Below are 56158 nucleotides of genomic sequence, written 5' to 3'. Positions count from 1 at the left end.
GATTGACGCTGTTGCCGCAGCCAGTCACGTTGGCGTGACGGGTGTAGTCCGGGCCGTGGGGGCCCGCTTCGAAGGCGTAGTAACCGGCGTTGTCAAAGCCCTTGAACGAGAGGGTAGGGCCATCGAAGCCAGAGGCGGCAGTGTGGTTGTAGACCACATCCAGGATCACCTCGAGCCCGGCCCGGTGCAGCTCGCGCACCATGGTCTTGAACTCGGTCACCGCCTCGTCGGCTCGGGTGCTGTAGCGTGGCTCCGGGGCGAAGAAGGCGATGGGGTTGTAGCCCCAGTAGTTGGTCAGTCCCAGCTGTTCCAGTCGCGGTTCCGACATGAAGGCAGCCACCGGCATCAGCTGCACCGAGGTGATGCCGAGGCTCTTCATATGCTCGATAACCAGCGGGTGACAGATGCCAAGGTAGGTGCCCTGCAGCGCTTTGGGGATCCCCGGGTGCTGCTTGGTAAAGCCCTTGACGTGGGTCTCGTAGATAATGGTGCGGGCCGGACTGATCCCGGGTTTGCCAACCCCTTGCCAGTCAAAACTGTCATCCACCACCACCGACTTGGCAATCATCCCGGCACTGTCACCCTGATAGAGGGCTTCATCCCAATAGGTGGGACGACTGAGCGCCCTGGCGTAGGGGTCGATGAGCAGTTTTTGCGGATCGAACAGCATCCCCTCCTGCGGGGTACCATAGACCCGATAGCCGTAGCGCTGACCGGCCTTTACGCCGCGCACGTAGCCAAAGCGATACTGGCCACGGCGGCCGGGCAACTCCAGCCGCATCAACTCCTGCTCCTGCTCGTCGTACAGGCAGATCTCCACCTTGTCCGACTGGGGGGCCCAGACGCAGAAGTGGCAACCGTTCTCGTCAAGGCGGGCCCCCAGCGGGTGGCCCACCCCTTTTTCCATTACAAGCATCAAGACTCCTGTTTGATAAACAAGGTCGCCAGCGGCGGCAGATCCAGCACTATGCTGTGTGCCATCCCCTGCCAGGGGGTCGGCTCGGCAGCGAACACCAGACCTACATCATAGTTACTGCCCCAGTAATACTCGCTGTCGGTGTTGAGCACCACCCGATAGTGGCCCGCCGCTGGGACGCCGATCCGATATTCGAGACGGGGCACCGGGGTGAAGTTGCAAGCCGCCACAATAGCCTGCTTGCCCTCTTTGTCCGCCCGCAGCCAGGCAAAGATGCTGTTGTCGGCATCGTTGTGATCCAGCCAGCGGAAGCCGGTCTGCTCATAATCGGCCTGATACAAGGCAGGCTCATGACGGTAGAGGTGGTTGAGATCGTGGATCAGCCGCTGCTGACCGGCATGCTTGGGATATTGCAGCAGGTGCCACGGCAGCTGGGCGTCGTGGTTCCACTCGTTGCTTTGGGCGATCTCGGTGCCCATGAAATTGAGCTTCTTGCCCGGATGGGCGTACATGAAGCCCATGTAGGCCCGCAGGTTGGCGGCTTGCTGCCACTCGTCGCCCGGCATCTTGTAGAGCATGGAGTGCTTGCCGTGTACCACCTCGTCGTGGGAGAGCGACAGGATGAAGTTCTCGTCATAGTGGTAAACCATGGAGAAGGTCATGTCGTTGTGGTGGTAGCGACGGTGGATCGGTTCTTTCTGCATATAGGTGAGGGTGTCGTGCATCCAGCCCATATTCCACTTGAAGCCAAAGCCGAGGCCGCCGAGGAAGGTGGGGCGGGAGACACCGGCAAAGGCGGTGGACTCTTCGGCGATGGTCATGGCGTGGGGATACTTGCCGTAGACCTCCTCGTTGGTCCACTTGAGCAGACTGATCGCCTCGTAGTTGTGGTTGCCGCCATCGACGTTCGGTACCCATTCACCGGCGTTGCGGGAGTAATCCAGATAGAGCATGGAGGCGACCGCATCCACCCGCAGGCCGTCGATGTGGAACTTGTCGAGCCAGAACAGGGCGCTCGCCACCAGGAACTGGCGCACTGTGTCGCGGCCGAAGTCGTAGATGTAGGAGTTCCAGTCCGGGTGCCAGCCACGGCGCGGATCCTCGTACTCGTAGAGCGGGGTGCCATCGAAGCGGGCCAGGCCGTGGGCATCGGACGGGAAGTGGGCGGGTACCCAGTCCAGAATGATGCCGATCCCGGCCTGGTGGCACTGGTCGACGAAGTATTTGAAATCATCAGCGGTGCCGTAGCGGCTGGTGGGGGAGAACATGCCCACCGGCTGGTAGCCCCAGGAGCCGCTGAAGGGGTGCTCGGAGACCGGCAGCAGCTCGATGTGGGTGTACTCCATCTCCTTGACGTAGGCGACCAGCTCCACTGCCAGCTCGCGCCAGCTCAGGCTGTCGCCATTGGGGTGGCGCTTCCAGGAGCCGACATGCAGCTCATAGATGGAGAGGGGTTGCTCGCGTTTGTCGTTGTGCTGGCTGGCAATCCACTCGGCATCCTGCCACTGGTACTGGGCGTGGTCATAGACCACGGAGGCGAACGACGGATACTGCTCGCAGTAGAAGCCGACCGGATCGCTCTTGTGGGGCAGCCGGTTGCCCATGGGGTCCTTGAGCTCGAACTTGTAGCGATCCCCGGCTTTGAGGCCCGGCACAAACAGCACCCAGTGACCGCAGAGGCTGCGCTGCATCGGGTGGCGGCGGCCATCCCAGAAGTTGAAATCGCCGATGAGGCTCACGGCGGTGGCGCTCGGTGCATAGACCGCGAAACGCACCCCTTCCACCTGCTGGCCAAGATGCTCCACGGTGCGCAGCTGGGCGCCAAGGGTGTGGTAGAGGTTTTCCGGCTGGGCGGTCAGTTCGGCCAGGCCTGCCCAGGCGGCATCCTGAAACTGATAGGGGTCGATGACCTCGGTGGTGGCATCTTGGTAGCTGGCGATCAGCTGATAGGGGAAGGAGTTTTTGCGGCGGGTGAAAACAGTTTCAAAAAGACCCGATTCATCGGTGGGCGCCAGGGTGGCAACGACTTTGCCCGACTTGAGATCCTTGACGCGGACTTCGAGGGCATCAGGCAACCAGGCGGTCAGTTTGAGGCCGGGCCCATCCGGATTGGCCTGCAGGCCTAAGTGAGAGAAGGGATCGGAACAGCGGGCAGCAACCAAACGTTCAACGAGCATCGAGATTTCCTTTCATGACAGAGCATCCACTCCGGCCGAAGCCGGAGTGGATTTAGGTGAGAGCGCTGTGGGAGACAGCGTCTCAACGACTGGCCTCATCACGGGCTTGGCTCATCTTGCCAGCCAGTGCCTTGAGTGCCTCATTGGCAAAAATATCTTCCAGATCAGCGGAGAGCTTGCGGCGCCAGTTGGGGTATTCGTAACTGGTGCCCGGTACGTTGACCGGCTTGTCCATCTCCAGCCAGTCTTCCAGCTGGGTACTGAACAGGGCGCAGCTGCCGCGGGACATGTGGATCTGCAGACCGTGGTTGAGTTCGGTGTTCATGCCGACCCAGTTCACGTCATGACTGATGTTGTCAGAGATGACCTTGTGGGCATGCAAGCTGTCGAGGATCCGCTGTTTGGCCTGGTGGCGATCAGCATACAGAGTCTTCAAAACATCTTCATCCGGATACAGACCCAGTTGACGGCCGAGCGCCAGATCATCGCAGTGCCAGAAGCCCTTGAGGGTCGGCATGTCGTGAGTAGTCAGGGCCGACATCGCTTGCTCGGTGTAGTGCGCCGGGGAGATAAAGCCGCCATCTTCCTTGGAGCGCTCGAAGAAGAACACCTTGTAGGAGTGGACGCCGTTCTCTTTCAGGGTCACGTCGATCCCCTCCGGCACGGTGCCAAGATCCTCGCCGATCAGCAGGCACTGGTTGCGGTGGGATTCGAGGGCCAGAATGCCCAGCAGATCGTTGACCGGATAGTAGATGTAGGCGCCCTTGGCGGCGGACGCTCCGGGCGGTACCCACCACAGGCGCAGCAAGGCCATCACGTGGTCGATGCGCAGTGCGCCGCAGGAGCGCATGTTGGCACGGAACAAGTCCACCATCGGCTGGTAGGCCGCTTCGAACAGCTTGTTCGGGTTCATCGGGGGCAGGCCCCAGTTCTGACCAAGCGGGCCGAGGATATCGGGCGGCGCACCGACCGAGGCTTTCGGGCAGTAGAGATCCTGGTTGGCCCAGATCTCGGTGGAGCCTTCGGATACGCCCACCGCCAGATCCCGGTAGATCCCCATCACCATGCCGGCAGCCTTGGCGCGGGCATCGGCTTGCGCCAATTGCTCATCAGCTAGGAACTGCAGATAGAGGTAGAAGTTGACATCTTGCGGGTGCTCGGCCATCCAGGCGGCAACGGCAGGGTTGTGGTAATCGCGCAGATCCTGCGGCCATACCGGCCAGCCCCAGGCATTTTCGCCTTTGGCATAGAAGTGGGCCTGCAGGGCATCAAATGCTGCCTGCTGTTGCAGGCTGTCGCCACCGGCGGCCACGAAGGCATCAAAGGCAGCCTGACGCTCGGCGCCAAGGCTGGCTTCGTCGAACACCTGACGCAGCATGCCGAGTTTGGTCTGGATCACGCCGGTGTAATCGACGTTCTCTTTGGCGCGCAGATCGGCCAGATGTTGCTGGAAGGCAGGACTTGCCACTTCCGCTTTCAGGCGATCGCTCTGCTGGAATTCGGGCACCGCTTCCACATTGATATAGGCCACGTTGAGCCAGCGACGGGAAGAGGGGCTGTAGGGACTGGCGCTCTCCGGATTGGCCGGATAGAGGGCGTGGATAGGGTTGAGACCGACGAAGTGGGCACCCCAGGCGGCCGCTTTCTCGACCAGCTGGCCCAGATCGCTGAAATCACCGATACCCCAGTTGTGGCGGCTGCGCAGGCAGTAGAGCTGCACGCTCGGGCCCCATACCTTGCGGCCATCGGCAATTGGAGCCTGCTTGTAGCAGGCCTTGGGGGCAACGATGAGGCGCATGGTGGCCAGCGGTTCGTCATTGCCCTCTTCCAGCAACACCAGCTGGTGATAACCCAGCTCCGGGGCCATATCCAGAGTGACGCGATAGGCCTGGCACTCCATCTCTTCAAACTCGGCCACGCCGACCAGCTCACCCTCGATGGGGGTGAATTGACCGGACAACACAGCACCCTGCTCCTGCTGGAGCTGCCAGGTGAGGGCATCGTTGACGAATTCGATGGGGAGGCGAACCTCAAGGGTAACGGCGTCGCCGGTGCGAACCACCATCACAGGATCCAGCGCCCGCAGCCAGTGCTGGCGATGCTCCTCTTCCAGCTGCTGCACCAGTGCGGCCTCGTCATCGACGCGGTAGCCCATGGCGCCCAGCATGGCGGCCTTGCTCTCTTCTGATACCTGGGCCGGGTGGCCCCAGGCATCGACATACTCGCTGGCGATACCTTTTGCGGCAGCCAGCTGTTCAATCAGGGTGGTCATAGTTTGAGAATTCCCGCTGTGGATTCTATCTATACTATTTTGTTTGATTTTTATGGGGTGGTACTTGAACAGTGGCTCTTGGGCCATGCTAAACCGCGCACATTTTTACATATCTCTGTGAATGGTTGTGTGACCGAGTAGGCACTATTGTTGATATCTGCGCGATGCCACGATCTGGCACTTTTTTCGTCAAAACGTGGTAATCAGTTACATAAACAGAAAATTAATTTCACAGTTTTTCATGATATAGCGCAATTTCAGACAGAATGTTGGTTGACTCACCGGAGAGTTCTAGTAAATTTACAAGCGGAATTTTCTTTGACTACTGAACAGTTAGGTAACTAAATATGACTATCAAAGTAGGTATTAACGGTTTTGGCCGTATCGGTCGTTTCGTATTCCGTCTGGCTTGCGAGCGTGCAGACATCGAAGTTGTTGGTATCAACGACCTGATCGATGTTGACTACATGGCTTACATGCTGAAGTACGATTCAACTCACGGTCGTTTCAACGGTACCGTTGAAGTTAAAGACGGCAACCTGGTTGTAAACGGCAAAACCGTACGTGTTACCGCTGAGCGTGACCCGGCCAACCTGAAGTGGGGCGAAATCGGTGTTGACGTTGTTGCTGAAGCTACCGGTCTGTTCCTGACCGACGAGACTGCTCGTAAGCACATCGCTGCTGGTGCCAAGAAAGTTGTTCTGACTGGCCCGTCCAAAGACGCTACCCCGATGTTCGTAATGGGTGTTAACGACTCTACCTACGCTGGCCAGGACATCGTTTCCAACGCTTCCTGCACCACCAACTGCCTGGCCCCGATCGCCAAGGTTCTGAACGATACCTTCGGTATCGAGTCTGGCCTGATGACCACCGTTCACGCTACCACTGCTACCCAGAAGACCGTTGATGGTCCGTCTGCCAAAGACTGGCGCGGTGGCCGCGGTGCGGCTCAGAACATCATCCCGTCCTCTACCGGTGCTGCCAAAGCTGTTGGCGTAGTTATTCCGGAACTGAAAGGCCTGCTGACCGGTATGGCTTTCCGTGTTCCGACTCCGGACGTGTCTGTTGTTGACCTGACCGTTAACCTGAAGAAAGCTGCCACCTACGCAGAAATCTGCGAAGCGATGAAAGCTGCTTCCGAAGGCGCTATGAAAGGCGTTCTGGGCTACACCGAAGACGAAGTTGTATCTACCGACTTCCTGGGTGAGCGTCAGACCTCCGTATTCGACGCCAAGGCTGGTATCCAGCTGAACGACAAATTCGTTAAAGTTGTATCCTGGTACGACAACGAAATGGGCTACTCCAGCAAAGTTCTGGACCTGATCGCTCACATCTCCAAGTAATTTGGGATGCGCAATCGCGTAGTTTGAAAAAGGCGGCCATTGGCCGCCTTTTTGTTTTTCGGTTTCCCCTGATGACAGGAGTCTACATGCAATCCATTCGTCCCCTGACAGCCAATTGCAAGCTTGCCAACAATGCGGCCGGTCTGCCGGTTCTCACCATCAACAACGACTATGCCAAGGCAGAAATCAGCCTGTTTGGCGCCCATGTGCTGAGCTATCAGCGTCATGGCGAGCCGGCCTCCATCTGGCTGAGTGACAAGGCGGTGCTGGATGGCAGCAAGCCTGTTCGCGGTGGTATCCCGATCTGCTGGCCCTGGTTTGGCCCGGCGCCCGCCCGCGTCGGTAGCGGCAAGCCCTCCCACGGTTTTGCCCGTACCACCCTCTGGATGCTGGACGGGGTCTCCGATCACGCCGATGGCACGCTTGTTCATCTTTCCCTGCGCGACAGCGACGCAACCCGTGCCCTCTGGGATCACTCCTTCGAGCTGGAGCTGGATGTACTGGTTGGCAAAGAGCTCTCGCTGGTGCTGACCACTCGCAACACAGGTGCTCAGTCGCTGACTTATAGCGGTGCGCTGCACACCTATTTGCAGATCAGCGCACCGGAGGCGGTAAGCGTCACCGGCCTGGGCGAGCCCTATGCCGACAAGCTGACCGGACAGGATGCCAAGCAGCAGGGGGCATTGACCCTGAGCGGGCCGCTGGATCGGGTCTACTGGCATCCAGAGGCGCTGGTGAGCGTGCAGGATGGTGAGCGCGAGACCCGGGTTGTCAGTGGCAACCACGACAGCGTGGTGGTCTGGACCCCCTGGCTGGAAGGGGCTACCGCCATGGCCGACATGAGTGACGATGGCTATCGCACCATGCTCTGCGTCGAAGCGGCCATCGCCGGTGAGGCGGGTGTGACCGTTGCGCCGGATGAAGAGCACAGTCTCTCCACCGTAATCATCTGAGTTGGATGAGGTTCAGATAAATAAAGAGGGCTCCCGCGGGAGCCCTCTTTGCATCTCATGACGGCGGCAATCAGGCGTTGCCCTGGGTCTTGAGCTTGAGTTCGGCGGCGAAATTGAGCATCCGGTCGAGGGGGATCAAGGCTTTGACCCGCAGATCTTCATCGACATGGATCTCGTGGCGTTCGGTACCATCGGTGAGGGCCTCCTTGATCGCCACCAGACCGTTCATCGCCATCCAGGGGCAGTGGGCGCAGCTGCGGCAGGTAGCGCCATCGCCACCGGTCGGTGCTTCCACCATCTCTTTCTCCGGACAGGCCTGCTGCATCTTGTAGAAGATGCCCCGATCGGTCGCCACGATCAGCTTCTGCTGGGGCAGCTCTTTGGCCGCCTTGATCAGCTGACTGGTGGAGCCCACCGCATCGGCCAGCTCGATCACCGAGGCGGGGGATTCCGGATGAACCAGCACGGCGGCGTCCGGATTCTGCTCTTTCAGCTCGCGCAGGGCACGGGCCTTGAACTCGTCGTGGACGATGCAGTGGCCTTGCCAGCGCAGCATCTGCGCCCCGGTCTTCTTCTCGATATAGGCACCCAGATGGCGATCCGGGCCCCAGATGATCTTGTGACCCAGACTGTCGAGGTGCTCGACGATTTCCAGCGCAATGCTGGAGGTCACCACCCAGTCAGCCCGTGCTTTGACTGCGGCCGAGGTATTGGCGTAGACCACCACGGTGTGGTCGGGATTGGCGTCGCAAAACGCTGAAAACTGCTCGATGGGACAGCCCAGATCGAGCGAGCATTCGGCCTCCAGCGTCGGCATCAGCACCCGCTTGTGGGGGCTCAGGATCTTGGAGGTTTCCCCCATAAAGCGCACCCCGGCGACGATCAGGGTTTGCGCCTCGTGATCGCGGCCAAAGCGGGCCATCTCCAGCGAGTCACCGACGAAACCGCCGGTGGCTTCGGCCAGCGCCTGGATCTCGGGATCCGTGTAGTAGTGGGCAACCAGTACCGCTTTGCGCTCCTTGAGCAGCGCCTTGATTTCTGTGGTCAAGGTCGTTCTCTGCTCGGCACTCAGGGGAAGAGGTTTGGCCGGAAAGGGGTAGTCCATCGCGACTACCGGCGGGACACTGCTCAGTGCATTGCTCATTGCGACTGTTCCATCAACGCTCGGGAAGGCAAAAATTATAACCAGAAGCCTGCCACAAACCCATCAACAAATCGGGTGAAGCGCAAGTGGGCGAATATACTCAAGTAATTCGTTGTTATTCTGCCATAAGGAGTTGTCGCATGAAGCAACGTTCCCTCAAGTTCAAGCTGTTGTGCCTTACCATGGGGCTGTTTCTGCTGACCGGGCTGGCCATGACCCTGTTGCAATCGGCCTCGTTCAGTTCCCTTCGCAACATGGTGATGACCCAGACCAGCGATGCACTGGAAGAGGAGGTCTCCCGCAGCCTGCAGTATCAGGCAGAGCGCTATGCCATCCAGATTACCTCGCTGATGCAGAACTCCTATCAGATCCCCCTGACCGTGACCGCCCAGATTGAAGCCGGTATGGCTAAACCGGAACTGCGGTTGTCGCGGCCCCAAGTGGAGTCTCTGCTCGGCAGCAGCCTGCAGCAGGCGAGCGGGATCAGCTCCATTTATGCCCAGTTTGAACCGGATGGCTATGATGGCGAGGATGGCAACTGGCTGGGCGGGGCCAGCCACTCGGTGGCAGGCAAGGGGAGTCTGGAGGTCTATTTCACCAAGGATCAGGGAGGGGCCGTCGCCCAGCAAGCGGTGGACGCCGCTGCCAGCGAGGCCAAGTTTGATACCTCCCTCAACGAGTTTGGCATTCGCAACAGCGAGTGGTATCTCTGTGGTCGCGATACCCGCCAGCCCTGCCTGATGGAGCCCTACCTCTACGAAATCAGCCCGGGCAACAAGATGCTGATGACCAGTCTGACGGTGCCCGTGCTGCGTGACGGCAAGTTTGTCGGGCTGGCCGGTGTGGATATGAACCTGCCCATTTTTCAGCAACTGGCTGAAAACCTTGGCAAGAGCCTCTATGACAACAAGGCGGATGTGACCCTGGTCAGCAAGATGGGGCTGATTGTGGGCAGCAACCGCTATGCCGACAAGCTGGGTCGTCCACTCAAGGAGGTGGGCCTGACCTTGCCTGACGGTCAGCCGGTCAGCAGCGACAGTGACTTTATTCTTCATCAGCCCATCCGGGTTGAGGCAGCCAATACCCAGTGGTGGTTGATGATCAAGGTGCCCAAGGCGCTGGCGCTGAGCAAGGCGCACGCCATCAGCAATGAACTGGGCACCCTGCTGGTGGATGCCCAGCGGCAGCAGATCATCGCGATGGGCGGGATCACTTTGCTGGTGCTGGGCTTACTGGTCTGGTTTATCCAGACCATCACAGCGCCACTTTCTCTTATCAGCCGCCATGTGGGCCATCTCTCCAGCAACGAGGGTGACCTGACCCAGCAGATGGAGATCGACACCCATCAGGAGCTGATCGATCTGGGTTCTCAGCTCAATGCCTTCCTCGGCAAGCTGCGGGGCATGGTGCAAATGAGCAAGGGGATTGGTCAGCAGGTCTACCAGCAGGCACGGGAGATGAAACATACCGCCGACACCATGCGTAGCAGTCTGGACGAGCAGAATCTGGAGCTGGAGAGCGTGGTGAGCGCCATGCATCAGATGAGCACCACGGCAGTCAGCGTGGCGGGTTATGCCGAGCAGGCGGCGCAGGAGTCGGAAGCGGCGACCCACCACATCAATACCGCCCAGCAGACCCTCAGCAATGCCCGCAACGAGATCCATACTCTGGTCGGCGATATGCATGAGGCGGATAAAGCGGTGGCGCTGGTGGCCCAGCGCAGCACCAATATCAGCCGGATCCTCGATGTGATCCGCGCCATTGCCGAGCAGACCAACCTGCTGGCCCTCAACGCCGCCATCGAAGCGGCGCGGGCAGGGGACATGGGGCGTGGCTTTGCGGTGGTGGCAGACGAGGTGCGGGCGCTGGCGACCAAGACCCGTGAATCTACCGACGAGATCGGCCAGCTGATTGGTAGCCTGCAGACCGAGGTGAGCAGCAGTCAGCGTCTGATGAATACCGGCATCGAGCGCTCCACCACCACGGTGCAGGGCACCGAGCAGGCGTTCGAGGCGCTCAATCGGGTGGTGGCCCAGATCCAGCAGATCCACGACCACATCAGTCAGGTGGCCACCGCCGCCGAGCAGCAGAGCGCCGTCAGTGACGATATCAACAAGAATTTGATGCGGATCGGCGATACCGCCAACGTGATCGGGCAGGAGGCCAGCTCCAGCCATCAGCTGAGCGAAGCGCTGGAGCAAGCGGCCACGGCGCTGGCCAGTCAGCTCGATCGGCTGCGTACCTGAGTGGCAGCCAGAGAGACAAAAGCCCGCGAGCGATCGCGGGCTTTTTTATGACTCGATGGTAGAGTTGCGTCAGTTGCGGAGTTCAACCAGCAGGATGTGGGAGTCGGCCCCTACCACCCTGACCTTGCTGCCTGCAGGCAGCGACTCGTCGCAGCGCACCGTCCAGACCGTGTCGTCCAGATGTACCCGGCTGGTGCCTTGGGCGACATCATCCAGCAGGGTCAGCTCGCGGCCCATATAGCTCTGCATCCGCTCGTTGATGGTGCTGGCGGCATCTTGACCCGAGTTGTCACGCTGGTGCTGCCAGCGCCACCAGGCCCAGGTGGTGAGCAGGGATTGCACCGCAAACAGCAGCAACTGCGCCTGCCAGCCAAAGGGCCAGATCAGTAGCAGTAGCCCCACTTCCAGCGCGGCGATGCCGGTCCAGAGCAAAAAGCCCACCGAGCCGAGCACCTCGATGGCCAGCAGAATGAAGCCGAGCCCCAGCCAGTGCCAGTGGGTCAGCCCCTCTAACAGGGCTGTCATGACTTGCTGCCCTTGCCATCTTTGCTGAACAGCTCGGCCATGCCAGCCACCGAGCCAATCAGGCTGCCCGCTTCCAGCGGCATCATGATGATCTTGCTGTTGGGGCCTTCGCCGATGCGGGCAAGTGCCTCGGTATATTTCTGGGCCACGAAGTAGTTGATGGCCTGCAGGTCTCCTTCCGCAATCGCCTGGGAAACCATGTGGGTTGCCTTGGCTTCCGCTTCGGCAGCCCGCTCCCGCGCTTCGGCGGCGAGGAAGGCGGCCTGACGCTCACCTTCGGCTTTGAGGATCTGGGACTGCTTTTCGCCTTCCGCTTTCAGGATTTTGGACTGGCGCACCCCTTCGGCTTCCAGTACCTCGGCCCGTTTCTGGCGCTCGGCCTTCATCTGGGCGTTCATCGCCTCGACCAGTGCCAGCGGCGGGCGCACATCTTTAATCTCGATGCGGGTCACCTTGATGCCCCAGGGGGCGGTGGCGGCATCCATGGTGCGCAGCAGTTTCTCGTTGATGGTGTCGCGCTGGGAGAGCATCTCGTCCAGCTCCATGGCGCCGAGCACGGTCCGCATATTGGTCATGGTGAGATTGCGGATGGCGCTGGTGAGATCGTTGACCTCATAACCCGCTTTGCGGGCATCCACTACCTGCACAAAGCTGATGGCGTCGATGGTGACGTTGGCGTTGTCGCGGGAGATCACCTCTTGTGCCGGGATATCCAGCACCTGCTCCATCATGATGATTTTGTGGCCGACCCGATCCACGTAGGGGATCAGCAGGTTGAGACCCGGGGTCAGGGTGCGGGTGTAGCGGCCGAAGCGCTCCACCGTCCAGTTGTAGCCCTGGGGCACTATCTTGATGCCCGCGCTCAGGGTGGCGAGCACCAGGAACACAAAAATCCCTAGCACAATCAATGATTCATTCATCATTTAGCTCCTTATGAAACACAGTCCCTAGCCTATGGTCTGGCGTCAGGTACCACAAGTGACTTCGTACGCCTTTGTCATGAATTGGCTTTGCTAATTACCAAAACGCATTAAAAAGCATTTTTTATTATTTTGAGGGATAAGATGCCCTGCCTATAGTCGCCCCATATTAGTCGTGTTCCGAGGGATGGGCCGAAATGGATTATTTACCTATGTTTGCCAAGTTGGAAGGCCGCCCGGTACTGCTGGTGGGCGGGGGCGAGGTTGCCCTGCGCAAGGCGCGCCTGCTGCTGGCGGCCGGTGCCCGGCTGACCCTGGTCTCCCCGAAGCTTGAACCGGAATTTGCGGAATTCACCGGTCGTTTCACCCATCTGGCGGAGCGCTTCACCCCGGCCCATCTGGCTGGTCAGATTTTGGTGGTGGCGGCGACCGACAACCTCGAAGTCAACGCACTGGTTTATCAAAGTGCCAATCAGCTGGGTCTGTTCGTCAACGTGGTGGATGACCCCAAGCGCTCCAGCTTTATCTTCCCCTCGATCATCGATCGCTCGCCGCTGATGGTGGCGGTCTCCAGCGGTGGCAAGGCGCCGGTGCTGGTACGCCTGCTGCGCGAGCGGCTGGAGAGCCTGCTGCCACGCCATCTTGGCGGGCTGACCGAGCTCTCCGGCCGGGTCCGTGACAAGGCCAAGCGGGTGCTCTCCTCAATTTCCGATCGTCGCCGCTTCTGGGAGCGCGCCTTTGCTTCCAACACCCTCGCCAGCCTGATTGAGAAAGAGGATTGGCAAGGTGCCGAGCAGTGGCTGAGCGATGGCCTCGATCAGGCGAAAAGCGAAGTAGGAGAAGTGGTGCTGGTCGGCGCGGGCCCCGGCGATCCGGGCCTCTTGACCCTCAAGGCGCTGCAACAGATTCAACAGGCTGAAGTGGTGCTTTACGACCAGCTGGTCTCCGCCGAGATCCTCGATCTGGTGCGCCGCGATGCCACTCTGGTGTCGGTCGGCAAGAAGGCGGGAGCCCACAGCGTGCCGCAGGAGGAGACCAATCGCCTGCTGGTGGAGTACGCCAAGGCGGGCAACCGGGTAGTGCGGCTGAAAGGGGGCGATCCCTTTATGTTTGGCCGGGGGGGCGAGGAGCTGGAAGTGCTGGCCGATGAAGGCATCCCCTTCTCTGTGGTGCCCGGCATCACGGCTGCAGCCGGTGCCACCGCCTATGCCGGCATTCCGCTCACTCACCGTGATTACGCCCAGAGCGCTGTCTTTATTACCGGCCACTGCCAAAAAGAGGGCAAGGAGCCCGACTGGCAGCAGCTCGCCGCCACCAGTCAGACCCTGGTCATCTACATGGGGCTGATGCGCTCCGAGCATATCCAGCAGCAGTTGGTGGATCACGGCCGAAGCCAAGCCACCCCCATCGCCATCATCGAGCGCGGCACCACATCCCGCCAGCGGGTGCTGACCGGCACGCTGGCCGATTTGGCGGAGCTGGCCAAACAGGCGGTGAGCCCGTCGCTTATCGTCATCGGCGAAGTGGTCGCCCTGCGCGATCGGCTCGCCTGGTTTGGGGAAAAGAGCGGAGAGCAGGGCGGCGAGCAGCAGCGCGCTAACCCGGATCTCGATGGCTGCGACCTCAAGCTGGTGCAGCTGGCCTGACCGAGAAAGAGATATTTGATGCGGCTGCCAGCGCGGCCGCGCACTGAACCACCCAGCGCCCCGAGCAGGCGCATAAGCAATGACCCGAGGACCAACATGGACCGTGAAAGATTGACCCACTTGCAGCAGCCGAACGCGGAGAGCAGTCATGCAGGTGTCTCTCGTGAAAGATTGACACATCTGCAGCAGCTGGAAGCCGAGAGCATCCATATCATCCGCGAGGTGGCTGCCGAATTTGAAAACCCGGTGATGATGTACTCCATCGGCAAGGACTCCTCCGTCATGCTGCATCTGGCCCGCAAGGCCTTCTATCCGGGCAAGATCCCCTTCCCCTTGCTCCACGTCGATACCGACTGGAAGTTCAAGGAGATGATCAAGTTCCGCGACGAGACAGCCAGGAAGTTCGGGCTGGATCTCATCGTCCACAAGAACCCGGAAGGGCTCGCCATGGGCATCAACCCCTTCGTCCACGGCAGCGGCAAGCACACCGACATCATGAAGACCGAGGCGCTCAAGCAGGCGCTCAACAAATACGGCTTCGACGCAGCCTTCGGTGGCGCCCGTCGCGACGAGGAGAAGTCCCGCGCCAAGGAGCGGGTCTACTCCTTCCGTGACAAGTCCCACCGCTGGGATCCGAAGAACCAGCGCCCCGAGCTGTGGCGCGTCTACAACAGCCAGGTCAACAAGGGGGAGAGCATCCGGGTGTTCCCGCTCTCCAACTGGACCGAGCTGGATATCTGGCAATACATCTATCTGGAAAAGATCGACATAGTGCCGCTCTACTTCGCCGCTTACCGTCCGGTGGTGGAGCGCAACGGCATCAAGATCATGGTGGATGACGATCGTATGCCCATCGGCCCGGAAGACGAAGTGAAGCAGGAGCTGGTGCGTTTCCGCACCCTCGGTTGCTACCCGCTGACCGGAGCCATCGAATCCGATGCCACCACCTTGCCGGAAATTATTGAAGAGATGCTGCTCACCACCTCGAGTGAGCGGCAAGGGCGGCTGATTGACCACGATCAGGCTGGCTCCATGGAGCAGAAGAAGCGTCAGGGATATTTCTAAGGAGTCGTCAGCATGAACAGCCATATTCAGACCGCCATCACCGAACAGGGCATCGAAGCCTATCTGCACGCCCAGCAGCACAAGAGTCTGCTGCGTTTTCTCACCTGCGGCAGCGTGGATGACGGCAAGAGCACCCTTATCGGTCGCCTGCTGCACGACTCCCAGCAGATCTATGAAGATCAGCTCAAAGCGCTGGAGTCCGACAGCCAGAAGCTCGGCACCACCGGCGAGAAGCTGGACCTGGCACTGCTGGTAGACGGCCTGCAAGCGGAGCGCGAGCAGGGCATCACCATCGACGTGGCCTACCGCTATTTCTCCACTGCCAAGCGCAAATTTATCATCTCGGATACCCCGGGCCACGAGCAGTACACCCGCAACATGGCCACCGGCGCCTCCACCTGCGATCTGGCCATCATTCTGATCGACGCCCGCAAAGGCGTGCTGGATCAGACCCGCCGCCACAGCTTTATTGCGAGCCTGCTCGGCATCAAGCAGTTCGTGGTGGCGGTCAACAAGATGGATCTGGTGGAGTTCAGTCAGGAGGTGTTCGAGCGCATCAGTGCCGATTACCGCGAGTTCGCCAAGAAGCTCAGCGTCGACACCATCCATATCGTGCCGGTCTCGGCGCTGGACGGTGACAACGTGGTCAACCAGAGCGACAAGCTGGCCTGGTACGAAGGCGAAACCCTGCTCTCCCTGCTTGAAACCGCTGAGGTGGAACGAGAGCTGGAGCGCCATCCGGTGCGCCTGCCGGTGCAGTATGTAAATCGTCCCAACCTCGATTTTCGCGGCTTCGCGGGCACGCTGGCCTCCGGCATCCTGCGGGTGGGCGACCGGCTTGCGGTGCTGCCGTCGGGCAAAGAGAGCACGGTGACCCGCATCGTCACCTTCGACGGAGATCTGGAGTACGCCCTGCCGGGTCAGGCCATCACGGTCACCTTCGCCGACGAGATCGACATCAGTCGCGGCGACCTGCTGGTGGATGCCGCCAAGCGGCCGCAAGTGACCCAGAATCTGCTGGCCCATATCGTCTGGATGGGGGAGGAGTCCCTGCAACCGGGCCGGGTCTACGACGTCAAACTGGCGACCAAGAAGAGTCGCGGTCAGGTGGAGGCTATCCGCCACCGCATCGAGATCAACAAGCTGGACGAGCTGCCCGCCAGCGAGCTCAAGCTCAACGAGATCGGCCTGTGCGAGCTGAGCCTCACCGATCCGGTGGCGTTCGACCCTTATCAGGAGATCCGCGATACCGGCAGCTTTATCCTGATCGACCGGCTGACCAACGTCACCGTCGGCGCCGGCATGATAGTGGAAGGCTTGGCCGCCAAAGCGGTAAAAGGGCACTACAGCGAGTTCGAGATCGAGCTCAATGCGCTGGTGCGCAAGCACTTCCCGCACTGGCAAGCCCTTGCCATCGGTAACGACACAAGCAAGGAGTAAGCCCATGACCTGGCAACAATTCCTGGTGCTGGGTCTGCTGGCTGCTCTCGTGGCCCTGCTGATCCAGGGCAAACTCCGCCCGGCGCTGCTCTTCTCGGGCGCCGTGCTCATCACCTACCTGAGCGGGCTGGCGGATATCAATGCCGTGGTGGCGGGCTACACCAACAGTGCCCTGCTGACCCTGGTGCTGTTGCTGCTGGTGTCGCTGGCGGTGGAGAAGACCCGCATCATGAGCTGGTTCGCCAATCTGGTGGGCACGGGTTCATTCAACAAGGTGCTGGTGAAGGTGTGGTTCTCCACCGCCTTTCTGTCGGCCTTCGTCAATAACACCGCCGTGGTGGCCTCCATGCTGGGAGCGGTCAAACGCAACCCCAACCACGCGCCGTCGCGTCTGCTGCTGCCCATGTGCTTCGCGGCCACCTTTGGCGGGGTGCTGACTCTGATCGGCACCTCCACCAACCTGATCGTCAACAGCTTCCTCATCAAGATGGGGGCGCCGCCGCTCGGCATGTTCGACTTCTTTATGGTGGGGGCGGGCACCCTGCTGACCGGCCTGGTGGCCGTGCTGCTGTTTGCCCGTCACCTGCCGGAGCAGGACACCGAGATGAGCCGCGAAACCGGCTACTTTCTCGAAGCCAAGGTGGGCGCCGGTTCACCGCTGGCGGGGCGCAGCGTCAAGGAGAACGGCCTGCGCAGCCTGAAAAGCCTCTATCTGGCGGAAATCATTCGCGGTGAGCAGGTGATCTGCCCGGTGCAGCCGGAACACGAGCTGCACGAAGGGGACGTACTGCTCTTTTGCGGCGATGTGGAGAGCGTCGGCGTGTTGCAGGAGATGAAGGGGCTGGATCTCTACGGCCAGCACCGCCTCAACGGCCAGCATCTGGTGGAGGTGATCGTCAGCCACAGCTCGCGGCTGGTGGGTCAGACCATCAAGGATGCCGAATTTCGCACCCACTTCGATGCGGTGGTGCTGGCGGTGCGTCGCGGCGAAACCCAGCTTACCGGCGGCCTCGGCCAGATTGAACTGCACGCCGGTGATACCCTGCTGCTGGCCCCCGGCCCCCAGTTTGCCCGTAACAAGTCGCTGGGGCGGGAGTTTGTGGTGGTGAGCGGGCTGGAAGCCTCCACCCGCCTCGATGGCAAGCGCAGCGCCGCCGTGGTGCTGGGGTTTCTCGGGGTGCTGGCGCTCTCGGTGTTCGAGCTGGTGCCGCTGTTCAAGGGCTTGCTGCTGATGCTGGTGGCGCTGCTGCTCACCCGCATCCTGACCCTGGACGAGATCCGCCGCCGCTTTCCGCTGGATATCTGGCTGGTGGTGGGCGGGGCGCTCGCCATCGCCGATCAGCTGGAAAAGAGCGGACTGGCCAAGCTTATCGCCGACTGGCTGATGGGGGAGTTCAACGGTGCCAGCCCCATCATCGCCTTTATCGGTATCTATGTGTTTACGTTGGTGCTGACCGAGTTGATGAGCAACAACGCCGCCGCCGCGCTGGCTTTCCCCATGGGTTACCAGCTGGCGCTCAGCATGGATGTCTCGACCATGCCGTTTATTCTGGCGGTGCTGTTCGGGGCGAGCTCCAGCTTTATCCTGCCCTACGGCTACCAGACCAACCTGATGGTCTATGCCGCGGGCAACTACAAGATGCCGGACTACCTCAAGCTGGCCTTGCCGGTCTCGCTGGCCTATAGCCTCGGGGTGATTGTGATGGTGCCCCTGCTGTTTCCGTTTTAAGGCGTGAGCGCCAATCAAGGGGTGTTGGATGAGTAATGCCATGGCATCAGCACGTTGTCGGCGGATAGTCCGAGGCGGCTCCCCGTGGTGCCGGACAGTTTAAGTTTTGAGGCGCGAGCGCCAATCAAGGAGTATTGGATGAGCAATATCGTGTGGCACAAACATGCCGTGGACAAACAGAGCCGGGCCGAGCTTAAAGGGCAAAAGCCGCTGGTGATCTGGTTTACCGGGCTCTCCGGGGCGGGCAAATCCACCCTGGCGGGGGCGCTGGAGCAGGCGCTGGCGGCACAAGGCAAGCACACCTATTTGCTGGATGGGGACAATGTGCGCCACGGTCTCTGTGGCGATCTCGGTTTCGATGACGCCGCGCGGCAGGAGAATATCCGCCGGGTCGGTGAGGTGACAAAACTGATGGTGGATGCGGGCCTTATCGTGCTCACCGCCTTTATCTCGCCATTTCGTGCCGAGCGGGCGCTGGTGCGCAGCCTCTTGGGCGAAGGGGAGTTTGTCGAAGTCTTTGTCGATGCACCGCTCGCCATCTGTGAAGAGCGCGACCCCAAGGGGCTCTACAAGAAGGCTAGGGCAGGGGGAATTCGCAACTTTACCGGTATCGACTCCGCCTACGAGGCACCGGAGCAGCCGGAGATCCATCTGCTTAACGCCGGCAAGCCGGTCGCTGCGCTTGTGGATGAGCTGCTCACCGCCCTGCGGCAAGGGAACTACCTGTAGTTGGATCGGTAGAACCTATAACAAGCGCCCGGCAGCCGGCCAGTTGGCTACTACAGGCGCTGATGGGCTGGCGGTAGCCACTATAAGCAAAAGTGGGTCATTATCAGAAAACCCATAAATCCAGCTTATAGTGGCACCGATGAGCCTTGAGCCACCCCAAGGCAGCCGATAGCAATCCCGTAAGAGGATCTTCCGATCCTTGCTTATACCGCGGTGGAGTTATTCGCGATTGTCCGAATACGCTGCGCTATTCGAACCTACGGGCTAACGTTTAAGCAGTGTGGCGCAAGCCGCATCGTGGTGAATCGTCATACAAAAGCGCATTGTTAGAGCATTTTTCATTCTGCAATCACAGCATCACCATAAGCTACCACATATGTGACTTCCCACTGCGAGCCTTGCGCGTGATAAGAGCCGGAAACAAGACGTACATTTACTACAGCATTGGCTCCCTTCTCTTTAGCGGCAGAGAATAAGCTGCGAAATATTTCATCACTTATTTTTGGGATATCTCCGGCGATTCCTTTTTTTGTATATTCAATCAAACCAAGTGACTTTGTAATTTTCCTACCTGGTATTTCTTGAAGCGTATAGCACCCTTCTATAAGGGCCGAACTTTCTTCGGGACCACTTAAGCCAAATAAACCCATGCTCTCTCCTTTTTATTGCTTTAACTTTTAATTGTGGAGCGGTGTGCGCTACCAAACTAATTATTTATTATGTTTGTTGCTGAATACTCTTTTTTTACGATCTCTTGTGCTAGCGCAGTCGCCTCTGCAGCAGTTGCGAACTTTTGTTTATAGAAATAAAAAAAGGCGATGTTGTACTGAGCTAACTCTATAAAAATGTAATTGTTAGTTGAATGGAAGAAATAAAAATCTGGATTTTTTGTACGCAAAACACACAGTGAGTTATGTTTTTGTAATTTCGATTTAATTGTAAGTGTTTTTAGAGCATTTCGGAGGTTAGAAAATACTTTTGATGGACTCTGATTTATTGGGCCTTGAAACATGGCGATAGGCATTTTACCAATATAAGGAATATAGTCCGCACCTTGAACTTTATTTAAATTTCTACGAAGATCAAGTATGTGAAATTTGTATTCAATAATTTCTAGCCATAGAATTATTTTATCTAACTCATCATTCGTGAAGTATTCATAGCGCAGATCAATTTCACTAAATTTATGAGTAAGGTATCTTTCTAATTCGCCAAGAATACTATTGTTGCAATCTGGGCATGCGGGAACGGTAGTTTTATTATATGTCTGCGCATTTCTATTGGTTGTTGTGATAAAAGTTCTTTTTGTACAGCGTTCATAAACCCATTGTGGAATGACATGCTCTTTAGTCAAGTTATGAATTTCGCCACAAAATATACAGATATTTACTGAATGCTCTTCAGTAATAGAGTTTATCACCATACTTTGATGGGATTTTATCTTTTTCCGAAACTCAATAAGCTTTCTATCCAGACTCATATTTTAATTTAACCATTATCTCGTATATTTTGCTAAAAATCGTAGGTTGGTGCTGAACGAAGTAAAGCCCAACATTTACCGCGAAACGTATCTGCACATCTGTTTTACCGAATGCTCCAACCCGTGTTTATTCCACTCTGGTTGCGGTGCTCATGCTCGTCTGTTGGGCTTCGCTACGCTCTGAGCCAACCTACCACAACCACGTGACCGCCCCTTAGTATTAAAATTTTAGATGCAACAATGTGGGAATTACGAGTTTCTTGGGAAGTTGTCTGGATCAAAATATGGGTCATTCTCCCAGCCCATTTCAATTTTGACACACTCTCTAAATACTACTGCCTCCCAGTGACGAAGAAGGCATTGTGCCGATTTGAACTCCTTTTCAAAATTTTCTAAAAATATACCTACACGGTCATAGCTCTTCTGCTTATTGAACGCGATTTTTCTAGATATGCCAAAACGAAATAGGTCTCCGGAAGGGTCAATTTCATGATATGCAGTAATAATATTGTTTGTCATTTCAAGGCGAGCATCATTATTAATTTTGTAACCATAACTGATGAGCCAATCTCTGCAAGCTAACCATATTTTTTCAAGATCATGGCTATTAAGAGGTGCAGCATCAAAGTTTTTGTCAAAAGTATTTATTGAATGCATTAATGCTTTTAAATGTAGCTCAATTACTTGTCTCGATATGTGAGCAACTGGTGCGATCCAATTTGCAATCCCTGAAATACGGTATTGTTCAATTAATTCATCAGCGGCCATGCCAAAGTCGATAGCAAGTTCAGAATACCCACATGAAGTATTATGGTTTTCAACATAAAAGATTGATTTATGGCTTTTTTTATATTCTAATGATGGCCCTTTCCATATTTCATAGTGAAATCTAGGATCGCTGGAAATTTTATTTTTTGGCATTAAATGATTCTTGCTGATGATGAGTAATTAAACTAGTTGCATAACTCCAAAGCAAAGCTATGGTGATTTACTGCCTAGTGATACTATTTTTAGCTTTTCTTTAGAACGAGCTTGTCACCTGAATTGCTAATTATTTTATAACTCCTGAGTTTGTTAAGCGCTGCGACACCTCCAGATGCAACAGAGATAGCTATCGCGCTCATAGCTGTTCCAGCACCTAAGATCCCGACGGCAGCTCCTCCTGTTAATGCGGCGATACCTTTTGCGCTTGCTTGAGTTGCCGGTTCTGGTACGGGGTAAAGAATCGCAACCACAGCAACTCCTATGGCTCCGATTGCAATAACCCATGCAACCTTACCAGTTGCTTTAATTTTTATTACTTTATCTCTTAAGCTGCCTTCTATCTCAATGGTATCTTGATCTTCGTTAAGAGCTTTTCCTAAATCTTTTTCATTATTAATAGCCATTATTGTATCCTTCCTTATTAATTAACAATCAGAACATGAATGTTGAAATATCGAGGAGATATATGACTCCATCACGAGCTTATCCGTTTCATCAAGCAACGCTACCGCCCCTGAATTTCAGCCTCCAGCTTGCTGCTTTACCTGCGATTTGGCACTGACTTGGTTCATGGCTGACTCCTGCGAGAGGTTGCCAAGCGGCTATGTTACCGAACGGGGCTGGGGTGAAAAGCGCAAGCGGGTGGTTTTCTGAGCAAGATCAATAAATTAATAAATAACGGGTGGCGATATAACCGCTCAACAGTGTTGGCCATCAGAGCTGGGGAAAATCGAACGGTGAAACGGCAGTGTCGCCTTTTGTTGGCGGGCATTAAAAAACCCTATGGACCCAAAGGCCCATAGGGTTTGTCTGCGGTGATTGTTTGGGTAGTGGTTATCTGGCTTGGCGAACCGGAACGGCGCGGGTGGCGGCCACTTCGTAGCGGCTTTGGGTTGCCGGAGCCCCTTTCTGGAACTGGCGTACCAGCCGGTCGAGATCGCTTAACTGGTTTACCAGCTGGGTGATGCCGTGCACGGCGTGCTGGCTGCCGACGCTGGAGTCATCGGCCAGGGTCTTGATGCTGAGCACGTTGCGGTTGATCTCGGCGGTGACGTGGAACTGCTCCTGCACCGCCTGGGCAATCTGGCCGCTGCCGGAGGCCACCTGCTGCAGCATATTGTTGATCTGCTGCAGGATGGTGCCGGTCGCCGAGGCTTTTTGCTGGCAGCTCTCGGATAGTTGGCAGCCCTTCTCCATCGCCTGTTCTGCATCCCCGGCGCTGGTTTGCAGCTCGGTGATCATCTTCTGGATTTCGCTGGTCGAGGATTGAGTCTTGATGGCGAGGGTGCGGATCTCGTCGGCTACTACCGAGAAGCCGCGACCCGCTTCGCCAGCCCGGGCCGCTTCGATGGCGGCATTGAGTGCCAGCAGGTTGGTCTGGTTGGCGATGTTGTTGATCACATCGAGGATGCCGTCGATATCGCGGCAGTGGCCGACCAGCGCACTGATCACGCTCTTGGAGGTGGTCAGCTCGCTGTTCATGCCCGCCACGGCGGCCACGGTTTCGGCCACGCTGTGGTTGCCGCTCTTGAACAGGTCGGCGGTCTCGTCCAGCAGGCTGGAGGATTCGCTGGAGCTCTGTGAAACCTCGCGAATGGACTCCGACATCTCGGTCACGGCGGTCGCTACCTGATTGGTTTCGGCCTGCTGCTGTTGCAGGTTGTCGGTGATGGATTCGGCATTGCGCAGATCCCCCTCGGCGGCCTGCAGGATCTTGCTGCAAGTCTGCTGGGTGCGGGCCAGCACGGCGTTGAACTCGGCCTGATTCATCACCATCGAGAGTTCGATGGCGGCGATGTTGTCCACCTTGTTGGTGTAGAGCAACTGCATCAGCGGGTTGTCAAAGCGGCTGCGGGCCATCTTGTTGAGCTTGCCGAGGCGACGGGAGAGGGCATTCAGGGTGATGGCCGCTATCGCCAGCGGCAGGGCGACCAGCGCCAGTTGCCAGTTCATGTCGTGGTTGTAGCCCAGTGCAAACATGGCGAGCAGGCTCAGCAGCAGGCAGAGGTTGATGGTCAGGGTATGGGAGAAGGTGGGCAACTTGAGCGCCAGCGGCAGCTTGTTGTTGCGAAGGTCGGCATAGACCTTCTCGGCCCGCTGTTTGATCTCCTCGCTCGGGGCGGTGCGCACCGACTGATACTCCACCACCCGGCCGCTGGCATCCTTGATGGGGGTGACAAAGGCGCTGACCCAGTAGTGATCGCCACTCTTGCAGCGATTTTTCACCGGCCCCATCCAGCTCTTGCCTTCGCGGATATGGTTCCACAGATCGGCAAAGGCCTGTTTCGGCATGTCAGGATGACGTACCAGATTGTGGTGTTCCCCCACTAGCTCGTCGAGCTGGAAGCCTGCTATCTCGCAGAACTCATCGTTGGCGTAGGTGATGCGGCTCTCCAGATCCGTGGTGGAGATGAGGCTCTGGTGGTCTGGATAGAGACGTTCTCTTTGGGTAACCGGTTGATTGATTCTCATGGCCTTACTCCCGAGCTGTGATGGTTAGATTTTGATCTACATCAAGACATCTGCAAGGGGTGGGCCAGCTGGCAAAAGCTAATGATTGATATGTTATTAGTGCCGTTTTGGCAGGAAAAGATCGTTGCTGTTTGCAATATGCAACGGAGCAGACGGGGTGTGTCTCTGCGGCATCTGCAATTTGCAACCTATTCTGGTCAAGCCCATAAGCTGGGAGTCAGAAGCTGGATGCGAAGGATCCATGAACCGACGGGGCATCCGCTGCCCCGCCAGAGATCAGGGGAGAGGGTCGGGAGCGGGTGAGGAGGGGGGGCTGACGAGCTGCATCACTTCAATCTGGATACCCTGCACCAGCACGGTTTTCAGATCCTGCAGGTACTCCTCCAGCGGCGACTCTTGCAGCAGCTGGGCGAGCTCGTTGCCCACCGGGGTGAGGCGGTAGTAGAGCAGGGTGATGTTGTTCTGCTTGCACTGCAGCCGCCAGCGCTGGTTGCCAAACTCCAGTTCGACCCCATCGGCGGGCAGCGGGCCGGACTCCAGCTCCGCGCGATGCAGCAGCCCGAGCTCAAACAGTTGCAGCAGGGCGTTGTAGGGCAGTCGGTATTTGCCAAGGCCAAGGCGCGTTGCCTTGGCGCGACTCAGCAGGGTGGCCCCCTTGTGCAGCCCCAGCAGCAGTCGCTGCTCGTCGCTGCCGGTGTAGTGGCAAGTCAGTGAACAGATGCGCTGGAATAGCTGGGCCTCGCGCTGGGTCATCTCTTTGAGGGTGGCGAGCGCCCGAATGGAGAAGCGGCCCGGCGTGGCGACTTCCAGCGCGAAGATCCGCCCCCACAGCTGCTGCATCGGCACCATGCTGATATCTTCCGCCAGTTGCAGGAAGCGGGTCAGCCAGTCGCTGTCCATCTCGCCGCCAGCCGCGGTCTCTTCGCAGTGGCGGGAGGCCATCACCATGATGGCTTCCAGATTGCGCTGACGGGCGGCCTGATCCGCCAGATGGCGAAAGGTGGCGCGCTGTTCGAAGGTGCTGTCGGTATTGCGGGTGAGCATGCCGTCGATGCCGCGACTGCGTGCCAGACGCAGGGTCTGCTCCTGGCTGCTCAGGATCGAACTCTCTTTTTTCGGGGGGGGGAGGTCTGCCATGCTGACTCCATTCGCACAGGTTCTGGAGCTGAATGTTACTCCAACCGGGATGCCAAGATAACAAAGCGGCCTCCGTGGAGGCCGCTTTTTTTGCAACGGGAGGATTACTCCTCGTAGACGCTCACCTCGACCGCTTCCATCGAATAGGAGGCGGTGGCCATCTCGTGGCTGGAGCTGACTGTGCGCATCTTGCCCTTCACCCAGATGGCATCCCACAGATCATCCACCGGCGCACCCTTGGGGTAGCTCACATAGATCACCTGATTGGTGGGGGGCGGCGGCACATGGATGCAGGCGCCGAAGTAGGGCACCAGCAGGAAGGCGGTGATCTTCTTGGCATCCCCTTCCAGCGGCACCACGAAGCCCGGAATGCGCACATCCTGGTTGTCCAGCTTCTTGTTTACCCCGCCCACCGGTTGCGGCACCGACATGGGATCTTCGTGATTGACCTGGGGCGGTGGCAGCAGTTTCTCCCCTTCCGGGATAAGCACATCCCAGTCGATGGTCTTGTAATCGGCGGCCAGGGCGGGCAGCACCAGCAGGCTGGCGAGCAGCGCCACAATTTTCCACTTCATCATCTGTCCTTCTGTTTCTATTTAGGGCGTCTCGCTAGACGCGAATGCTCATGCCATCGCTCAGGCTGTAGCGGTAAGCGCGGGCAGCAGGGAGCAGGCCGATCACCATGCCTGCCAGCCACACTACCCCCAGTAGCTGCCACTCGTAGGCGCTCGGCAGCCCCAGACTCAGTTGCAGGCCATAGTGGCTGAGCAGCCAGGGCGAGGCAAGCCCCTGCCCCAGATAGAGCACGGCGACCCCGAGAGCGATGCCGACCGTGGTCAGCGCCATGGCCTCCAGCGCCAGCAGCAGGAACAGGTGGGCAGGGCCCGCACCGAGGGATCGCAAAATAGCGAGCTCCCGGCGCCGCTCGTTAAGCCCCGCCAGCAGGGTAGTCAGCATGCCGATAAGGCCAGCGACTACCACAAAACCAGCGATGACCGACAGCGCGGTTTCCGCCACGCTCATCAGGCTCCACAGCTCCTGCAGGGCGGCGCCCGGCAGGATCGCCATCAGCGGCTCCTTGGGATAGGTGTTGACGCTGCGCTGCAGCTGGAACGCCAGGATCCGGTTGCTCAAGCCCACCATAAAGGCGGTGATGGTTTTCGGGGTGAGATCCTGCGCCAGCGCCTGCTCCGGCGTCACGTTCTTGCTGTGGCGGCCGGTATCCCAGCCCAGATGGATCGCCTCGATCCCCGCCAGCGGCACATGGATGGTGCGATCAATGGGCGTACCGGTCGGCGCCAGAATACCCACCACCTTGAATGGCAGATTGTCGTGCTGGCTGAACGAGGTGTTGCCAGCGCCGTGGGCGATGACGATGGATTGGTCGAGGTGATAGCCGAGCTTCTCGGCCACCTGGGCGCCGAGTACCGCTTCAAACGGCGTGTCGAATGGCCGCCCTTCCCGCAATTGCAGCGACTGCTGCTGACCGTACTTCAGGTGGGTGAAGTAGTCACCATTGGTGCCGAGCACCCGAAATCCCTTGTGGGAGTCACCAAGGGAAAGCGGGATGGTCCAGGCAACGCCGGGTTTCTGCTTGATGGCTTGATAGGAATCCCACCCCACGTTGTTGGTGGGGTTGCCGATGCGAAACACCGAGTAGAGCAGCAGGTTAACCTGACCGGAGCGGGCGCCAACGATGAGATCGGTCCCCGAGACGGTGTTGGAGAAGCTTTCACGGGCCTGGGTGCGCACTCGTTCCACCCCGAGCAGCAGGGTGACGCTGATGGCGACGGCCAGCAGGGTGAGCCCGGCGGTGAGGCGGCGGGCCCAGAGACTTTGCAGGGCGAGCTTTAGCACGTGACCCTCCTGTTTTGTTGTCGTACCGCGTGGGTACGCATGGCATTCATCAGGGAGACGCAGCGTTGAACGGTGCTCAGCATGATGCCCTCCGGTTGAGCTGTTGCAGGTTTTCGACCCGCGGGAACAGGGGTTCGAGATAAGGATCGTGGCTGACGAAGATCAGGGTCGAGCCCTGCTTGTCGCACTCCTCGAACAACAGCTTGATAAAGGCGGCCCGGTTGTCGGTGTCGAGGGCCGAGGTGGGCTCGTCGGCGATCACCAGTGGCGGCGAGCCGATCAGCGCCCGTGCGGCAGCCACCCGCTGCTGCTGGCCAATGCTGAGGGCATGGACGGGGCGATGCAGTGCGTCATCCGGCAGTTGCAGCTCCGCCAGCAGACGGCGCGCCTCCTGCTCCGGACTCCCTTGCAGGCGGGCCCGTTTGGCGGGCGAAAAGGTGAGGGCAGCGGTCACGTTGTCCTGCACCGAGAGAAAGGGCAGCAGATTGAACTGCTGGAAGATATAACCCAGATTGGCCGCCCGGAAGTGGTCACGGGCACGGCCAGAGAGCCGGGCCAATGGTTGGCCCAGCACCTCCAGGGTGCCGTGGTTGGCGGTCTGGATCCCGGCCAGCAACCCGAGCAGGGTCGACTTGCCAGAGCCCGACGGGCCCTTGATAAAGACCCTCTCACCCTCGCGGATGGTGAGGGCGGGCAGATCGAGTACAGCATCGCCACCTGGCCAGGCAAAGGCCAGATCGCGGATCTCAACCACGGCTTTTTTCATGGCGTTACCAGCTCAGCTTGTTGGCGGACGGGGTCAGTTCTGCTGCGGTCTGGCCGGTGGGCAGGATCCCCTGCACGCTCAGCTTCTCAAGGCTTGGATAGACGCTAAACAGGGTCGCTTCAAGGCCGGTCAGTTTGGCCGGGGTGGCGCAGGTGTAGGTATACATGGCGCCCATATCGGCGTGACCCGCTTCGTCATGATCATGGTGGTCTTCATGTTTGTCGCTGGCAGCCTTGTCATGGTCATGGTCATGGTCATGGTCATGGTCGTGATCATGCTCTTCTTTGGCAGCTTGCAGCTCCTGCTGGGTCAGTTTGCAGCCAGCGGCCGGGTCGAAGCGAAACAGGGCGTCAGGTTGCTGGAGGCGGGCGACCGCCTTGGCATATTGCGCCTTCTCTTCATCGCTCTTGGCGGCGTGCTCGAAGCCCACCAGATCGGCTGCGGGTGCCTGCAGTTCGATCATCAACTGGTCGCCATCGACCACCAGATTGAGGTGGCCGTGGCCATGCTCGTGGGCGCCGTGGCTGTGGCTCTCGTGTTCGTCGTGATTTGCGTGTGCGCCAAAGGCCGCTGCGGCCAGCAACAGAGTAACTGCTTTCATCTTTAATCCTTTTTCAAAACAAATAGCGAAATAAAACAAAGGGATAGAGAAAAACAGAGGCGGGCGGCGCACGGATGGCATAGCTGTGAAGCGTGGCGGTATCCGCCGAGCGTTGCATGGTTGCAACAGCGGGCAGAACAGAGGTCGAACTGGGGAAACAATAGGGGGTGGCGGTGATGACCTGTTTGCCATCCAGATGGAGGGCGCAAACCAGGCAGTGATGGTCGTCGTGGCCGGGCAGGACGGATTCAAACTGGTGCCGGGCAAGGGCAGGCTGCAGCCATAACCAGCCCAGCAGCAAGATCCAGATTTTCAGCTTGATACGACCCATAGACCCTTATGGAAAGGGCGCCATCAGCGCCCTTTCTCTCTGACTTAGAGATGGGACTTGATGAGCCCCATCACGGTAGCAATGTTGTTGGCATCGAGCTGGCCATCTTTGGCAAACAGCACCTTGCCCTCTTTATCCAGCAGGATGATCGCCGAGCTTTCCGGCGTCAGATCCCAGGCGTTGCGCGCCATGCCCTTGGCATCCAGCACCATGGCGGACCAGGGGAACTCTTTCTTGCTGTCCTCGGCACTGCTCTTCACGAAGCCGGAGGTGCCCCAGATGGCGTCATTGCTGTTGATGACGGTAACGGTCTGGTACTTGTCTTGCGGCAGTTTGGCGGCCTTGATCGCCTCGATCATCGGGGCGTTCAGCTCCTTGGCACTGGAGCGACCGGCAATATGCTGGATCAGGAACACCTTGCCGGTGAGCGAGGTGCTCTGCCACGGCTGGTAGCCGATATCCTTGCCGTTCAGTACCAGCTCACCCTTGTCACTGACATTGACCAGCGGCACCGGGTTGCCATCCTTGAAGTTGTGAGCAAAGACCAGAGATGGCAGCAGCGCCAAAGTAAGTACGAGATGTTTCATCCTGATGACACTCCATTTGTTATGTTATAACGAGTTTCGGATTGAGGGAATGGGCGAGCTTCATCCTAAACTGATCGGATCTGTTTAAAAAGTGTTAAATAAGATCGCAATTCAGAAGCGTCGGCGCCCCGCCAGTCAGGTGGTTGGCTGGCAAGGGCGGCAAGGATGGCATGACATCGATAAAAATCAATGAATTGGCAGCTGGTCTGAGCTGTCTGCGTCAGTAGAGCGACTCGCTGATGAGGGGGATCTTGGCCATGGTCATCTTCTGGGCCAGCAGGGATGAGCCGGTCAGCAGCACATGGCGCTGATTGTTGATCACCACCACATCACCGGGTACGCCACTGTCTGCCGTAATGGCCAGCCAGGCAGGGGAGACGCTGCCGATGCTGATATCCGGATAGATGATGCTGAGCACATATTGCGGCGCCAGCTCTGCCAGCAGGCTGGCCATCAAGAGCGCCTTCTCGTCGCTGTCGGCCTTGTTATCTTGCAGCGCCTGCAGCGGCGGCGCGAAGTGATCCAGCTGCTCCGGCTGGGTGGGGATGGCGTTCAGCCACTCCTGCAGCAGGCTGACGCTGGTGGCGAGATCCTTGGCCGCAAATTGCTGCGCCAGTGGCTTGAGGTGCCCTTTGAAGTGGTAGAAGAGCTGGGAGTAATCGGGGCGCACGCAAGGCAGCTTGCGATTGGCCGGATGAACGCAGGGCACCACCCTCATCTGGTAGAAGGCATCCTCCTGATACTGCTGGTAGGCTTGCCAGAACAGCATCGACTCCATGCTGTCGTCCCGCAGGGTGAAGGCCTGCTCCAGATTGCGAAATTTGGTAGCGGTCTCGGGGCTGCTCTGATTTATCAGGTTGATGCTGTTGTAGAGCCGCGGGCTGATATAGGCGTAAAGGGTCTCCAGCGGATTGGTGAGAGAGGCCTTCAGCAGGCTCATCTCGTGGCGACTGGCGGCCATCACCTGATCGTCGGTGGTCAGCTGGAAGTGCTTGCGCTGGCCATCGGTGGATTGCCACTGCCAGCTCATGTTGATCTCGCTGGCGTTGCTTGTAGCACCAAGGGTGGTGCTGAGAGTGAGGCTGAGCAACAGCGCGGGGGTCAGCTTCATGGTGGTGCTTCCTGCCGTGGACGATAATTAACAACTAGGTGAGCCGGCACCACTTTGGTGATGTTTCGTTTTGTGATCTGGATAACAGATTGATGTGACTTTTAATTTAATTGTGAAATTAAGTCACTCTGGAGGGGTTATGAAGCCTTGGATCATAGTGCTGTTTGGGCTGCTCAGCCTGCCAGCCATGGCGGGTCAGGTGATCGTCAACAAGGGGATGTCCATTGCGGATACCTTTGCCCTGCGTGACCAGCTGGCGCGCGAACACGAATGGCAGGAGTGGCTGCGCTACCAGCAGGCCATCAAGTGGCTGGAGGTGTTACCGGTCAACTGCGAGCTGATGAGCCAGCCGGGCGGTGGCTATCGCTGTGGCGGTGATTACTATCGTCCCTACCAGAAAGATGGTCGTGAAATATACATTCAGGGCAATCCTGCCGAAGATGCGGCCGGTCAGCTGCCGCAAACACCGACAAAAAAGGCGCCATAAGGCGCCTTTTTTACAAGCGAAGTGACGCTTACTTGGCAGCGTAACGTTCGGCAGAGGTCTTGATCTCGGCTTCGGCAGCGGCCTTGTCGCCCCAGCCTTCCACCTTGACCCATTTGCCCGCTTCCAGCTCTTTGTAGCGCTCGAAGAAGTGCTGGATCTGAGCTTTCAGCAGTTCCGGCAGATCGTTCACATCCTGGATGTGGTCGTACTGCTTGGTCAGCTTGGAGTGCGGTACGGCAACGATCTTGGCATCTTCGCCAGATTCGTCGGTCATCTTCAGCACGCCAACCGGGCGGCAGCGAATGACGGAACCGGCCAGCAGCGGGTAGGGGGTCGGAACCAGTACGTCGACGGGGTCACCATCCAGAGAGAGAGTCGCGTTCACGTAGCCGTAGTTGCACGGATAGAACATCGGGGTAGACATGAAGCGATCGACGAAAATAGCACCGCTGTCCTTGTCGACTTCGTATTTGATCGGGTCGGCATTCTGCGGGATTTCGATGATGACATAGATATCGTCGGGCAGGCTCTTGCCGGCCGGTACCAGGTTCAGGCTCATGATAATTCCTTCGTTGTTAGTATCAGGTTTGCAGGCCGATATTATAGCGATGTGATGTTAAATGACCATATTTCAGCGGCTATCGCTAACAAAGAAGGGGGATGTTTCCGCTTTGCGGCGCTTTGATGTGTGCGGGATGCAACAAAACGGCTGTTTTGATGCCCTGCCGCTGACCTTGGTCACCGGCAGGGCATGTGGAGTTGCGAGCAAAGAGGGTCAGAGCGAGTAGGGGAGTCTCGATTCGTTGACCAGTCGCGACAGGGCTGTCACTACATGAGGGTCAAACTGGGTGCCGGAGCGGGACTGGATATACTCCATGGTCTGCGTCAGCGTCCAGGGCTCCTTGTAGGGGCGCTTGCTGAGCAGGGCATCGAATACATCGACTACCGCCACAATCCGCGCCGACAGCGGGATCTGCTGGCCAGCCAGCTGCTGCGGGTAGCCCTTGCCATCGAAGTGCTCGTGGTGGCCCCGGGCGATCTCTGCCCCCAGCGAGAGGTAGCTGGTTCCCTCCACCATTTCGCCCGCCTTGTGCAGGATATTGGCGCCGATGCCGGCGTGCTGCTCCATGATGGCCCGCTCTTCCGGGTCGAAACGGCCGGGCTTGTGCAGGATATGGTCCGGGGTGCCCACCTTGCCCACATCGTGCAGGATGGAGGCCATGCCGATCATCTCGACAAACTCCGGGGTCAGCTGCTCGGGATAGGCCGCCATCTGCTTCAATTCGGCCACGATGGCATCCGAGAGCTTCTGCACCCGCAAGACATGCTCGCCGGTATCGGAGTCGCGAAACTCCGCCAGCGCCGCTAGCGCCACCACGGTGGCCTCCTGGGCGCGCAGCAACTGGTTGTAGAGATAGAGGTTGTCGTAGGCCGCCGAGATGCGCTGGCAGAAGACATCCAGCAGGTCGCACTCGAGGGGATCGAGGGGCTGGGTCGGGGTAAAACTCAGCACGAACTCGCGACCATTCTGGGCGGCGATATAGAGGGAGTCCTGCGGGTGTTCAAAACGGTTGCTGCGCGCCGCCAGTGCCTTCAGGACCGAGTCATTGAGGGTGGGGAAGTCGGTGATCTTGCCATCATCCAGCAGAGTCTCGTAGTCGCCGGTAGCGGCGAGGATCTCCAGCCCCTGTTCGCCGGGACGGCGCTCGGCGCAGATAGCCCCTTCGGTGCCCACATCGAGAATGGCGCTGATCTGTTTCAGCACGCCGGAGGCAAACTCCTTGAGTGAATGAAGATGGTAGAGATCGCCCGCCCCTTCCAGAATTTTTCCGAGCCCCTGGCGGCTCTTGTCGATGGCACTGAGGGTTTCGTATGAACGCAGGGATGCGATGACGGTGGTGTAGAGCTTTTGTACCGTCAGCTCGGTCTTGGTCTTGTAGTCATTGATGTCGTAATCGAGGATCACCCGCTGCTCGGGGGCTTGGCCGGGTTGGCCGGTACGCAGCACGATCCGCACCAGTGAGTTGTGCATTTCGTTGCGGATCCGGTGTACCAGCCGCAGACCTGCGTCTTCTGTCTCCATCACCACATCGAGCAGGATCAGCGCAATCCTGGGATTGGCCTCCAGCATGCGGCCAGCTTCGGCGCCGCTGTAGGCATTGAGCAGCTCCAGCGGACGGGATTTGTAGTGAATGTTGGAGAGGGCCAGGCGGGTGGCATGATGGATATCCGGCTCATCATCCACGATCAGCACTTGCCATGGGTTGAGTGCCTTGGGGACCACGACCTCCTCATCATCGAGTTCGATGATGTCGTCGTCCAGCAAGATATCGTCCTTGTCTTGGGCACTGCTCATATCGGTTACGCCTCCGGCGCTCAATGAGTATGTGAACAGTATGCACGATCACATCCGCTCGGATCATCAGGATAAGTAGATATCGTGAGCTGGCTCCGCCTCTTTATCGCTACTCGAAAGGTTCCAGATACCCCTGGATCGACTTCTTCAACCAGGCCAACACCTTGCCGTGATAGGCGTTTTCCGCCAGATAGACCCCGTAATCCCGCCACTGCAGGCTGAACTTGTGTTTCAGGGTCAGCAGGGAGCCTTGTCGCAGCTGACTCTGGATCAGCGGCGAGGGGAGTACTGCCCAGCCCAGCCCGTCCAGCACCGCATTGCGCATCAACTCGAAGCTGGAGAGGCCGATATGCTGGCCTCCCACAGGTAGCAGACTTTTTACCGAAAATTCATCTACATACGAGAGGGTGACCTGGGTGTGATCGGTCAGATCCTGCTGTTTGACCCGCTTCAGTCCGGCCAGCGGATGGCTGGGTGCCACCACCATCAGGGTGCGGATCGGGTTGAGCACGTCGATATTGAGGCCGCTGCGCTCCTGATCTTCGGTAATAAGGCCAAAGGCAGCATCGACGAATCCCTCTTCCACCAGCGCCGGCAGTTCAGGCGGAGAGGCGAGCACCAGCGAGATACTGGTGCCGGGAAACTGGTTGTGCAGGCTGGCCAGCATCTCGCGCCACACCGGCTCGGGAATGGCGTCATCACGGGCGACTCGCAGCGCCACTTCGGCCCCCGAGGCGTAATGTTTGCACTTCTGCTGCAGGCTGTTGGCTGCCTGCAGCAGGCGGGTGCAATCATCAAGCACCAGCTCGCCGATCTCGGTCAGACGACTCTGATTGGCACCTCGTTCAAAAAGTTCGACGCCAAGCTCAACTTCCAGCGCCGCGATGGCGGTGCTGACGGCGCTGCGGCTTTTGCCGAGGCGACGGGCGGTGTTGGCAATAGAACCGCTATTGGCGGACTCTACAAAGAGTTCTATTTGATATAGCTTCATGTTTTACAGGCTGTGGCGGAGTTTTTCACCATCACCTTAGCGTGCCAAACCAAGGCAAGGCAAACCTGCGGCGTCGGAATAATCGACGCTGAGCGATTGTCGCAAGTTGCTTCTCCCCGTTTACCATCTCTCCCGTCGAAGCAACAAAGGCATCTTATATGTTATTAAGTCGTATGTTTCTGGCCCGGCTGTTTTTGACCGGCGCCATCGTGACCGAGGTCGCCGGTACCTCCAGCATGGCCATGATCCCCGAGCAGGGGGCTGGCTGGATGAATTACATCCCGATGTGGCTGTTGATCGGTTTCTCGTACTGGTTGCTGGCGAAAGCCGCCAAAACAATCTCCATTGGTATTGCGTTTGCGCTCTGGGAGGGGCTCGGGATCACCTTGATCACCATAGTGTCGGTCATGTTCCTTGGTTACGATGTGACCGTTCAGGAGCTGATTGGCCTGGCTCTCGCGATAGTGGGGATTGTTATGGTGACCATGGGGGAGACCCATGATGAGCCCGCAGACAAGTCAGTAGAAGCGGAGGCCACAGCATGAGTCCGTTTGTGATTGTACTGGGTGCAGCACTGATCGATATCGGCGCCAATATGGCTATCAACCGCTCCAAGGGTTTTCGTTACAAGGGGTGGGGATTCCTGGGGATCATGCTGGTACTCGGCGCCTTTACCCTGCTCTCGGAAGCGGTAAGTGGCGGCCAGATTGACCTGGCTGTTGCCTACGCCACCTGGGGGGCTATCGGCATCGTCGGTACGGCGCTGGGCGGTTTGCTCTTCTTCGGTGAGCGGCTCAAGCCCATCGGCTGGGCTGGCATGATGGTGATGGCGCTGGCTGTCGTTATGCTGACTACCGCCTGATAACCTGAAGCAATAAGAAAAGCCGCCCGGTTTCGCCGGGCGGCTGTTGTTTGGCTGATTGTTTGGTCGATGCAGGCTCAGCGCGGCGCTTCGTAGAGCTCCAGCGGCAGGCCGTCGGGGTCGGCGAAGAAGGTAAAGCGCTTGCCGGTCAGCTCGTCCACCCGCACCGGCTCTACCTCGACCCGATGGGCCAGCAGGTGGGCGATGACCCGGTCAAGGTCGCTGACCCGAAAGGCGAGATGGCGCAGGCCGCACGCCTCGGGGCGAGAGGGACGCTCGGGAGGCGAGGGGAAGCTGAACAGCTCCAGCTGGCTGCCGTCCGGCAGGGCCAGATCCAGTTTCCACGACTGGCGCTCTTCGCGCAGGGTCTCGGCGATGATGGGCAGCCCCAGCACCTCGTGGTAGAAGTGGCGCGAGCGTGGGTAATCGCTGGCGATGATGGCCACATGGTGGATGGAGTCAAACAGCGGAAAGGTCATGGTGTTTCCTTGTCAGCAGCATAGTGAACGGGCAGCCTGCGCTGCCCGTGTCGTTGATCTAGTTGAAGAAACCGCCGAACCATTCATCCAGCGCACTGCGCGGCGTCGCGCTGCTGGCGCAGCCGGCCGGGGAGCCCATGGTGGATGCCTTGGCCGGCACCTGCAGGCTGCCCGGGCAGTCGCTGGTGACGCGGGTGCCGCTGGCGCGGGAGAAGTTGGCCCAGGTGACCCCTTCCGGCATCTTCAATCCCAGACTGTTGACGCCGCGCTGGCTCATGTAGCCGCTAAAGAGCTGCAGGGCACCACTGGCACCGGTCAAGCCCGCCGGGGTGTTGTCGTCGCGACCGACCCAGATACTGACCAGCTCGTTGTTGTCCATCCCGGCAAACCAGGAGTCGCGCAGCTCGTTGGTGGTGCCTGTCTTTGCCGCCATGGTGGCGCCCGGGAACTTGGCACTGAGGGCGCGGGCCGTGCCCTGACTCACCGTCTTGGTCATGGCGAACAGGGTCAGCCAGCTTGCTTGCTGGTCGGTGACCCGCTTGGCGGTCTGATCATGCTGATAGAGCAGGCTGCCATCCCCGTTGACTACGGCGCGAATGGCCGACAGCGGCTGGGTTAGCCCCTGATTGGCGATGGGCAGATACATCTGGTTCACCTCCAGCGGGGAGAGGGCGACCGCCCCCAGCACCAGCGACGGATAGGGCTGGATCTCCTGCTGGACTCCCAGCTTGTGCAGGGTATCGACCACTTTTTCCAGCCCCACCTGCAGACCGAGATTGACGGTCGGCACGTTGAGGGAGCTGGCCAATGCATCCATCAGCGGCACGCTCTGGCGGAACTTGCGATCGTAGTTTTGCGGCGTCCAGACCTGACCATCCTGACCGCGAATGCGGATCGGCTGATCTTTGAGCGGGGTTGCCAGGGTCAGGCCGTTGGAGAGGCCGGTGAGGTAGACCGCCGGTTTCACCAGCGAGCCGATCTGGCGGCGGGCATCCAGCGCCCGGTTGAACCCGGCGTAGCGGGGATCGCGGCCACCCACCAGTGCGACTACTTCGCCCTTGTGCCAGTCGGAGACCACCATGGCCGCCTCCAGCTTCTTCTTGCCGCGCAGTTTCTCGATATCGGCGAGGCCCGATTCGACCGCCCGCTCGGCCGCATGCTGGGCGATGGGGTCGAGGCTGGTGAAGATCTTGAGGCCGGACTGCTTGAGCAGATCGGCGCCGAAGCGGCTCTGGATCTCTCGCTTGAGCAGTCCCATAAAGGCCGGGGTGCGGCCATAACTCATCTGGCCGCGGGCGATGATGCCGAGGGGCTGACGGCTGGCCAGTTCATACTCGGCCTGGGTCAGGCTACCGTGATCCATCAGCAGCTTCAGCACCAGATCACGGCGGGTCTTGGCCCGCTCAGGGAAGCGCCAGGGATCGTAATAGGAGGGGCCTTTCACCAGACCGACCAGCAGGGCGACCTGATCGATATCCAGCTCGTTGACCGGAATGCCGAAGTAGAAGTAGGAGGCGAGGCCGAAACCGTAGACCCCTTGCGAGAAGTTCTGCCCCAGATAGACCTCGTTGAGGTAGGACTCCAGGATCTCGTCCTTGCTGTAGCGATAGTCGATCAGCACCGCCATATAGGCTTCCTGCAGTTTTCGCCACAGGCTGCGTTCACGGGTCAGGAAGAAGTTTTTGGCCAGCTGCTGGGTCAGGGTACTGCCCCCCTGCACGGTGCGACCCGCGATCAGGTTGGCGAACATGGCCCGCATGATGGCCACTGGCGAGACGCCGCCATGCTGGTAGAAGTCGCGATCTTCGGTGGTGAGCAGGGTCACTAGCAGGCTGTCGGGCACTTCGGCGATACGCACCAGCAGGCGATCTTCCCGATCCTCGGTATTGAGGCGATCGAGCAGCACCGGGTCCATCTGGGCGTAACCGAGCTGGCGCTGGTTCTCCAGCGACTGGATCCCCTCGAGGCGCGGGCCGTTGAAGGTGAGGCGCAGGCCACGGGCTCCGTCGGCGCCGTCATAGAACTCGAACGGACGGCGAATCAGCTCGATGCGGTTGCCGTTGATAGTGTATTCACCCGGCGTGTGAGGCTGGCGTACCTGCTTGTAGCTCAGCATATTGAGCTCGCGCAGCATCTGGTCCCGCGACAGGCGCTGGCTGGGGTAGAGCTCCAGCGGACGGCTGTAGACCATCACCGGCAGTTGCCACTTCTCGCCATCGAAGCGCTCGCGCACCTTGGTATCGAGGTAGATGCCAAACACCACCATAAAGGCCGCCACCACCAGGGAGAGCTTGAAGCCAAGCCAGAACAGCTTGCGCCAGATGGTGCGTTTGGGCGCTGCCTTCTTGGGGGCTCGCTTGCGTCGTTGGGTTGCCATAAATCCTCTTTGCTTTCCTTTCTACTTGTTATGTCGCATTCGCGAACGTCCGAGCGGGATTAACCCGTCGAACCTAGATGCCCATCTTCTTCTTGGTGACCTTGGTCGGCATCGCTTCCAGCGGATTATCCGGCCAGTAGTGGCGGGGATAGCGCCCCTTCATCTCTTTCTTCACCTGCTCGTAAGAGCCAGCCCAGAAGGCAGCCAGATCGGCAGTGATCTGCAGCGGTCGCTGGGCGGGGGAGAGCAGCTCCACCACCAGCGGTACCCGGCCATCGGCCACGCAGGGGGTCGAACCTTGGCCGAACATCTCCTGAATGCGCACCGGGATCACCGGTGCTTGCCCCGGTTGATAGCGGATCCGCACCCGGCTGCCGGTCGGTGCCGCAAAGTGGCTCGGCAGCGCCTCGTCCAGCCGCTTGGGCAGCGGCCAGGGCAGGGATTGGCGCAGGATGTCGCTCATATTGAGCCTCTTCAGCTGCTCCAGCCGGGTCATACCGCTCACCGCTGGCAGCAGCCACTGTTCCAGCGTGGCCAGCAGGCTTTCGTCATCCATCGCGGGCCACCCCTCATCAGACAGCCAGTCGCGGGCACAGCGCAGACGAGCCAGCAGCCCTTCGCTACTCTCGTCCCACGGCAGCACATGCAGCCCCTTGCGGCGAATGCCTTGCAGCAGGCAGCGTCCTTTCTGCTCGTCAGAGAGTTCGGTCAGCGGTCGCTGGCTCAGCACCAGCTCGCCGATCACCTGCTGGCGCTCGGCGCGCACCCGCTCTTCCCGCTCATCCCAGTCGAACCACTGCCGTTCGCTCACCAGTTCCGGCAGCAGGCGTACCAGCTCGTCCAGATCGACCGGTTCGGCGATAAAGATGCGGCTGCCGCGATCGTTCTGCCCCATCTCGATGGCGATAAGGGCGGCTTGTCCCTGACAGGGATGACCTTCTACCAGATCGCAGCTCACCCCACCACTGAGTTGATAGCGACTGCCGCTACGCAGTTTGCCGATGCGATCCGGCCAGGCGAGAGCGCAGAGCAGCCCCAGCCACTGACCCTGCGCACAGGCAGGGCGGGCGCCAAGCCGTTCAAACCAGCGGGCCGCGCTCTGGCGCAGGGCACTTTGACGGCGGTGGAACAGCACAGAAAGGCGCTCCGATCCTCGCAGATCTTCTTCCTGCAACGCCACCTGATAAGCGGCATCGGCGACAATCCCTGTCAGACCTTCAGCTTCCAGCTCGCGGGCGCGCAGCAGCATGCGGGCGAGACGAGGGTGGGTACCGAAGGCGGCCATGGCGCGGCCAGCGGGAGTGAGTTGTTGCTCACCCTCCGGCTTCATGGCACCAAGAGCCACCAGCAGCCGCTGGGCGCTGGCCACCGCGGCGGCGGGAGGCATATCGAGAAGCGGCAGATCTTCTACCTTGGCGCCCCACTGGGCGGCATCTATCAGCAGGCCGGTCAGCTCCTGAGTGAGGATGTCTGGCGGGCTCTGCTCGGCGAGCCGCTCCTGCACCTCGCTGCTCCAGAGCCGGTAGCAGACGCCGGGGCCGAGGCGACCAGCACGGCCTGCCCGCTGGGTGGCGGAGGATTTGGCTATCTGGCGGGTCTCCAGTCGGGTGACGCCGCTTTTCAGATCGAACGATGCCCGTCGTTCCAGCCCGCTGTCGATCACCACCGAAATCCCCTCGATGGTGAGGGAGGTTTCCGCCACATTGGTGGTGAGCACCAGCTTACGGCGGCCCTCAGGTGCCGGCTCGATGGCCGCCTGCTGTGCTGCCATGTCGAGGCGACCGTAGAGGGGGGCGAGGGTCACATCATCCGGCAGCCGCCCTTCCAGCCACTGTGCCAGCCGCTCGATCTCCCCTTGTCCCGGCAGAAAGACCAGCAGGCTGCCGCGGTGGGCGGCCAGCGCCTCCAATACTACGGCGCTGACCTGCGGCTCCAGCCACTGCTGGCGATTGGCGGGGCGGTAGTGATAGTCGATGGGAAAACCGCGCCCCTCGGAGCGAACCACAGGGGCATCCGGCAACAAGGTCTCGAGTGCCATGCCATCCAGGGTTGCGGACATAATCAAGAGCTTGAGGTCATCGCGCAGCCCTTGCTGGCTCTCGATGGCGAAGGCCAGCGCGGTATCGGCGTGTAGACTGCGTTCATGGAACTCATCGAAGATCACCAGCGAGACGCCAGTCAGCTCCGGGTCTTGCTGCAACATCCGGGTCAGCACCCCTTCGGTGACGATCTCGAGCCGGGTTGCTGCGCTGGTGCGGCTCTCGCCACGCACCCGCAGGCCGATGCGCTCGCCCACCTTCTCCCCCAGCTGACGGGCCAGAAAAGTGGCGATATTGCGCGCAGCCAGGCGCCTTGGTTCCAGCATGATGATGCGGCCGGGCAGCCGGTTCTGACGCACCAGCTCCAGCGGCAGCTGGGTCGATTTGCCCGCGCCGGGGGGCGCCTGCAGGATCACGCTGGTGTGGCTGTCGAGGGCGGCAAAGAGTTCGGGCAATACCGAAACGATGGGGAGCTGGGACAAAGCGATGAGCACCTTCTGTGGCAACCGGTAAAACGGCGCCTATTCTGCCACAGCCACCCGCGCCACCGTGAGTGGATGTGCGGATATGGCCACTCGGGCGGGAGGCTGGCGAGACATGGCCGGATAGCTGCCATAGAATGGGCCCATCCAATGAGCGTGAAAAAGGCATTATCACCACATGGCCAAACTCTTCTTTGCCCTGCCCGTCAAGGAGCTCGCTCCCGAGCTCATCGCCTGGCGCGATCAGCAGCCCTGGCCCGGTCAGCCGGTGCCGCAAGCCAACCTCCACCTGACCCTCGCCTTTCTGGGGGAGGCGGATGAGTTGACCACCCGCCGCCTGATCGCCGCCGTGGAGCGTCAGCACTGTCCGCCGCTCACCATCAGGCTGGATGAGACCGGCTGGTTCAGCAGGGCCAAGGCTGCCTGGATTGGCCCGAAGGAGTGGCCCAACGAGCTGAACGTGCTGGCAAAGGCGCTGCGTCGCCACGGTGAGAAGTTGCGCCTTGGCAATGGCGAGCAGGGTTATCGCCCCCATGTCACCCTGTCGCGCAAGGCGGGCGAGGCGCCAGCCATCCTGCCAGCCCCAAATTTTCTGCTGCAAGCCGATGAGTTCTGCCTCTATCAATCCGTCTCGGCTCCGGACGGGGTGCGCTACGAGCCGCTTGCCTGCTGGCCGCTGCGTGCCCGGGTAAAAGAAGACGCGCGGAGGGCTAACCCGTGATCTTTGATCCCCCCCTGCAATCGGGCCAGCTGGTGGCCCGCTACAAGCGCTTTCTGACCGATGTGCAACTCGATAACGGCGAGGTCATCACTATCCACTGCGCCAACACCGGTGCCATGACCGGTTGTGCCGATCCGGGCACCCGGGTCTGGTACTCCACTTCCGATAACCCCAAGCGCAAGTTGCCCAACAGCTGGGAGATCGCAGAGAGCCCGGCGGGCCACTTTATCTGCGTCAACACGGCGCGCGCCAACCAGATCGCCCGGGAGTTGATCGAGCAGGAGGCTATCGCTCCGCTGGCGGGGTACAGCCGGTTGCGCACCGAGGTGAAGTATGGCGAAGAGAACAGTCGCATCGATCTGTTGCTGGAAGATGACGAGAAGGGCAATTGTTACATCGAGGTAAAATCGGTCACCCTGCTCGACGAGCGGGAGGAGGCTGGTATGGGCTACTTCCCCGATGCGGTCACCGCCCGTGGTGCCAAGCATTTACGCGAGTTGATGGCGATGAAAGCGGCAGGCCACAGGGCCGTGCTGCTCTTTATGGTGTTGCACTCCGGAATAAGCCGGATGCGCCCTGCAACCCATATAGATCCGCACTATAGTCTGCTAATTGAGCAGGCAATCGCGGCGGGGGTTGAAATTTTATGCTATCGGCCCCATGTTGGGGTGCAAGGCATGGTGGCTCAAGGGTTTATCCCGTTTGAATCTGGTCACCTGTTACCCGAGGGGAGTGCATAAATATTGGAGTGGGTAACATTATTGGTACGGCTCGTTTGCTTACCCGTTACCCTTCTGCTATAGATGTCGCCCTCAATTTATGGATGGCACGGGTAGCGTGCTGAATTAGGAGACAGGGCATGCCAACAGGCGAAAACAGGAAATCTCTGGGCCCCCTGGCCATTGCGGGTGTCGCGCCTTACCAGGAAAAGCCGGGTGAGGAGTACATGAATGACCAACAAAAGGCGCATTTTCGCAAGATCCTGGGTGCCTGGCGCAACCAACTGATGCAGGAAGTTGATCGTACCGTCGACCATATGAAAGACGAGGCAGCCAACTTCCCGGATCCCGTGGATCGTGCCGCGCAAGAAGAAGAGTTCGCTCTTGAACTGCGTACCCGCGACCGTGAACGCAAGCTGATCAAGAAGATCGAGAAGACCTTGCAGCTGCTTGAAGACGATGATTTCGGTTACTGCGAACACTGCGGTATCGAGATCGGTATCCGTCGTCTGGAAGCCCGTCCGACTGCCGACCTCTGTGTCGATTGCAAGACGCTGGCCGAGATCAAGGAAAAACAGATGGCCGGTTGATCCCGACCCTCTGGTATATAAAAAAGGGAGCTCGCGGGCTCCCTTTTTTATTGAGCTTTTGGCGGTCGCGCCCCAGAATGCAGCCTCAATGAATCGCTTACCCGAACAGTCATGCCAGTGAATCCCCCGTCCTCACCCCTTGCGCGCCCCTATGTCGGCCGCTTTGCTCCCTCACCCTCAGGCCCGCTTCATTTCGGTTCGCTGATCGCCGCCCTCGGCAGCTTTTTGCAGGCCAGAGCGCAGCAGGGACGTTGGTTGGTACGCATCGAAGATATCGATCCGCCGCGGGAGATGGCAGGGGCTGCGGCCCTGATCCTCAAGACCCTTGAGGCATATGGCCTCGAGTGGGATGGGGAGGTGATGTTCCAGAGCGCGCGCCACGGCCGTTATGACGAGATCATCGACCAGCTCTATCGGGCGGGGGACCTCTACTGGTGCCGTTGCACCCGGCGCGAAATCATGGCCGCGGGCGGTCTCTACAGCGGCCACTGCCGCACGCTGGGGCTTGCGGCCGAAGGTTGCGCCGCCCGGCTGCGCCAGCACCATCCGGTCTACCACTTCGACGATCGCTTGCAGGGCCATATCGCGGTACCGGCGGCGCTCGCCGAGGAGGATTTCATTATCCGTCGCCGCGACGGGCTCTACGCCTACAACCTGGCGGTGGTGGTGGATGATATGGACAGCGGCATCACCGAGATAGTGCGCGGTGCCGATCTGCTGGAGCCCACGGTGCGCCAGATTGCCCTCTACCAGACCCTGGGGGCGCCGGTGCCCGACTGGGTGCATCTGCCGCTGGCGGTGCTGGCAGATGGCAACAAGCTCTCCAAGCAGAACCATGCGCCGGCCCTGGCGCTCGATGAGGTGCGACCGGCCCTGTGGCAGGCGCTGCACTTCCTCGGCCAGTGCCCGCCGCCCGAGCTGATGGCAAGCCGGATCGACGAGATCATCGGGTGGGGCATCGCCAACTGGCAGCTAGAACGGGTGCCCGCCAGCGAGAAAATCCCGCTGGACCTTGAGTAAAAAGAGCCGATTTTCGTGTAACAGTGCGTGAGCTATGTGCAGATAGACCGCTATTTTCGCTGGCAGACGGTTTCATGCGGGATCAATTGTCAGCACGGTTTTTCATTTGGTTAGGCGTGAGCTATGATAGGCCGCTATTTTTTGGCCTCCCGTCAATTTAGAAGTCATGAAGAGGTGTACCATTTTTTCCCAGATCGCAAACTTTTGCCGCAAGGTGCTCGGCAAGGAAGACGGCGAGCAGTCGGTGGAATCCCCCATTCCAGCCCGTGTCGCCGGTCAACGTCGTACCTTAAGCCGTGATCAGCACCCTATTTCGCGCAAAGAGATCAGCGAGAATGCACTCAAGGTGCTCTATCGCCTGAACAAAGGGGGCTATGAGGCCTACCTGGTCGGCGGCGGAGTCCGGGATCTGCTGCTCGGGAAGACGCCCAAGGATTTCGACATCGCAACCGATGCGACGCCGGAGCAGATCAAGGCGCTGTTCAGCAACTGCCGCCTGATTGGCCGTCGTTTCCGCCTGGCCCACATTGTCTTTGGTCGTGACGTGATCGAAGTGGCCACCTTCCGGGGTCACCACCATCAGGTCAATACCAGCAAACATGTGTCGGCCCAGTCTGATGAAGGGATGCTGCTGCGCGACAACGTCTACGGCACCATCGAAGAGGATGCCGAGCGCCGCGACTTTACCGTCAACGCCCTCTACTACAGCGCCAAAGATTTCACCCTGCACGATTTCGAAGGGGGTCTGGAAGATCTGGCCGAGCGCAAGCTTGAGCTGATCGGCGATCCCGAGACCCGTTATCGTGAAGATCCGGTGCGGATGCTGCGCGCCGTGCGCTTCGCCGCCAAGCTGGATATGACCATCAGCCCGCGTACCGCCGCCCCCATCAAGGAGCTGGCGCCACTGTTGCAAGACATCCCGGCTGCCCGCCTGTTTGAGGAGACCCTCAAGCTGTTCCTGGCTGGCGACGGTCTGGCGACCTACAAGCTGCTGCGTGAGTATGGCCTGTTCCAACAGCTCTTCCCGCAAGTAGCGGCGTTGTTTACCCCGCACGGCAACTCGCCCTACGAACAGTTTATCGAGCAGGCACTGATCGATACCGACACCCGGGTTCGTGAAGACAAGCGCGTCACCCCCGCCTTCCTCTACGCCACCCTGCTGTGGGGCTGCGTCGAGGCCCGTGGTCGGGTGCTGGAGAACGAGAGCGGCCTGCCCTGGTATGACGCCTTCATGCTGGCGATCAACGAGGTACTGGACAATCAGGTGCGGATCATCGCCGTTCCACGCCGTTTCACCACAGATGTCCGCGACATCTGGGCACTGCAACAGCGGTTAACCCGTCGTCAGGGCAAGCACCCTGAGCGCGCCATGGAGCATCCCAAGTTCCGCGCGGCGTTCGACTTCCTGTTGCTGCGCAACCGGGTCGAGCGCGGTCTCGGCGAGCTGGCCAGCTGGTGGGAGCGCTATGTTGCCTCCAATCCGGATGTGCGCCCGCAACTGCAGCGTGAAGCGACCCGTCGCCCGGCCAGCGGTGAGCGCGGCGAGGTCCGTAGCCACGATGGCGAGAAGCGCAGCAGCAACAGCCGCAACCGTCGTCGCCCCCGTCGCCGCAAACCGAAAGTGGCCGAGTGACAACAGACGTGATGACCGAGGTCTTCATCGCCATTGGTTCCAACCTGTCTGACCCGCTGGGTCAGGCTCGTCGCGCCGTTGCTGCGTTGGCAAGGTTGCCGGAATCTGTGCTGGTGGAGGCCTCGTCGTTTTACAGCAGCCGCCCCATGGGGCCTGCTGACCAACCGGACTACGTCAATGCCGTGGCCCGGCTCAATACCCGGCTCGCGCCCCTTGCGCTGCTGGATCAATTACAAAAAATCGAGCTGGAACAGGGACGTGTGCGCAAAGATGAGCGGTGGGGGCCGAGAACTCTGGATCTCGATCTGCTGCTCTATGGGGATCAGGTGATCAACCATGAGCGCCTGATCGTACCCCACTACGGCATGAAGGAGCGGGAGTTCGTGCTGCTGCCCCTTGCCGAAATTGCGCCTGCTCTGGTGCTGCCCTGCGGCACCCCGCTCGCCCGACTGGTTGCCCGCTGCCCGCACAATGATTTGGCCATCATTGCCCCGCGTGCAGACGTACAGGAGCCTCTATGAGCAAGATCACCACCGCCAGCCTGCTGAAGATGAAGCAGGAAGGTCAAAAGTTCACCGCCATCACCGCCTATGACGCCACCTTTGCCAAGCTGTTCGACGACGAGGGTGCCCACGTGCTGCTCATCGGCGATTCGCTGGGCATGGTGCTGCAAGGGGGTCAGGATACCCTGGCGGTCAACATGGATGAGATGGTCTATCACACCCGCTGTGTGGCGCGCGGTGCCAGCAAGGCACTGGTGGTCGCCGACATGCCGTTCATGAGCTACGCCACCCCCGAGCAGACTTACCAGAACGCTGCCCGCCTGATGGCGGCCGGTGCCCGCATGGTGAAGATGGAAGGGGGCGACTGGCTGTGTGACTCCATCCGCCACCTCACCCGCAACGGGGTGCCGGTGTGCGGTCACCTCGGCCTCACTCCGCAATCCGTTCATGTCTTTGGCGGCTTCAAGGTGCAGGGGCGTGACGAGTTTCAGGCGCAGGAGATCTACCGTCAGGCCCTCGAACTGCAAGCGGCCGGTATCCAGCTGCTGGTGCTCGAGTGTGTGCCCACTGCGCTGGCCGAGCGCATCACCAAGGCGCTTCGCATCCCGGTGATCGGTATTGGTGCCGGCCCCGCGACCGACGGTCAGATTTTGGTGATGCACGATGCCTTTGGCGTCACCTCCGGCTATGTGCCCAAGTTCACCAAGAACTTCCTGGCCGAGACCGGCGATGTGCGTGCCGCCATCCGCCTCTATGTGCAGCAGGTGAGCGAGGGGAGCTTCCCCGGCCCGGAGCACTGCTTCAACTGATCCCGGCGGTTGCATGATGGGGGCTGCGGCCCCCGTTTCTGCTTGTCAGCCTCGCACAGTTAATCCGTATAGCTAATCCGTATCTTATTGATTCATCTAAAGGTGAACTGCTGATAGCCATGTTCGTGCCCCATCCCGCCCGAGCGCTACCGGTAGATGCAACCCGTCTCTCTTTTTGATTTATCGGAAGGTGAACTGCTGATGTTGGTCGTAAATAATCCCGTCGTTCTGCGTGAGCAGATCAGCCAATGGCGCCGTGAAGGGCGTGCCATCGCATTCGTGCCCACCATGGGCAACCTGCATCAGGGCCACCTGACGCTGGTGAAAGAGGCGCACAGCCACGCCGAGAAGGTGGTGGTCAGCATCTTCGTCAACCCGATGCAGTTCGACAAGGCCGAGGATCTTGCCAACTACCCGCGAACTCTGGAGCAGGATTGCGCTGCGCTGGAAGCGGCCGGCGTCGACATGGTATTCACCCCGACCCCGGAGATCATGTATCCGCAGGGGCTGGCCAGCCAGACCTTCGTCGAGGTGCCGGGCCTCTCCAATCTGCTGGAGGGGGCGCTGCGCCCGGGTCACTTCCGTGGTGTCAGCACAGTCGTCACCAAGCTGTTCAATCTGGTGCAGCCGGATGTGGCCTGCTTTGGCCAGAAGGATTACCAACAGTTGGCGCTCATTCGCAAGATGGTGGCCGACATGGCGATGCCCATCGAGATCGTTGGCGTGCCCACCGTGCGGGCCGAAGACGGGCTGGCACTTTCTTCCCGCAACGGCTACCTGACTGCCGCCGAGCGGGCCATTGCACCCGAGCTGGCGCGCACCATGAACTGGATCGCCGAGCAGATTGAAGCGGGTGATCACCACCTGCCGTCGCTGGTGGCGCAGGCCAGCCAGCGTCTCGACAACGCCGGTTTTCGTACCGATGCCATCGACATCGTCGATGCCGCCACCCTCGAATCCGCCACAGACGAGAGCGCGCAGCTGGTGATCCTGATGGCCGCTTATCTTGGCAAGGCCCGCCTTATCGACAATCAAGTGGTCACGCTGCAGCAAGCCTGAGCCCGCCACAACCAGGAGGACTCCATGTCCAAGAAGGTTTACTGCATTGCCCAATTCCTGCCTAAACCCGGTCAGGAGCAGGCCCTGTTTCAGGTGCTGCAGGCGCTCGAGCCCAACACCCTGCGTGAGGATGGCTGCCTGCAATATCGGGTGACCCGCCACATCGCGAGCCCGTTTGCCGAGGGGGAGAGCTTCCCCATCGTGTTCAACGAGATTTGGCAAGATATGGCGGCTTTCGAAGCCCACTGCCAGCGCGCGGAGATCAAGGCTTTCTTCGAGCGTTACTGTCTGGCGGAAGATGGTTTGGCCGCGAAGTGGAATGTCTGCGTCTATAGCGACGAACCTGAACAGTACGACGCCCCCGTAAAGAAGTAATACCCCCGATTGCCAGCGGACGCCCCCTCGGGCGTCCGCTGCTTTTTCACGCCTGCACTCCGGCGTTCTCCCCCGCGACCCCGCTCGCACCCTCTGTTTTCGCTGTCCACAATCGGCCCTGATGGCCGCTACAGGTGTTTATTTATGTTTACCTTGTTTGCTTCGTTGCTCTTCTGTCTGCTCTGTTTTGCCCTGACCCGGATTCCCTCTACTGTGCCGCTCTCGCGCAAGGTGTTCGCCGGTCTGTTGCTTGGTGCCCTGTTCGGACTGGCGCTGCAACTGGGTTGGGGCGCCGATGATGCCGGCGTGCAACAGACCCTGGAGTGGGTCAATATCATCGGCGGCGGCTATGTCAGCCTGCTCAAGGTGGTGATGATGCCGCTGGTGTTCACCTCCATCCTCTCCGCCATCAACAAGCTGGAGCAGGCCCAGTCCCTCGGCAAGATCAGCGCTGTGTTGATCGGCTCCATGCTGACCCTGGTGATGATCGCCGGTGTGGTGGGGATGACCATCACCCACCTGAGCGGTCTCACCGCAGCCGGGTTGTTGAGTCACGGCAGCGATACGGCAGCCCTGCAACAGAGTATGAGCACCATCGACAGTGCCCAGACTCTGCCTGCCCTGCTACTCTCGCTGGTGCCCACCAACTTTGCCGCCGATATGGCGGGTAGCCGCGGCCTCTCGGTGATCGGCGTAGTGATCTTTACCGTGCTGGCCGGGGTTGCTCTGCTCCAGATGAAGGCGGAGCACCCGGAGGCGGGGGCTCGCGCCGCCGTCGCCATCGATACCCTGCAACTGTGGGTGATGAAGATGGTGCGGGTGGTGATTGCCCTCACCCCTTATGGCGTGATGGCGCTGATCGCCCGGGTGGTGGCCCACTATCCCCTGAGCGAGATCCTCAGCCTGCTCGGCTTTATCCTGGTCTGCTACGTCGCCATTCTGGCGATGTTTGCGGTGCACATGGTGATCCTGTTGCTGATCGGCCAGAACCCGCTGCACTATCTTCGGGAAGTGTGGGGCGTGCTCACCTTCGCCTTTATCTCCCGCAGCAGCGCCGCCTCCATTCCGCTCAGCATCGAGACCCAGCAGCGCCTTGGGGTGCCCTCCAGCATCGCCAACTTTGCCGCCTCGTTCGGTGCCAACCTCGGCCAGAACGGCTGTGCTGGCATCTATCCGGCCATGATGGTGGCGATGATCGCCCCCATGCTCGGCATCAACCCCTTTGATCCCCTGTTTCTGCTGACTCTGCTGCCAGTGATTGCACTGGGCTCCATCGGGGTGGCTGGCGTTGGCGGTGGTGGGACGTTCGCCGCGCTGATCGTGCTCTCCACCCTCAACTTCCCCATCGCGTTGGTGGGGGTGATGATCGCCATCGAGCCGCTGGTGGATATGGGCCGCACCGCTCTCAACGTCAACGGCTCCATCATGGCGGCCATGATCACCAAACGGTTGCTGGGCAAGCAGCAGCTGGCCCAAGCGGAGCAGCCGCAGCCACTGGAGCAGGCCGTCAGCTAACCCTGAGTGCCACGTAATATGAAAGAAGCCCGCAGTTGCGGGCTTCTTTCATATCGGCTGTGTTGCCTTGTGGGCAGACGCGATTACTCGGCAGAGACGGGGTAACCGGCTCCTTTCCAGGCGAATATGCCGCCCGGCACCCGATAGACCTGCTGATAGCCCTGAGTTACCGCCCAGGCGGCGGCATTGTGGCTGCGGCCGCACTTGACGAAGCCACAGTAGATCACCACAGGACGGGACTTGTCTTCACCCAGTAGCGCCTGGAACTGCTCCGCCGTGCCGTTCCCCTCGACAATCTCGCTCCAGTTGTCACCGGCCTTGGCCTCCTTCACGAAGACAAAGTTCTTGGCGCTCGGGATGTGCTCTTTCTTGTAGGAGTCCTCATAGGGCATGGTGTCGATGATCACCAGCTCCTCGCCCTTGTCCATCCGGGTCTTCAGCTCGGCCACGGTCAGCAGCTGATAGCCCCCCTGCTGCGTCTCTTGCGCCAGCTGCACCGCCGACTGCTCCAGCTTCACCTCCTGCTCGAACTGGTTGTCGCCACAGCCACCGAGGGCAAAGCTGGCGGCGATCAGCGAGGCCAGCAGGGTGCGGGATCGCAATGTCATCATGTCACTACTCCTTTAGAACGGGAAAAATGGGGCGGGAAGTTCGCAGCAGGGCGCCCGCAAGCGTCAGTAGCAGCAGATCCCGCACAATGGCCTCCGGCAACGAGCTGAGATCAGCCCTGCCCAGACAGCCGCAAGAGATGTCGAGCCCGATGGCAACGCCATAGCCCAACACCGGAATAAACAGGGCGAGCAGCCCGATCACCAGCCACAATCCCCAGCGCCGGTTGGCTATGACTGCAAGCCCTGCGCAGAGCTCCAGCGCGATCAGCCCCCAGGCCACCGGTGGGATCAGTGACGGCCAGATCAGCCCGAAGGCCGCGATCTGTTCGATGAACAGGGCGGGGGATATCAGCTTGAACCCGGCGGAGGCGAGGAAAAATCCCCCGAGTGCCAGATTGGCCAGCATGCGCAGATAAACAGCCATGGGATAGCTCTTTATCATCCATGACTCCGACTGCCAACCACTGGAGTTTGCTTCGCCATGTCCGGGCTATCGGCCGGATAGCGGGCCAGCTCGTGATAGTCGCCGTCCGCTTCGCAGCGAAAGACGGCGGCGGTTTCACCGTTCTGACACCACTGTTGCCACTCGTCTGGCGGGCAGTGGAGGCGAATGGCGAGGCCACAGCCGGCGCTGAGCAGGCGCGGCACATCGCAGACCCGAAACGACTGGCCGTGCTGCTCCAGCCGCTTGCGCAGCCTGATCGTGCCGAGGGTGGAGTGGAACAGGTAGAGGAACTCCTGCTTCATGATGTACCTCCCGTGCTGGCGCGAGCGCCGAACAGGGCTGCCCCCAGCGCACCGGCAAACTGGGCATCCGGATGGGTGGCGACTTCGCAGCCCAGCCCATCGGCCAGATAGTGGCGGAAGGTGGCGCAGTGGCTGACACCGCCGGTAAAGAGCACGGTTGGTCTGGCGCCGAGGCGGCCGATGAAGTTGGCACTGCGCCGGGCCATGGAGCGAACGATACCGGCGAGGATCGACTCGGCCGGAATGCCCGCCGAGCGCAGGCTGATTGCCTCCGACTCGGCAAACACGGTACACATGCTGCTGATGTCGTGGGGCTCTGCGCCCTCCAACAGTTCGTCGAGCTGCTCGACCCGAGCCCCCAGAGTACGGGTGATCACCTCGAGAAAACGACCGGAGCCGGCGGCGCACTTGTCGTTCATCAGAAAGTCGGTGAGGTTGCCCTCGCCATCGAGCTGGATCACCTTGCTGTCCTGTCCGCCGATGTCGATGACGGTGTGTACCGATGGGCAGAGCAGGCGAGCCCCCAGCCCGTGGCAGGAGATCTCGGTAACCCGGCGATCGGCGAACGACGCCAGATCCCGGCCATAGCCGGTCAGGGTCAGGTGGGGGCGCTCTGGCAAATCGGCCGAGAGCTCCTCCCAGCCTTGCTCGATGGCAGCCAGCGGACGAAAGGGGGTCGGCACCAGATAACGGCGGACGATGCGTCCGCCATCCCGGTTGTCGAACAGGATCCCTTTGGTCGCGGTGGAGCCCGAGTCAATCCCGATGGAGAGTGACACGGCGCCTCCTTACAGCATTTCGATAAAGGCGGCCAGCCGGGTGGCCAGTTGTCCCTTGTCGGCGCTGGAGTAGTCGGTCTCGACCGCCATGTAGGGGATACCGTGGCGTTCTCGTACGTGGCGCTTGATGGCCAGTGACTCCACCGCATAGGTGTGACAGGCCTGCAGGATCACATCGATCACCCCGTCCGCCTGATACTCCTCCACCATCTGGCTCAGCAACGCCATGCGCTGGTGGTTGGGGGAGATGCAGGAGCAGCCGATGGCCAGATACTTGTCGGTCAACGCATCGAACGGGTCACCCTCTTCGCTGACGCACTGCTCGGTCGCCTTGGCGCCGGTGCAGTTCTCGTAACCTACCACCCAGCCGCCGTGCTCCTCGATAAGGCGCACCACCTTGTCGGCGGCGCCGCCGATGGGGCAGCCGGTGATGAGGATGCGCGGACGGGCATCGAGCCGCTTGCCCTCGGCATACTCGGCCTTGATGCGGCGGGTCATCTCTTGCAGCTCGCTGATGAGCTGCTCCTTGTCGAAGCGGAAGGTGGCGCCATAGACCACCTTGAGCAGGTCGGTGCCGCTCAGTGCCGGGGGATTGAGCTGGCCCAGCCGGTAGAAGTCGGCCAGTGCGCGGCGTTCGCGGTTTTTCAGCACGATGGCCTCTCGCAGCGCCTGCTCGCTGATGGGCTGGCCAAACTGCTGTTCCAGTAGCTCCTTGAAGCGGACGATCTCGCTGCGCCACAGGGTGCGGGAGGCCTCGTCATCGGCGCGGTTGGGCAACTGCATCACGTGCACCGGTTTGAACTCGGCCATGTACTCGTACATCTTCTTTTTGCCGTCGCAGGTGGTCTCACCCACCACCAGATCGGAGAAGTAGAAGTAGGGGCATTTGTCGGTCTTGCCGAACCCGTAGCTGCTCTTGATCAGCGGGCAGAGGTTGCGGGGCAGATCTTTCTCGGCCTCCTCGATGGTCTCATCGCTGGTAGAGCAGAGCGATACCACCACGGCACCGGCGGCCATCGCCACCTCCTGCGGCATGAAGGTGCAGTAGGTACCAACCAGGGGGATCTGTCGCTCCTTGAGTGCCATCACAGCCAGAAAGCCCTGACGACGGGCATCTGAAAAACTCTCGAAAATGGCTGGCAACTCGGTGATCAGTGACATAAGCGATCCTGTCCTGCTGGGAAATGAGAGAGAGGAAGAGGCCGTCCATCACGGCTCTTCCAACCGCGGGAATTATACCTTTGGGGGTAATCCGAAAATTGCGGTGGATCACAAGGTGCCGGATAAAGCCTTAATAACAGGGAGGTTATCTGATGTGTGATGAAGATAGGAGGATGAGAATAAACAACGGGCACCGCGAGGTGCCCGTTCTGGTCATCAGTGACGCAGCCCGGTGCCGCGGGAGATAAGCCACCAGGCGATACCGTAGAGGGCCACGATAAAGCCGATGATGATGAGGTAGGCGGTGCCGAGCGGCACGTCGGAGATGCCGAGGAAGCCGTAACGGAACGCGTTCACCATGTAGATGATGGGGTTCACCTGGGAGACGCCCTGCCAGAAGGGGGGCAGCAGGCTGATGGAGTAGAACACCCCGCCCAGATAGGTGAGCGGCGTCAGCACGAAGGTGGGGATGATGCTGATGTCGTCGAAGGTCTTGGCAAACACCGCGTTGATAAGGCCACCCAGCGAGAAGAGGATGGCGGTCAGCAGCACGGTCACGCAGACGCTGAACAGATGGTGGATCTGCAGCGGCACGAAGAAGAGCGACACCAGGGTGACGATAAGGCCGACGCAGAGGCCGCGCGCCACGCCACCGCCCACGTAACCGGCGATGATGACGTAGTTGGGCACCGGTGCCACCAGCATCTCCTCGATATTGCGCTGGAACTTGGCGCTGAAGAAGGAGGAGGCAACGTTGGAGTAGGAGTTGGTGATCACCGACATCATGATGAGGCCGGGCACGATGAACTCCATGTAAGTGAAACCGCCCATGTCACCGATGCGCGAACCGATCAGGTTGCCGAAGATGACGAAGTAGAGGCTCATGGTGATGGCCGGTGGCACCAGGGTCTGGATCCAGATGCGGGTAAAGCGGCTCACCTCCTTTGCCAGAATGCTCTTGAAGGCGATGTAATAGATGGCCAGATTCATGCTTTTCTCCCCTCTTCGACCAGATTGACGAACAGCTCTTCCAGCCGGTTGGCCTTGTTGCGCATGCTCACGACCTGCACCTGCTGGTTCGACAGCTGCTCGAACAGGCTGTTGAGTGACTGGCTCTTGTCGAGATCCACCTCAAGAGTGCGCTCATCCGGCATGCGGCCGTTGAACTCTGGCACCTCGGGTACGGCAGAACCTGGCGCAAGGTCGAGCAGGAAGGTCTCGCGACCCAGCTTGCCCAGCAGATTCTTCATGCTGGTGTTCTCGATCAGCCGACCCTTGTCGATGATGCCGATGTTGCGGCAGAGCATCTCGGCCTCTTCCAGATAGTGGGTGGTGAGGATGATGGTGACGCCCTGCTCGTTGAGATCCTTGAGGAAGGTCCACATGGAGCGGCGGATCTCGATATCGACCCCGGCGGTCGGTTCATCGAGGATCAGCAGTTTGGGCTCGTGCATCAGGGCGCGGGCGATCATCAGACGGCGCTTCATGCCGCCGGAGAGGGTGCGGGCAGGCATGTCGCGCTTCTCCCACAGATCGAGCTGGCGCAGGTACTTCTCGGCGCGGATCTTGGCTTCTGCCTTGGGCACGCCGTAGAAACCGGCCTGATGGGTGACAATCTGGATCACCTTCTCGAACTGGCTGAAGTTGAACTCCTGTGGCACCAGCCCGAGCTGGGCCTTGGCCTGTTCGAGATCGCTGTCGATGTCGTAGCCAAATACCTTCACCTTGCCGGCGCTCTTGTTCACCAGCGAGCTGATGACGCCGATGGTGGTGGATTTGCCCGCGCCGTTCGGGCCGAGCAGGGCGAAGAAATCCCCCTGCCTGACGGTAAGATCGATGCCTTTAAGGGCTTCAACGCCCCCCTGATAGGTCTTTTTCAGGCCGCTGATTTCCAGTGCGTTCATTGCAACCTCTGTGATGGTTGAATCCGGCTCGATACAGAAAAGGCGGCCAAGGCCGCCTGCACAGAGTAAAGGGCGCAAGGCCGCTTCACCCGTGATATTCCTGAACCTGGCTTACTCCTGGGGTACCACTTTGCCGATAAACGGCAGGTTGCGGTACTTCTGGGCGTAGTCGATGCCACAGCCGACCACGAATTCGTCCGGAATGGCGAAGCCAATCCAGTCGACCGGCACCTGCACTTCGCGGCGGGAGGGTTTGTCCAGCAGGGTGCAGATGGCCAAGGATTTCGGCTCGCGCAGGGAGAGGATCTCGCGCACCTTGTTGAGGGTGTAACCGGTGTCGATGATGTCTTCCACGATCACCACATCCTTGCCCTTGATGTCGTCGTCCAGGTCTTTGAGGATGCGGACGTCACGGGTGCTGTGCATGCCGGAGCCGTAGCTGGAGGCGGTCATGAAGTCCAGGGTGATGGGCAGCTGGCACTGGCGGCAGAGGTCGGCCAGGAAGATGCAGGAACCGCGCAGCAGCGCAATCATCACGACTTCGTCAGAACCCTGATAGCGGGCGGTGATCTCTTCACCCAATTTGGCGATCCGGGCGGCTACTTCAGCCTCGGAGATCATCACCTCGACGGTGTGTTTCATCACTTACTCCCATAAGGCCAAAGGGGATTTGGCCGTTCATGAATATCAAAACCGATGATTCTACCACTCATGTTGAAGGGTGCTAGAGATACGTGGTGCTTTTATCGGCTTATTTTAATTGATAGAGTTAGCAGGCACTCAGGCATGATTAGTTAAAATACTATAAACACCATAATCAATAACTATTAGATGATAAAAACTATGGAACCACGCGCAGAAATAAGACGTCGTACCCGGCTGTCGCCGGAAGCTCGTCGCTCCCAATTGATGGAATGTGCCATCGAGGTGTTCTCCCGTCGCGGCATTGGCCGTGCAGGTCACGCCGAGATAGCCGAACAGGCCAAGGTCTCTGTGGCTACCGTCTTCAACTATTTCAACACCCGCGAGGAGTTGGTAGATGAGGTGCTGGCCGAGATCGAACGCTTTGTGAATCAGATGCTGTCGCAGGCATACGGTGACCAAGGCTCCATTTTCGACAAGATCCAGCGTCATGTACGCCTCTCTGTCGATGCCGCCTACGATCAACCGGATTATGCCGGTATCTGGCTGGAGTGGAGCTCATCGGTTCGGGAAGAGGTATGGCCCCGCTATACCCGGCTGCTCGATCACTGCCTTGAGCTGATCGCCAGCGAGCTGCAAACCGCCATGGATGCAGGGGAGATCACCAGCGTGCTGTCAGCACAGGATCTGGCCCGCTCTTTGACCGGTTTTGGCTATGTGATGATGCAGATGATCAATCAACCTCAGCGCCCGGCGCGCCAAGAGGTGGCTGATTTCCTGTTCAAGTACGTGACTGCACCTATTCAGGCTCGCTAACACGGCTTAACGAAAAAACGGCGTCACTCATTGAGTGGCGCCGTTTTTTT

The 56158-nt window shown here is 59.6% G+C and carries 55 protein-coding genes (1 of these 55 cut by a window edge); 22 read left to right on the top strand and 33 right to left on the bottom strand.

Features of this window, described 5'->3' with window-relative positions; all coding sequences use genetic code 11:
- From glgX to malQ, 3 genes are all read right to left on the bottom strand, one after another.
- A protein-coding gene (gene glgX, locus VF684_RS17130; RefSeq protein ID WP_139440729.1) for a glycogen debranching protein GlgX crosses the window boundary here: on the bottom strand, window positions 1–916 show its 5' end (the start). It extends 1241 nt beyond the left edge of the window; the window shows 916 of its 2157 coding nt (coding positions 1–916); it begins with the start codon at window positions 914–916; its stop codon lies off the left edge, out of view.
- Entirely contained in the window at window positions 916–3093 is a 2178-nt protein-coding gene (glgB, locus tag VF684_RS17125) for a 1,4-alpha-glucan branching protein GlgB (RefSeq protein WP_139440728.1), read from the bottom strand. Before glgB ends, glgX begins: the two co-directional genes overlap by 1 nt.
- An 82-nt stretch (window positions 3094–3175) precedes the next feature.
- Window positions 3176–5365 (bottom strand): 4-alpha-glucanotransferase, encoded by a 2190-nt coding sequence (gene malQ / locus VF684_RS17120; protein ID WP_440174348.1) that lies wholly within the window; start codon window positions 5363–5365, stop codon window positions 3176–3178.
- A 347-nt stretch (window positions 5366–5712) separates the two neighbouring features.
- Here malQ and gap point away from each other — a divergent pair, with 347 nt between their 5' ends.
- Together gap and VF684_RS17110 are read left to right on the top strand one after the other, a co-directional pair.
- Window positions 5713–6708: a type I glyceraldehyde-3-phosphate dehydrogenase gene (gene gap, locus VF684_RS17115; protein WP_005335708.1), complete on the top strand. Its 996-nt coding sequence runs from the start codon at window positions 5713–5715 to the stop codon at window positions 6706–6708.
- Between the two features lie 86 nt (window positions 6709–6794).
- Window positions 6795–7661: a D-hexose-6-phosphate mutarotase gene (locus VF684_RS17110; protein WP_201933446.1), complete on the top strand. Its 867-nt coding sequence runs from the start codon at window positions 6795–6797 to the stop codon at window positions 7659–7661.
- Between the two features lie 70 nt (window positions 7662–7731).
- Here the strand turns inward: VF684_RS17110 and nadA are convergent, their stop codons facing one another.
- Window positions 7732–8805, bottom strand: a complete 1074-nt coding sequence (nadA, locus tag VF684_RS17105) for a quinolinate synthase NadA (RefSeq protein WP_244776425.1) — start codon at window positions 8803–8805, stop codon at window positions 7732–7734.
- 140 nt (window positions 8806–8945) lie between these two features.
- Here nadA and VF684_RS17100 point away from each other — a divergent pair, with 140 nt between their 5' ends.
- On the top strand, window positions 8946–11051 hold the full coding sequence (locus VF684_RS17100; RefSeq protein ID WP_139440725.1) for a methyl-accepting chemotaxis protein: 2106 nt from the start codon (window positions 8946–8948) through the stop codon (window positions 11049–11051).
- A 69-nt stretch (window positions 11052–11120) separates the two neighbouring features.
- Here VF684_RS17100 and VF684_RS17095 read toward each other — a convergent pair whose 3' ends face one another.
- Both VF684_RS17095 and VF684_RS17090 read right to left on the bottom strand, forming a co-directional pair.
- Window positions 11121–11576, bottom strand: a complete 456-nt coding sequence (locus VF684_RS17095; RefSeq protein WP_139440724.1) for an NfeD family protein — start codon at window positions 11574–11576, stop codon at window positions 11121–11123.
- Window positions 11573–12496 (bottom strand): SPFH domain-containing protein, encoded by a 924-nt coding sequence (locus VF684_RS17090; RefSeq protein ID WP_139440736.1) that lies wholly within the window; start codon window positions 12494–12496, stop codon window positions 11573–11575. The genes VF684_RS17095 and VF684_RS17090 overlap by 4 nt, the downstream gene beginning before the upstream one ends.
- 197 nt (window positions 12497–12693) lie before the next feature.
- Here VF684_RS17090 and cysG point away from each other — a divergent pair, with 197 nt between their 5' ends.
- The 5 genes from cysG (at window position 12694) to cysC (ending at window position 19105) form a co-directional block, all read left to right on the top strand.
- Window positions 12694–14142 carry a siroheme synthase CysG gene (cysG, locus tag VF684_RS17085; RefSeq protein WP_440174347.1) on the top strand — a complete coding sequence of 483 codons (1449 nt, stop codon included), beginning with the start codon at window positions 12694–12696 and terminating at the stop codon, window positions 14140–14142.
- Between the two features lie 96 nt (window positions 14143–14238).
- Window positions 14239–15207, top strand: a complete 969-nt coding sequence (gene cysD, locus VF684_RS17080; RefSeq protein ID WP_440174346.1) for a sulfate adenylyltransferase subunit CysD — start codon at window positions 14239–14241, stop codon at window positions 15205–15207.
- A 12-nt stretch (window positions 15208–15219) separates the two neighbouring features.
- Complete coding sequence (gene cysN, locus VF684_RS17075; RefSeq protein ID WP_440174345.1) at window positions 15220–16647, top strand: sulfate adenylyltransferase subunit CysN; 1428 nt, start codon at window positions 15220–15222, stop codon at window positions 16645–16647.
- A 4-nt stretch (window positions 16648–16651) separates the two neighbouring features.
- Window positions 16652–18376 carry an SLC13 family permease gene (locus VF684_RS17070; RefSeq protein WP_440174344.1) on the top strand — a complete coding sequence of 575 codons (1725 nt, stop codon included), beginning with the start codon at window positions 16652–16654 and terminating at the stop codon, window positions 18374–18376.
- Window positions 18377–18514: 138 nt separating this feature from the next.
- Window positions 18515–19105, top strand: a complete 591-nt coding sequence (gene cysC / locus VF684_RS17065; RefSeq protein WP_440174343.1) for an adenylyl-sulfate kinase — start codon at window positions 18515–18517, stop codon at window positions 19103–19105.
- A 338-nt stretch (window positions 19106–19443) separates the two neighbouring features.
- On the opposite strand, the gene VF684_RS17060 is transcribed toward cysC, so the two are convergent.
- From VF684_RS17060 to VF684_RS17000, 13 genes are all read right to left on the bottom strand, one after another.
- The gene (locus VF684_RS17060) at window positions 19444–19755 is read right to left on the bottom strand and encodes a heavy metal-binding domain-containing protein (RefSeq protein ID WP_159144343.1); all 312 of its coding nucleotides are present in this window, start codon (window positions 19753–19755) and stop codon (window positions 19444–19446) included.
- A 56-nt stretch (window positions 19756–19811) separates the two neighbouring features.
- Window positions 19812–20585, bottom strand: a complete 774-nt coding sequence (locus VF684_RS17055) for a hypothetical protein (RefSeq protein WP_236563053.1) — start codon at window positions 20583–20585, stop codon at window positions 19812–19814.
- A 249-nt stretch (window positions 20586–20834) separates the two neighbouring features.
- Window positions 20835–21506, bottom strand: coding sequence for a hypothetical protein (locus VF684_RS17050; RefSeq protein WP_440174342.1), 672 nt, complete (start codon window positions 21504–21506; stop codon window positions 20835–20837).
- 89 nt (window positions 21507–21595) lie between these two features.
- Window positions 21596–21973: a hypothetical protein gene (locus VF684_RS17045; protein WP_159144340.1), complete on the bottom strand. Its 378-nt coding sequence runs from the start codon at window positions 21971–21973 to the stop codon at window positions 21596–21598.
- A 430-nt stretch (window positions 21974–22403) separates the two neighbouring features.
- Complete coding sequence (locus VF684_RS17040) at window positions 22404–24041, bottom strand: methyl-accepting chemotaxis protein (RefSeq protein ID WP_440174341.1); 1638 nt, start codon at window positions 24039–24041, stop codon at window positions 22404–22406.
- A gap of 276 nt (window positions 24042–24317) precedes the next feature.
- The gene (locus VF684_RS17035) at window positions 24318–25178 is read right to left on the bottom strand and encodes a TIGR03899 family protein (RefSeq protein WP_005354697.1); all 861 of its coding nucleotides are present in this window, start codon (window positions 25176–25178) and stop codon (window positions 24318–24320) included.
- 104 nt (window positions 25179–25282) lie between these two features.
- Window positions 25283–25756: a DUF3299 domain-containing protein gene (locus VF684_RS17030; RefSeq protein WP_026034852.1), complete on the bottom strand. Its 474-nt coding sequence runs from the start codon at window positions 25754–25756 to the stop codon at window positions 25283–25285.
- A 31-nt stretch (window positions 25757–25787) separates the two neighbouring features.
- Complete coding sequence (locus VF684_RS17025; RefSeq protein WP_042052401.1) at window positions 25788–27035, bottom strand: ABC transporter permease; 1248 nt, start codon at window positions 27033–27035, stop codon at window positions 25788–25790.
- A 76-nt stretch (window positions 27036–27111) separates the two neighbouring features.
- Entirely contained in the window at window positions 27112–27801 is a 690-nt protein-coding gene (locus VF684_RS17020) for an ABC transporter ATP-binding protein (RefSeq protein ID WP_005335686.1), read from the bottom strand.
- 4 nt (window positions 27802–27805) lie between these two features.
- On the bottom strand, window positions 27806–28402 hold the full coding sequence (locus VF684_RS17015) for a DUF2796 domain-containing protein (protein ID WP_421244570.1): 597 nt from the start codon (window positions 28400–28402) through the stop codon (window positions 27806–27808).
- A 13-nt stretch (window positions 28403–28415) separates the two neighbouring features.
- Window positions 28416–28733 (bottom strand): hypothetical protein, encoded by a 318-nt coding sequence (locus VF684_RS17010; protein WP_440174340.1) that lies wholly within the window; start codon window positions 28731–28733, stop codon window positions 28416–28418.
- 44 nt (window positions 28734–28777) lie between these two features.
- Window positions 28778–29320, bottom strand: a complete 543-nt coding sequence (locus tag VF684_RS17005; protein ID WP_005343253.1) for a YtfJ family protein — start codon at window positions 29318–29320, stop codon at window positions 28778–28780.
- Window positions 29321–29540: 220 nt separating this feature from the next.
- Window positions 29541–30431, bottom strand: a complete 891-nt coding sequence (locus VF684_RS17000; protein WP_440174339.1) for a hypothetical protein — start codon at window positions 30429–30431, stop codon at window positions 29541–29543.
- Between the two features lie 139 nt (window positions 30432–30570).
- Here VF684_RS17000 and VF684_RS16995 point away from each other — a divergent pair, with 139 nt between their 5' ends.
- Window positions 30571–30918, top strand: a complete 348-nt coding sequence (locus VF684_RS16995) for a hypothetical protein (protein WP_005335669.1) — start codon at window positions 30571–30573, stop codon at window positions 30916–30918.
- A gap of 28 nt (window positions 30919–30946) precedes the next feature.
- On the opposite strand, the gene ppa is transcribed toward VF684_RS16995, so the two are convergent.
- The 3 genes from ppa to VF684_RS16980 form a co-directional block, all read right to left on the bottom strand.
- Complete coding sequence (gene ppa, locus VF684_RS16990) at window positions 30947–31477, bottom strand: inorganic diphosphatase (protein ID WP_005335667.1); 531 nt, start codon at window positions 31475–31477, stop codon at window positions 30947–30949.
- 216 nt (window positions 31478–31693) lie between these two features.
- Complete coding sequence (locus VF684_RS16985) at window positions 31694–33274, bottom strand: DUF3369 domain-containing protein (RefSeq protein WP_005335665.1); 1581 nt, start codon at window positions 33272–33274, stop codon at window positions 31694–31696.
- Window positions 33275–33383: 109 nt separating this feature from the next.
- On the bottom strand, window positions 33384–34265 hold the full coding sequence (locus VF684_RS16980) for a LysR family transcriptional regulator (RefSeq protein ID WP_005354677.1): 882 nt from the start codon (window positions 34263–34265) through the stop codon (window positions 33384–33386).
- A gap of 158 nt (window positions 34266–34423) precedes the next feature.
- Here VF684_RS16980 and VF684_RS16975 point away from each other — a divergent pair, with 158 nt between their 5' ends.
- Window positions 34424–34810 (top strand): DMT family transporter, encoded by a 387-nt coding sequence (locus VF684_RS16975; RefSeq protein ID WP_005335660.1) that lies wholly within the window; start codon window positions 34424–34426, stop codon window positions 34808–34810.
- On the top strand, window positions 34807–35127 hold the full coding sequence (locus tag VF684_RS16970) for an SMR family transporter (protein WP_005335659.1): 321 nt from the start codon (window positions 34807–34809) through the stop codon (window positions 35125–35127). Before VF684_RS16975 ends, VF684_RS16970 begins: the two co-directional genes overlap by 4 nt.
- Before the next feature lie 77 nt (window positions 35128–35204).
- Here the strand turns inward: VF684_RS16970 and gloA2 are convergent, their stop codons facing one another.
- The 3 genes from gloA2 to hrpB form a co-directional block, all read right to left on the bottom strand.
- Complete coding sequence (gloA2, locus tag VF684_RS16965; protein ID WP_139440714.1) at window positions 35205–35606, bottom strand: SMU1112c/YaeR family gloxylase I-like metalloprotein; 402 nt, start codon at window positions 35604–35606, stop codon at window positions 35205–35207.
- Between the two features lie 58 nt (window positions 35607–35664).
- A complete protein-coding gene (gene mrcB, locus VF684_RS16960) occupies window positions 35665–37983 on the bottom strand; it encodes a penicillin-binding protein 1B (protein ID WP_139440713.1) in 2319 nt (772 codons plus the stop codon).
- 73 nt (window positions 37984–38056) lie between these two features.
- Window positions 38057–40504, bottom strand: coding sequence for an ATP-dependent helicase HrpB (gene hrpB / locus VF684_RS16955; RefSeq protein WP_139440712.1), 2448 nt, complete (start codon window positions 40502–40504; stop codon window positions 38057–38059).
- Window positions 40505–40682: 178 nt separating this feature from the next.
- Between hrpB and thpR the strand changes: the two genes are divergently transcribed.
- The 10 genes from thpR to VF684_RS16905 all read left to right on the top strand — a co-directional run bounded on the left by thpR (window position 40683) and on the right by VF684_RS16905 (window position 49448).
- On the top strand, window positions 40683–41225 hold the full coding sequence (thpR, locus tag VF684_RS16950) for an RNA 2',3'-cyclic phosphodiesterase (RefSeq protein WP_139440711.1): 543 nt from the start codon (window positions 40683–40685) through the stop codon (window positions 41223–41225).
- Entirely contained in the window at window positions 41222–41965 is a 744-nt protein-coding gene (sfsA, locus tag VF684_RS16945) for a DNA/RNA nuclease SfsA (protein WP_019444756.1), read from the top strand. The genes thpR and sfsA overlap by 4 nt, the downstream gene beginning before the upstream one ends.
- Before the next feature lie 119 nt (window positions 41966–42084).
- Window positions 42085–42534, top strand: coding sequence for an RNA polymerase-binding protein DksA (gene dksA, locus VF684_RS16940; protein ID WP_005335644.1), 450 nt, complete (start codon window positions 42085–42087; stop codon window positions 42532–42534).
- A 111-nt stretch (window positions 42535–42645) separates the two neighbouring features.
- Window positions 42646–43554, top strand: a complete 909-nt coding sequence (gene gluQRS / locus VF684_RS16935; RefSeq protein WP_139440710.1) for a tRNA glutamyl-Q(34) synthetase GluQRS — start codon at window positions 42646–42648, stop codon at window positions 43552–43554.
- Window positions 43555–43720: 166 nt separating this feature from the next.
- Entirely contained in the window at window positions 43721–45187 is a 1467-nt protein-coding gene (gene pcnB, locus VF684_RS16930) for a polynucleotide adenylyltransferase PcnB (protein WP_139440709.1), read from the top strand.
- An 11-nt stretch (window positions 45188–45198) separates the two neighbouring features.
- Window positions 45199–45708 (top strand): 2-amino-4-hydroxy-6-hydroxymethyldihydropteridine diphosphokinase, encoded by a 510-nt coding sequence (gene folK, locus VF684_RS16925; RefSeq protein ID WP_005354659.1) that lies wholly within the window; start codon window positions 45199–45201, stop codon window positions 45706–45708.
- A complete protein-coding gene (panB, locus tag VF684_RS16920) occupies window positions 45705–46499 on the top strand; it encodes a 3-methyl-2-oxobutanoate hydroxymethyltransferase (RefSeq protein WP_005335640.1) in 795 nt (264 codons plus the stop codon). The genes folK and panB overlap by 4 nt, the downstream gene beginning before the upstream one ends.
- Before the next feature lie 201 nt (window positions 46500–46700).
- Window positions 46701–47558, top strand: a complete 858-nt coding sequence (gene panC, locus VF684_RS16915) for a pantoate--beta-alanine ligase (protein WP_005335639.1) — start codon at window positions 46701–46703, stop codon at window positions 47556–47558.
- A gap of 24 nt (window positions 47559–47582) precedes the next feature.
- Window positions 47583–47933 carry a putative quinol monooxygenase gene (locus tag VF684_RS16910; RefSeq protein WP_005354654.1) on the top strand — a complete coding sequence of 117 codons (351 nt, stop codon included), beginning with the start codon at window positions 47583–47585 and terminating at the stop codon, window positions 47931–47933.
- Window positions 47934–48077: 144 nt separating this feature from the next.
- A complete protein-coding gene (locus VF684_RS16905; RefSeq protein ID WP_139440708.1) occupies window positions 48078–49448 on the top strand; it encodes a cation:dicarboxylate symporter family transporter in 1371 nt (456 codons plus the stop codon).
- A gap of 83 nt (window positions 49449–49531) precedes the next feature.
- On the opposite strand, the gene VF684_RS16900 is transcribed toward VF684_RS16905, so the two are convergent.
- From VF684_RS16900 to hpt, 8 genes are all read right to left on the bottom strand, one after another.
- Window positions 49532–50059: a rhodanese-like domain-containing protein gene (locus VF684_RS16900; protein ID WP_139440707.1), complete on the bottom strand. Its 528-nt coding sequence runs from the start codon at window positions 50057–50059 to the stop codon at window positions 49532–49534.
- A 4-nt stretch (window positions 50060–50063) separates the two neighbouring features.
- A complete protein-coding gene (locus VF684_RS16895) occupies window positions 50064–50483 on the bottom strand; it encodes a MauE/DoxX family redox-associated membrane protein (RefSeq protein WP_162850466.1) in 420 nt (139 codons plus the stop codon).
- A gap of 14 nt (window positions 50484–50497) precedes the next feature.
- Window positions 50498–50806 carry a DUF3343 domain-containing protein gene (locus VF684_RS16890; protein WP_139440705.1) on the bottom strand — a complete coding sequence of 103 codons (309 nt, stop codon included), beginning with the start codon at window positions 50804–50806 and terminating at the stop codon, window positions 50498–50500.
- Window positions 50803–51585: an acyl-CoA dehydratase activase gene (locus tag VF684_RS16885; RefSeq protein WP_440174338.1), complete on the bottom strand. Its 783-nt coding sequence runs from the start codon at window positions 51583–51585 to the stop codon at window positions 50803–50805. Before VF684_RS16885 ends, VF684_RS16890 begins: the two co-directional genes overlap by 4 nt.
- 9 nt (window positions 51586–51594) lie before the next feature.
- Window positions 51595–52746 carry a double-cubane-cluster-containing anaerobic reductase gene (locus VF684_RS16880; RefSeq protein WP_139440703.1) on the bottom strand — a complete coding sequence of 384 codons (1152 nt, stop codon included), beginning with the start codon at window positions 52744–52746 and terminating at the stop codon, window positions 51595–51597.
- A gap of 216 nt (window positions 52747–52962) precedes the next feature.
- Window positions 52963–53736 carry an ABC transporter permease gene (locus VF684_RS16875; RefSeq protein WP_005362866.1) on the bottom strand — a complete coding sequence of 258 codons (774 nt, stop codon included), beginning with the start codon at window positions 53734–53736 and terminating at the stop codon, window positions 52963–52965.
- A complete protein-coding gene (locus VF684_RS16870; protein WP_005354634.1) occupies window positions 53733–54650 on the bottom strand; it encodes an ABC transporter ATP-binding protein in 918 nt (305 codons plus the stop codon). Before VF684_RS16870 ends, VF684_RS16875 begins: the two co-directional genes overlap by 4 nt.
- A 111-nt stretch (window positions 54651–54761) precedes the next feature.
- Window positions 54762–55292, bottom strand: coding sequence for a hypoxanthine phosphoribosyltransferase (gene hpt, locus VF684_RS16865; RefSeq protein WP_005335618.1), 531 nt, complete (start codon window positions 55290–55292; stop codon window positions 54762–54764).
- Window positions 55293–55493: 201 nt separating this feature from the next.
- Here hpt and VF684_RS16860 point away from each other — a divergent pair, with 201 nt between their 5' ends.
- Window positions 55494–56108 carry a TetR/AcrR family transcriptional regulator gene (locus VF684_RS16860; protein WP_064341712.1) on the top strand — a complete coding sequence of 205 codons (615 nt, stop codon included), beginning with the start codon at window positions 55494–55496 and terminating at the stop codon, window positions 56106–56108.
- Window positions 56109–56158: the final 50 nt, after the last annotated feature.

It is taken from the genome of Aeromonas sp. Lyrl_2, from assembly GCF_051948815.1.
Classification (GTDB): domain Bacteria; phylum Pseudomonadota; class Gammaproteobacteria; order Enterobacterales; family Aeromonadaceae; genus Aeromonas; species Aeromonas veronii.
The sequence above is the reverse complement of the archived record's forward strand: the minus strand, read 5'-3'. Positions and strand labels throughout refer to the sequence as shown.

What these genes read in the sequence shown, in the direction of transcription:
- VF684_RS17005 (WP_005343253.1), bottom strand. Translation starts at nt 29,320, where the DNA reads ATGAAACATCTCGTACTTACTTTGGCGCTGCTGCCATCTCTGGTCTTT.
- cysN (WP_440174345.1), top strand. Translation starts at nt 15,220, where the DNA reads ATGAACAGCCATATTCAGACCGCCATCACCGAACAGGGCATCGAAGCC.
- VF684_RS16910 (WP_005354654.1), top strand. Translation starts at nt 47,583, where the DNA reads ATGTCCAAGAAGGTTTACTGCATTGCCCAATTCCTGCCTAAACCCGGT.
- VF684_RS17070 (WP_440174344.1), top strand. Translation starts at nt 16,652, where the DNA reads ATGACCTGGCAACAATTCCTGGTGCTGGGTCTGCTGGCTGCTCTCGTG.
- malQ (WP_440174348.1), bottom strand. Translation starts at nt 5,365, where the DNA reads ATGACCACCCTGATTGAACAGCTGGCTGCCGCAAAAGGTATCGCCAGC.
- VF684_RS17095 (WP_139440724.1), bottom strand. Translation starts at nt 11,576, where the DNA reads ATGACAGCCCTGTTAGAGGGGCTGACCCACTGGCACTGGCTGGGGCTC.
- VF684_RS17110 (WP_201933446.1), top strand. Translation starts at nt 6,795, where the DNA reads ATGCAATCCATTCGTCCCCTGACAGCCAATTGCAAGCTTGCCAACAAT.
- mrcB (WP_139440713.1), bottom strand. Translation starts at nt 37,983, where the DNA reads ATGGCAACCCAACGACGCAAGCGAGCCCCCAAGAAGGCAGCGCCCAAA.
- pcnB (WP_139440709.1), top strand. Translation starts at nt 43,721, where the DNA reads ATGAAGAGGTGTACCATTTTTTCCCAGATCGCAAACTTTTGCCGCAAG.
- VF684_RS17015 (WP_421244570.1), bottom strand. Translation starts at nt 28,402, where the DNA reads ATGAAAGCAGTTACTCTGTTGCTGGCCGCAGCGGCCTTTGGCGCACAC.
- VF684_RS17055 (WP_236563053.1), bottom strand. Translation starts at nt 20,585, where the DNA reads ATGAGTCTGGATAGAAAGCTTATTGAGTTTCGGAAAAAGATAAAATCC.
- cysC (WP_440174343.1), top strand. Translation starts at nt 18,515, where the DNA reads ATGAGCAATATCGTGTGGCACAAACATGCCGTGGACAAACAGAGCCGG.
- VF684_RS17060 (WP_159144343.1), bottom strand. Translation starts at nt 19,755, where the DNA reads ATGGGTTTATTTGGCTTAAGTGGTCCCGAAGAAAGTTCGGCCCTTATA.
- ppa (WP_005335667.1), bottom strand. Translation starts at nt 31,477, where the DNA reads ATGAGCCTGAACCTGGTACCGGCCGGCAAGAGCCTGCCCGACGATATC.
- VF684_RS16890 (WP_139440705.1), bottom strand. Translation starts at nt 50,806, where the DNA reads ATGAAGCAGGAGTTCCTCTACCTGTTCCACTCCACCCTCGGCACGATC.
- VF684_RS16895 (WP_162850466.1), bottom strand. Translation starts at nt 50,483, where the DNA reads ATGGCTGTTTATCTGCGCATGCTGGCCAATCTGGCACTCGGGGGATTT.
- hpt (WP_005335618.1), bottom strand. Translation starts at nt 55,292, where the DNA reads ATGAAACACACCGTCGAGGTGATGATCTCCGAGGCTGAAGTAGCCGCC.
- glgB (WP_139440728.1), bottom strand. Translation starts at nt 3,093, where the DNA reads ATGCTCGTTGAACGTTTGGTTGCTGCCCGCTGTTCCGATCCCTTCTCT.
- VF684_RS16970 (WP_005335659.1), top strand. Translation starts at nt 34,807, where the DNA reads ATGAGTCCGTTTGTGATTGTACTGGGTGCAGCACTGATCGATATCGGC.
- VF684_RS16870 (WP_005354634.1), bottom strand. Translation starts at nt 54,650, where the DNA reads ATGAACGCACTGGAAATCAGCGGCCTGAAAAAGACCTATCAGGGGGGC.
- nadA (WP_244776425.1), bottom strand. Translation starts at nt 8,805, where the DNA reads ATGAGCAATGCACTGAGCAGTGTCCCGCCGGTAGTCGCGATGGACTAC.
- VF684_RS16985 (WP_005335665.1), bottom strand. Translation starts at nt 33,274, where the DNA reads ATGAGCAGTGCCCAAGACAAGGACGATATCTTGCTGGACGACGACATC.
- dksA (WP_005335644.1), top strand. Translation starts at nt 42,085, where the DNA reads ATGCCAACAGGCGAAAACAGGAAATCTCTGGGCCCCCTGGCCATTGCG.
- VF684_RS16875 (WP_005362866.1), bottom strand. Translation starts at nt 53,736, where the DNA reads ATGAATCTGGCCATCTATTACATCGCCTTCAAGAGCATTCTGGCAAAG.
- gluQRS (WP_139440710.1), top strand. Translation starts at nt 42,646, where the DNA reads ATGCCAGTGAATCCCCCGTCCTCACCCCTTGCGCGCCCCTATGTCGGC.
- VF684_RS17050 (WP_440174342.1), bottom strand. Translation starts at nt 21,506, where the DNA reads ATGCCAAAAAATAAAATTTCCAGCGATCCTAGATTTCACTATGAAATA.
- VF684_RS17020 (WP_005335686.1), bottom strand. Translation starts at nt 27,801, where the DNA reads ATGAAAAAAGCCGTGGTTGAGATCCGCGATCTGGCCTTTGCCTGGCCA.
- VF684_RS16905 (WP_139440708.1), top strand. Translation starts at nt 48,078, where the DNA reads ATGTTTACCTTGTTTGCTTCGTTGCTCTTCTGTCTGCTCTGTTTTGCC.
- cysG (WP_440174347.1), top strand. Translation starts at nt 12,694, where the DNA reads ATGGATTATTTACCTATGTTTGCCAAGTTGGAAGGCCGCCCGGTACTG.
- VF684_RS16860 (WP_064341712.1), top strand. Translation starts at nt 55,494, where the DNA reads ATGGAACCACGCGCAGAAATAAGACGTCGTACCCGGCTGTCGCCGGAA.
- panB (WP_005335640.1), top strand. Translation starts at nt 45,705, where the DNA reads ATGAGCAAGATCACCACCGCCAGCCTGCTGAAGATGAAGCAGGAAGGT.
- gloA2 (WP_139440714.1), bottom strand. Translation starts at nt 35,606, where the DNA reads ATGACCTTTCCGCTGTTTGACTCCATCCACCATGTGGCCATCATCGCC.
- VF684_RS17090 (WP_139440736.1), bottom strand. Translation starts at nt 12,496, where the DNA reads ATGAATGAATCATTGATTGTGCTAGGGATTTTTGTGTTCCTGGTGCTC.
- panC (WP_005335639.1), top strand. Translation starts at nt 46,701, where the DNA reads ATGTTGGTCGTAAATAATCCCGTCGTTCTGCGTGAGCAGATCAGCCAA.
- VF684_RS16880 (WP_139440703.1), bottom strand. Translation starts at nt 52,746, where the DNA reads ATGTCACTGATCACCGAGTTGCCAGCCATTTTCGAGAGTTTTTCAGAT.
- VF684_RS17045 (WP_159144340.1), bottom strand. Translation starts at nt 21,973, where the DNA reads ATGGCTATTAATAATGAAAAAGATTTAGGAAAAGCTCTTAACGAAGAT.
- VF684_RS16975 (WP_005335660.1), top strand. Translation starts at nt 34,424, where the DNA reads ATGTTATTAAGTCGTATGTTTCTGGCCCGGCTGTTTTTGACCGGCGCC.
- cysD (WP_440174346.1), top strand. Translation starts at nt 14,239, where the DNA reads ATGGACCGTGAAAGATTGACCCACTTGCAGCAGCCGAACGCGGAGAGC.
- VF684_RS16980 (WP_005354677.1), bottom strand. Translation starts at nt 34,265, where the DNA reads ATGAAGCTATATCAAATAGAACTCTTTGTAGAGTCCGCCAATAGCGGT.
- folK (WP_005354659.1), top strand. Translation starts at nt 45,199, where the DNA reads ATGACCGAGGTCTTCATCGCCATTGGTTCCAACCTGTCTGACCCGCTG.
- VF684_RS17030 (WP_026034852.1), bottom strand. Translation starts at nt 25,756, where the DNA reads ATGATGAAGTGGAAAATTGTGGCGCTGCTCGCCAGCCTGCTGGTGCTG.
- VF684_RS16900 (WP_139440707.1), bottom strand. Translation starts at nt 50,059, where the DNA reads ATGATGACATTGCGATCCCGCACCCTGCTGGCCTCGCTGATCGCCGCC.
- gap (WP_005335708.1), top strand. Translation starts at nt 5,713, where the DNA reads ATGACTATCAAAGTAGGTATTAACGGTTTTGGCCGTATCGGTCGTTTC.
- VF684_RS17000 (WP_440174339.1), bottom strand. Translation starts at nt 30,431, where the DNA reads ATGAAGCTGACCCCCGCGCTGTTGCTCAGCCTCACTCTCAGCACCACC.
- VF684_RS17040 (WP_440174341.1), bottom strand. Translation starts at nt 24,041, where the DNA reads ATGAGAATCAATCAACCGGTTACCCAAAGAGAACGTCTCTATCCAGAC.
- VF684_RS17035 (WP_005354697.1), bottom strand. Translation starts at nt 25,178, where the DNA reads ATGGCAGACCTCCCCCCCCCGAAAAAAGAGAGTTCGATCCTGAGCAGC.
- VF684_RS16995 (WP_005335669.1), top strand. Translation starts at nt 30,571, where the DNA reads ATGAAGCCTTGGATCATAGTGCTGTTTGGGCTGCTCAGCCTGCCAGCC.
- VF684_RS17100 (WP_139440725.1), top strand. Translation starts at nt 8,946, where the DNA reads ATGAAGCAACGTTCCCTCAAGTTCAAGCTGTTGTGCCTTACCATGGGG.
- VF684_RS17010 (WP_440174340.1), bottom strand. Translation starts at nt 28,733, where the DNA reads ATGGGTCGTATCAAGCTGAAAATCTGGATCTTGCTGCTGGGCTGGTTA.
- thpR (WP_139440711.1), top strand. Translation starts at nt 40,683, where the DNA reads ATGGCCAAACTCTTCTTTGCCCTGCCCGTCAAGGAGCTCGCTCCCGAG.